At 71.1% G+C, this 56,857-nt stretch carries 53 protein-coding genes and 4 pseudogenes (2 of these 57 running past the window's edge); 40 read left to right on the forward strand and 17 right to left on the reverse strand.

Going from position 1 to position 56,857, the window contains the following annotated elements; all coding sequences use genetic code 11:
• Positions 1-459, reverse strand: partial view of an LLM class F420-dependent oxidoreductase gene (locus AB0I52_RS13155; RefSeq protein ID WP_363071883.1) — the 5' portion only. Its footprint begins 417 nt before the window's first position; the window shows 459 of its 876 coding nt (coding positions 1-459); the start codon lies at positions 457-459; its stop codon lies off the left edge, out of view.
• A 159-nt stretch (positions 460-618) separates the two neighbouring features.
• Here AB0I52_RS13155 and AB0I52_RS13160 point away from each other — a divergent pair, with 159 nt between their 5' ends.
• Entirely contained in the window at positions 619-1,269 is a 651-nt protein-coding gene (locus tag AB0I52_RS13160; RefSeq protein ID WP_363071885.1) for a TetR family transcriptional regulator, read from the forward strand.
• A gap of 182 nt (positions 1,270-1,451) precedes the next feature.
• Positions 1,452-2,228 (forward strand): SDR family oxidoreductase, encoded by a 777-nt coding sequence (locus AB0I52_RS13165; RefSeq protein WP_363071887.1) that lies wholly within the window; start codon positions 1,452-1,454, stop codon positions 2,226-2,228.
• An 84-nt stretch (positions 2,229-2,312) separates the two neighbouring features.
• Here the strand turns inward: AB0I52_RS13165 and AB0I52_RS13170 are convergent, their stop codons facing one another.
• The gene (locus AB0I52_RS13170) at positions 2,313-3,962 is read right to left on the reverse strand and encodes a class I adenylate-forming enzyme family protein (protein ID WP_363071889.1); all 1,650 of its coding nucleotides are present in this window, start codon (positions 3,960-3,962) and stop codon (positions 2,313-2,315) included.
• A 307-nt stretch (positions 3,963-4,269) separates the two neighbouring features.
• Here AB0I52_RS13170 and AB0I52_RS13175 point away from each other — a divergent pair, with 307 nt between their 5' ends.
• The 10 genes from AB0I52_RS13175 to AB0I52_RS13220 all read left to right on the forward strand — a co-directional run bounded on the left by AB0I52_RS13175 (position 4,270) and on the right by AB0I52_RS13220 (position 18,293).
• Positions 4,270-5,886: an ABC transporter substrate-binding protein gene (locus AB0I52_RS13175; RefSeq protein ID WP_363071891.1), complete on the forward strand. Its 1,617-nt coding sequence runs from the start codon at positions 4,270-4,272 to the stop codon at positions 5,884-5,886.
• A gap of 115 nt (positions 5,887-6,001) precedes the next feature.
• Positions 6,002-6,970: an ABC transporter permease gene (locus tag AB0I52_RS13180; protein ID WP_363071893.1), complete on the forward strand. Its 969-nt coding sequence runs from the start codon at positions 6,002-6,004 to the stop codon at positions 6,968-6,970.
• Positions 6,963-7,997 carry an ABC transporter permease gene (locus AB0I52_RS13185; RefSeq protein WP_363071895.1) on the forward strand — a complete coding sequence of 345 codons (1,035 nt, stop codon included), beginning with the start codon at positions 6,963-6,965 and terminating at the stop codon, positions 7,995-7,997. Before AB0I52_RS13180 ends, AB0I52_RS13185 begins: the two co-directional genes overlap by 8 nt.
• The gene (locus AB0I52_RS13190; protein WP_363071897.1) at positions 7,994-9,049 is read left to right on the forward strand and encodes an ABC transporter ATP-binding protein; all 1,056 of its coding nucleotides are present in this window, start codon (positions 7,994-7,996) and stop codon (positions 9,047-9,049) included. Before AB0I52_RS13185 ends, AB0I52_RS13190 begins: the two co-directional genes overlap by 4 nt.
• Positions 9,046-10,077: an ABC transporter ATP-binding protein gene (locus AB0I52_RS13195; RefSeq protein ID WP_363071898.1), complete on the forward strand. Its 1,032-nt coding sequence runs from the start codon at positions 9,046-9,048 to the stop codon at positions 10,075-10,077. Before AB0I52_RS13190 ends, AB0I52_RS13195 begins: the two co-directional genes overlap by 4 nt.
• Positions 10,074-11,300, forward strand: coding sequence for an NADH:flavin oxidoreductase (locus tag AB0I52_RS13200; protein WP_363071900.1), 1,227 nt, complete (start codon positions 10,074-10,076; stop codon positions 11,298-11,300). The genes AB0I52_RS13195 and AB0I52_RS13200 overlap by 4 nt, the downstream gene beginning before the upstream one ends.
• A complete protein-coding gene (locus AB0I52_RS13205; protein WP_363071902.1) occupies positions 11,297-12,697 on the forward strand; it encodes an amidase in 1,401 nt (466 codons plus the stop codon). Before AB0I52_RS13200 ends, AB0I52_RS13205 begins: the two co-directional genes overlap by 4 nt.
• Before the next feature lie 1,253 nt (positions 12,698-13,950).
• A complete protein-coding gene (locus tag AB0I52_RS13210) occupies positions 13,951-15,645 on the forward strand; it encodes an FAD-dependent oxidoreductase (protein ID WP_363071904.1) in 1,695 nt (564 codons plus the stop codon).
• A gap of 74 nt (positions 15,646-15,719) precedes the next feature.
• Entirely contained in the window at positions 15,720-16,553 is an 834-nt protein-coding gene (locus tag AB0I52_RS13215; protein WP_363071906.1) for a class I SAM-dependent methyltransferase, read from the forward strand.
• 60 nt (positions 16,554-16,613) lie between these two features.
• Positions 16,614-18,293 (forward strand): hypothetical protein, encoded by a 1,680-nt coding sequence (locus AB0I52_RS13220; protein WP_363071908.1) that lies wholly within the window; start codon positions 16,614-16,616, stop codon positions 18,291-18,293.
• Positions 18,294-18,425: 132 nt separating this feature from the next.
• Here the strand turns inward: AB0I52_RS13220 and glpK are convergent, their stop codons facing one another.
• Both glpK and AB0I52_RS13230 read right to left on the reverse strand, forming a co-directional pair.
• Positions 18,426-19,949 carry a glycerol kinase GlpK gene (gene glpK / locus AB0I52_RS13225; RefSeq protein WP_363071910.1) on the reverse strand — a complete coding sequence of 508 codons (1,524 nt, stop codon included), beginning with the start codon at positions 19,947-19,949 and terminating at the stop codon, positions 18,426-18,428.
• 214 nt (positions 19,950-20,163) lie between these two features.
• On the reverse strand, positions 20,164-21,003 hold the full coding sequence (locus AB0I52_RS13230) for an MIP/aquaporin family protein (protein WP_363072047.1): 840 nt from the start codon (positions 21,001-21,003) through the stop codon (positions 20,164-20,166).
• Between the two features lie 468 nt (positions 21,004-21,471).
• Between AB0I52_RS13230 and AB0I52_RS13235 the strand changes: the two genes are divergently transcribed.
• Positions 21,472-22,338, forward strand: a complete 867-nt coding sequence (locus AB0I52_RS13235) for a YwqG family protein (protein ID WP_363071912.1) — start codon at positions 21,472-21,474, stop codon at positions 22,336-22,338.
• 1,241 nt (positions 22,339-23,579) lie between these two features.
• A pseudogene (locus tag AB0I52_RS13240) lies at positions 23,580-23,701 on the forward strand (IS5/IS1182 family transposase); the annotation flags it as partial.
• 92 nt (positions 23,702-23,793) lie between these two features.
• Here the strand turns inward: AB0I52_RS13240 and AB0I52_RS13245 are convergent.
• On the reverse strand, positions 23,794-24,666 hold the full coding sequence (locus AB0I52_RS13245; protein ID WP_363071914.1) for an aldo/keto reductase family oxidoreductase: 873 nt from the start codon (positions 24,664-24,666) through the stop codon (positions 23,794-23,796).
• Between the two features lie 136 nt (positions 24,667-24,802).
• On the opposite strand from AB0I52_RS13245, the gene AB0I52_RS13250 reads away from it, so the two are divergent.
• Both AB0I52_RS13250 and AB0I52_RS13255 read left to right on the forward strand, forming a co-directional pair.
• Positions 24,803-25,228, forward strand: a complete 426-nt coding sequence (locus tag AB0I52_RS13250) for a helix-turn-helix domain-containing protein (protein ID WP_363071916.1) — start codon at positions 24,803-24,805, stop codon at positions 25,226-25,228.
• A gap of 326 nt (positions 25,229-25,554) precedes the next feature.
• Complete coding sequence (locus tag AB0I52_RS13255) at positions 25,555-26,472, forward strand: endo-beta-N-acetylglucosaminidase H (RefSeq protein ID WP_363071918.1); 918 nt, start codon at positions 25,555-25,557, stop codon at positions 26,470-26,472.
• A 362-nt stretch (positions 26,473-26,834) separates the two neighbouring features.
• Here AB0I52_RS13255 and AB0I52_RS13260 read toward each other — a convergent pair whose 3' ends face one another.
• Positions 26,835-28,388, reverse strand: a complete 1,554-nt coding sequence (locus tag AB0I52_RS13260) for an alpha/beta hydrolase (protein ID WP_363071920.1) — start codon at positions 28,386-28,388, stop codon at positions 26,835-26,837.
• 352 nt (positions 28,389-28,740) lie between these two features.
• Entirely contained in the window at positions 28,741-29,166 is a 426-nt protein-coding gene (locus tag AB0I52_RS13265) for a MerR family transcriptional regulator (protein ID WP_363071922.1), read from the reverse strand.
• Positions 29,167-29,434: 268 nt separating this feature from the next.
• Between AB0I52_RS13265 and AB0I52_RS13270 the strand changes: the two genes are divergently transcribed.
• The 10 genes and pseudogenes from AB0I52_RS13270 to AB0I52_RS13315 all read left to right on the forward strand — a co-directional run bounded on the left by AB0I52_RS13270 (position 29,435) and on the right by AB0I52_RS13315 (position 37,074).
• On the forward strand, positions 29,435-30,373 hold the full coding sequence (locus tag AB0I52_RS13270) for a chlorophyllase (RefSeq protein WP_363071924.1): 939 nt from the start codon (positions 29,435-29,437) through the stop codon (positions 30,371-30,373).
• Positions 30,374-30,605: pseudogene (locus tag AB0I52_RS13275) on the forward strand (transposase domain-containing protein); the annotation flags it as partial.
• Positions 30,606-30,693: 88 nt separating this feature from the next.
• Positions 30,694-30,948, forward strand: a pseudogene (locus AB0I52_RS13280) (site-specific integrase); the annotation flags it as partial.
• Positions 30,949-31,024: 76 nt separating this feature from the next.
• Positions 31,025-31,876, forward strand: coding sequence for a HipA family kinase (locus AB0I52_RS13285; RefSeq protein WP_363071926.1), 852 nt, complete (start codon positions 31,025-31,027; stop codon positions 31,874-31,876).
• Complete coding sequence (locus AB0I52_RS13290) at positions 31,873-32,256, forward strand: DUF3037 domain-containing protein (protein ID WP_363071928.1); 384 nt, start codon at positions 31,873-31,875, stop codon at positions 32,254-32,256. The genes AB0I52_RS13285 and AB0I52_RS13290 overlap by 4 nt, the downstream gene beginning before the upstream one ends.
• 184 nt (positions 32,257-32,440) lie before the next feature.
• Positions 32,441-33,202, forward strand: a complete 762-nt coding sequence (gene fabG, locus AB0I52_RS13295; RefSeq protein WP_363023536.1) for a 3-oxoacyl-ACP reductase FabG — start codon at positions 32,441-32,443, stop codon at positions 33,200-33,202.
• Positions 33,203-33,222: 20 nt separating this feature from the next.
• Positions 33,223-33,978, forward strand: a complete 756-nt coding sequence (locus AB0I52_RS13300; RefSeq protein ID WP_363071930.1) for an SDR family oxidoreductase — start codon at positions 33,223-33,225, stop codon at positions 33,976-33,978.
• A gap of 118 nt (positions 33,979-34,096) precedes the next feature.
• Complete coding sequence (locus AB0I52_RS13305) at positions 34,097-35,677, forward strand: ABC transporter substrate-binding protein (protein WP_363071932.1); 1,581 nt, start codon at positions 34,097-34,099, stop codon at positions 35,675-35,677.
• A gap of 97 nt (positions 35,678-35,774) precedes the next feature.
• A complete protein-coding gene (locus AB0I52_RS13310; RefSeq protein ID WP_363071934.1) occupies positions 35,775-36,458 on the forward strand; it encodes a uracil-DNA glycosylase in 684 nt (227 codons plus the stop codon).
• A 130-nt stretch (positions 36,459-36,588) separates the two neighbouring features.
• Complete coding sequence (locus tag AB0I52_RS13315) at positions 36,589-37,074, forward strand: hypothetical protein (protein WP_363071936.1); 486 nt, start codon at positions 36,589-36,591, stop codon at positions 37,072-37,074.
• A 62-nt stretch (positions 37,075-37,136) separates the two neighbouring features.
• Here AB0I52_RS13315 and AB0I52_RS13320 read toward each other — a convergent pair whose 3' ends face one another.
• Positions 37,137-37,583 carry a hypothetical protein gene (locus tag AB0I52_RS13320; RefSeq protein ID WP_363071938.1) on the reverse strand — a complete coding sequence of 149 codons (447 nt, stop codon included), beginning with the start codon at positions 37,581-37,583 and terminating at the stop codon, positions 37,137-37,139.
• Between the two features lie 129 nt (positions 37,584-37,712).
• Positions 37,713-38,372, reverse strand: a complete 660-nt coding sequence (locus AB0I52_RS13325; protein ID WP_363071940.1) for a TetR family transcriptional regulator — start codon at positions 38,370-38,372, stop codon at positions 37,713-37,715.
• A gap of 37 nt (positions 38,373-38,409) precedes the next feature.
• Between AB0I52_RS13325 and AB0I52_RS13330 the strand changes: the two genes are divergently transcribed.
• From AB0I52_RS13330 to AB0I52_RS13340, 3 genes are all read left to right on the forward strand, one after another.
• Complete coding sequence (locus tag AB0I52_RS13330) at positions 38,410-38,727, forward strand: hypothetical protein (RefSeq protein WP_363071942.1); 318 nt, start codon at positions 38,410-38,412, stop codon at positions 38,725-38,727.
• Between the two features lie 19 nt (positions 38,728-38,746).
• On the forward strand, positions 38,747-39,646 hold the full coding sequence (locus AB0I52_RS13335; protein ID WP_363071944.1) for a Gfo/Idh/MocA family oxidoreductase: 900 nt from the start codon (positions 38,747-38,749) through the stop codon (positions 39,644-39,646).
• A 147-nt stretch (positions 39,647-39,793) separates the two neighbouring features.
• Positions 39,794-40,153 carry a hypothetical protein gene (locus AB0I52_RS13340; RefSeq protein WP_362960943.1) on the forward strand — a complete coding sequence of 120 codons (360 nt, stop codon included), beginning with the start codon at positions 39,794-39,796 and terminating at the stop codon, positions 40,151-40,153.
• A gap of 35 nt (positions 40,154-40,188) precedes the next feature.
• Here the strand turns inward: AB0I52_RS13340 and lnt are convergent, their stop codons facing one another.
• From lnt to AB0I52_RS13355, 3 genes are all read right to left on the reverse strand, one after another.
• Positions 40,189-41,820, reverse strand: a complete 1,632-nt coding sequence (gene lnt, locus AB0I52_RS13345; protein ID WP_363071946.1) for an apolipoprotein N-acyltransferase — start codon at positions 41,818-41,820, stop codon at positions 40,189-40,191.
• Positions 41,821-41,940: 120 nt separating this feature from the next.
• Positions 41,941-42,453, reverse strand: coding sequence for a nuclear transport factor 2 family protein (locus AB0I52_RS13350; RefSeq protein ID WP_363071948.1), 513 nt, complete (start codon positions 42,451-42,453; stop codon positions 41,941-41,943).
• Positions 42,454-42,564: 111 nt separating this feature from the next.
• Positions 42,565-43,419: a universal stress protein gene (locus AB0I52_RS13355; RefSeq protein ID WP_363071950.1), complete on the reverse strand. Its 855-nt coding sequence runs from the start codon at positions 43,417-43,419 to the stop codon at positions 42,565-42,567.
• A 238-nt stretch (positions 43,420-43,657) separates the two neighbouring features.
• Between AB0I52_RS13355 and AB0I52_RS13360 the strand changes: the two genes are divergently transcribed.
• A complete protein-coding gene (locus AB0I52_RS13360) occupies positions 43,658-44,035 on the forward strand; it encodes a hypothetical protein (protein WP_362960932.1) in 378 nt (125 codons plus the stop codon).
• Positions 44,036-44,263: 228 nt separating this feature from the next.
• Here the strand turns inward: AB0I52_RS13360 and AB0I52_RS13365 are convergent.
• Positions 44,264-44,383: pseudogene (locus AB0I52_RS13365) on the reverse strand (DUF2267 domain-containing protein); the annotation flags it as partial.
• A gap of 369 nt (positions 44,384-44,752) precedes the next feature.
• Here AB0I52_RS13365 and AB0I52_RS13370 point away from each other — a divergent pair.
• The 7 genes from AB0I52_RS13370 to AB0I52_RS13400 all read left to right on the forward strand — a co-directional run bounded on the left by AB0I52_RS13370 (position 44,753) and on the right by AB0I52_RS13400 (position 51,529).
• Positions 44,753-45,649 (forward strand): universal stress protein, encoded by an 897-nt coding sequence (locus tag AB0I52_RS13370; protein ID WP_363071952.1) that lies wholly within the window; start codon positions 44,753-44,755, stop codon positions 45,647-45,649.
• 203 nt (positions 45,650-45,852) lie between these two features.
• Positions 45,853-47,142, forward strand: coding sequence for a GAF domain-containing SpoIIE family protein phosphatase (locus AB0I52_RS13375; protein ID WP_363071953.1), 1,290 nt, complete (start codon positions 45,853-45,855; stop codon positions 47,140-47,142).
• 488 nt (positions 47,143-47,630) lie between these two features.
• A complete protein-coding gene (locus AB0I52_RS13380) occupies positions 47,631-48,455 on the forward strand; it encodes a hypothetical protein (protein WP_363071955.1) in 825 nt (274 codons plus the stop codon).
• A 205-nt stretch (positions 48,456-48,660) separates the two neighbouring features.
• On the forward strand, positions 48,661-48,819 hold the full coding sequence (locus AB0I52_RS13385; RefSeq protein ID WP_362960929.1) for a hypothetical protein: 159 nt from the start codon (positions 48,661-48,663) through the stop codon (positions 48,817-48,819).
• A 148-nt stretch (positions 48,820-48,967) separates the two neighbouring features.
• Positions 48,968-49,609 carry a TetR/AcrR family transcriptional regulator gene (locus AB0I52_RS13390; RefSeq protein ID WP_363071957.1) on the forward strand — a complete coding sequence of 214 codons (642 nt, stop codon included), beginning with the start codon at positions 48,968-48,970 and terminating at the stop codon, positions 49,607-49,609.
• A 109-nt stretch (positions 49,610-49,718) separates the two neighbouring features.
• Positions 49,719-50,675: an alpha/beta hydrolase gene (locus AB0I52_RS13395; RefSeq protein ID WP_363071959.1), complete on the forward strand. Its 957-nt coding sequence runs from the start codon at positions 49,719-49,721 to the stop codon at positions 50,673-50,675.
• Positions 50,672-51,529: an alpha/beta hydrolase gene (locus AB0I52_RS13400; protein ID WP_363071961.1), complete on the forward strand. Its 858-nt coding sequence runs from the start codon at positions 50,672-50,674 to the stop codon at positions 51,527-51,529. The genes AB0I52_RS13395 and AB0I52_RS13400 overlap by 4 nt, the downstream gene beginning before the upstream one ends.
• Before the next feature lie 95 nt (positions 51,530-51,624).
• Here AB0I52_RS13400 and AB0I52_RS13405 read toward each other — a convergent pair whose 3' ends face one another.
• The 4 genes from AB0I52_RS13405 to AB0I52_RS13420 form a co-directional block, all read right to left on the reverse strand.
• Positions 51,625-52,170 carry an excalibur calcium-binding domain-containing protein gene (locus tag AB0I52_RS13405; protein WP_363071963.1) on the reverse strand — a complete coding sequence of 182 codons (546 nt, stop codon included), beginning with the start codon at positions 52,168-52,170 and terminating at the stop codon, positions 51,625-51,627.
• Positions 52,171-52,365: 195 nt separating this feature from the next.
• A complete protein-coding gene (locus tag AB0I52_RS13410; protein WP_363071965.1) occupies positions 52,366-52,914 on the reverse strand; it encodes a GNAT family N-acetyltransferase in 549 nt (182 codons plus the stop codon).
• 209 nt (positions 52,915-53,123) lie between these two features.
• Positions 53,124-53,996: an undecaprenyl-diphosphate phosphatase gene (locus AB0I52_RS13415; protein ID WP_363071967.1), complete on the reverse strand. Its 873-nt coding sequence runs from the start codon at positions 53,994-53,996 to the stop codon at positions 53,124-53,126.
• 183 nt (positions 53,997-54,179) lie between these two features.
• Positions 54,180-54,893, reverse strand: coding sequence for a TVP38/TMEM64 family protein (locus AB0I52_RS13420; protein ID WP_363071969.1), 714 nt, complete (start codon positions 54,891-54,893; stop codon positions 54,180-54,182).
• A 125-nt stretch (positions 54,894-55,018) separates the two neighbouring features.
• On the opposite strand from AB0I52_RS13420, the gene AB0I52_RS13425 reads away from it, so the two are divergent.
• From AB0I52_RS13425 to AB0I52_RS13435, 3 genes are all read left to right on the forward strand, one after another.
• Positions 55,019-55,402 carry a hypothetical protein gene (locus AB0I52_RS13425; RefSeq protein WP_363071971.1) on the forward strand — a complete coding sequence of 128 codons (384 nt, stop codon included), beginning with the start codon at positions 55,019-55,021 and terminating at the stop codon, positions 55,400-55,402.
• A 92-nt stretch (positions 55,403-55,494) separates the two neighbouring features.
• On the forward strand, positions 55,495-56,664 hold the full coding sequence (gene tuf / locus AB0I52_RS13430) for an elongation factor Tu (protein ID WP_363071973.1): 1,170 nt from the start codon (positions 55,495-55,497) through the stop codon (positions 56,662-56,664).
• Between the two features lie 112 nt (positions 56,665-56,776).
• Positions 56,777-56,857, forward strand: partial view of a fused MFS/spermidine synthase gene (locus AB0I52_RS13435; RefSeq protein WP_363071975.1) — the start only. It continues 765 nt past the right edge of the window; 81 of the gene's 846 nt are visible here — the first part of the coding sequence; the start codon lies at positions 56,777-56,779; its stop codon lies beyond the right edge, outside the window.

Below are 56,857 nucleotides of genomic sequence, written 5' to 3' on the forward strand. Positions count from 1 at the left end.
GCTGGACAGCGAGGCCCTCAGTGCCACGATCGCGTCGTCCGCGATCGCACCCCGGCCCCCGAACTCCGCACCCAGCAGCCGGAACTCCTCCTCCAGACTGCCGACGCCGAGCCCCAGCACGAGCCGCCCGCCCGAGACGCGGTCCAGCGTGCCGTAGCGCTTCGAGAGCGCCAGCGGATGGTGGTAGCCGAGCACCAGGACCTGGGTGGCGAACCGGATCCGGCGGGTCCGGGCGGCCAGATATCCGAAGGTGGCGAGCGGGTCCCAGTAGGTTCCGCCGCGCTGCCGGGCGATGTCCACGGGCACCGCGACGTGTTCCGAGCAGGTCAGATGGTCGAAGCCGAGCCGGTCCGCGGCCTCGGCGACCGCTCCCAGCTCCTCGATTCCGGCAGTGCGCTCCCAGGGGGAGTGGACGCCGGGGACGGCCGTGACGACGGGACTGTTGATGCCGAGCCGCATGGGGAACCTCTCTCGGTCGGGACAGGACGCAAGGCCGAGAGCCATCCAAGTTCCCCCGCCACGTGCGCGCAGGACCCGTCCCGGTGAACGGAACGGGGCGCGCCGGACCGGCGCCGCGCGGGAGATCATCGTCGGCTCCGGCGGAAGGAAGTCGGCACCGTGCCCCGAACGAACGGCGAGAGAACCCCCGCACACCCCACCTCGGCCAGGCAGCGCCGGCGCTACGCCCGGATCCTGCGGTCCGCCGCACGCCTCGGCGCCGAGCACGGCCTCGAACGGATGCAGATGCACGACGTGGCCCGGGAGTCCGGCGTCGCTATCGCCACCCTGTACCGCTACTTCCCTTCCAAGATCCACCTGTTCGCCGCTGTCATGCACGACCAGGTGCTCCGCCTCGACGCCGGCACCCCCGCGCCGCCGCCGGGCACCGGACCGGTGGAAGCGGTGACCGACCTGCTCACCGGGGCGAGCCGGCAGCTCTTCGAACAGCCGCTGCTGGCCCTGGCGATGATGCAGTCCGGCAATGTCCCCCACCTCGGCGAGGGCAGCCCGGCCCGGCGCACGGACGAGATCCTCATGGACCTCGTCCTGCGCACGGCCGGGGTGACCGACCCCTGCGAACGGGACCGGCGGGTGGTCCGCATCCTGGAGCAGGCCTGGTACGGCCTGCTGACCACCGTCCTGTACGAGCGCTCGTCGGTGGAGGCGGCGCAGGACGGCATCCGGCTGGCCTGCCGCCTCCTGCTCGGCCCGGTCCTGGCCGGACGCGGTACCCGCGGGAGCCGCACCGGCACCGGACGCGGCTTCTGACGCGGAAACCGGTCCGTGTGGAGGTCCGCGGCCCCTGCCCGGTCAGCGGGACAGCGCACACCCGCCGGGGGGACGGACCCTCTACGGTGCGCAGGGGGTCCGTCCCCGGGCAGTGGCTCCGCGCCGCCGCCCCGAGGGCCGGGCCGCCCCGCCGGAACCATCGACCGATCCGAGGAGTACCCATGCCCCGCAACGTCGTCGTCACCGGATCCGGGTCCGGGATCGGTGCCGCTCTCACCGCTCTGCTCCGTGCCAGGGGCGACCGGGTGATCGGGGTGGACCTGCGCGGGGGCGAGGTCGACGCCGACCTGTCCACGCCACAAGGCCGCTCCGCCGCCGCGGCGGCGGCCCGCGAGGCGGCCGGCGGGGTGGTGGACGCGGTCGTCACCTGCGCCGGCACCTCCGTACCGGGAACCGCGATGGTGACCGTCAACTACTTCGGCACCACCGAGTTCCTGACGGCACTGCGGCCGGCGCTCGCCGCGGCCGAAGCGCCCAGGGCCGTGGTCATCGGCTCCATCTCCGGCACCCGGCCCGGCGACCCGGACGTCGTCGCCGCCTGCCTGGCCGGTGACGAGGCCACCGCCCTGGCACACGCGGAGCGGGCCGTCGCCGACGGCCGCGCCCGGCAGCTGTACCCCTCGTCCAAGGCGGCGCTCGCCCAGTGGGCGCGGCGCACCGCGATCGCCGAGGGCTGGGCCGACGTGGGAATCCCGGTGAACGTGGTCGCGCCCGGCATCGTGCTCACCCCGATGAGCGCGGGGCTCTTCGACGACCCGGAGATGAGGAAGGTCATGGACGCCGCCGTCCCCATGCCGCTCAACGGCTATCTGCGGCCCGAGGACGTCGCGGCGGCCGTGCTGTTCCTGGTCTCCGAGGAGAACAGCCACATCACGGGGCAGGTGGTGTACGTCGACGGAGGCGCCGAGGCGACCCTGCGCGGACCCGCGGACTTCTGAGCGGCCGTCCGGTGGTGCCCGGCCGCGCCGGGTGGCCGGGCACCACCGTCGCCGAACCACGGGCAGGGTGTCGGAGCCGTGCCGTCAGATCCGTACCTCGGGCCGGATCACCTTGCCGGTCGCGTTGCGCGGGAGCTCGTCGGTGGTCAGCCGCCACCGCTTGGGCACCTTGAAATACGCCAGTTCGTGTCCCGCGTACTCCCGCAGCGCCTCCTCGGTGACCGCGGAGCCCGCCGCCAGCACCACGACGGCGGCGACCTCCTGGCCGAGGTCGGGATGCGGGACCCCCAGCACCAGGCACTCCCGGACGTCCGGGTGTTCGGCGAGGACCGTCTCGACCTCGGCCGGGTACACGTTCTCGCCGCCGCGGATGATCAGGTCCGAGCGGCGGCTGCTGAGATGGAGCCGGCCCTCGCGGAGCTGCCCCAGGTCCCCGGTGCGCAGCCAGCGGTCCGGGCCGATCGCACCGGCGGTGGCCTCGGGATCACGCCAGTAGCCCAGCATGTTGTACTGACTGCGGACCCAGACATCGCCCTCCTCGCCCTCGCCGAGTACCTCTCCGGCGGGGTCGCGGATCTCCAGCTGCACCCCGGTGACCGGCCGGCCGAGGGTACCCGGAGCTGCCGCCAGATCCTGTGGGCTCGCCGCGGCGACGCCCGTACAGGTCTCGGTCAGTCCGTAGCTGTCCACCAGCGAGTCCTTCGCGAACGGCAGGCTCCGCCGCAGCCGCTCCTTGAACTCGGTCGACGACGGGGCGGAGGCCAGCGAGAAAGAGGTGAGCGAGGACGTGTCGTACCGATGGGCCCCGCCGTGTTCGAGCATCCGGTGGGCCATGGTCGGCACCGCGCCCCAGTTGGTGACGCGCTCCCGCTCGACCATGCCGAGCACCGCGTCCACGTCGAACGCGCCCTGGTGCAGGGCGATCCGGCTGCCGGTGGCGAGCCGGGGCACGGCCAGGTTGTGCAGGCTCGCGATGTGGAACAGCGGCAGCGTCAGCAGATACACGCGGTCCTGTGAGGAGAGCGGGTCGCCGAACTCCTGGAGCAGGGCGTCGTTCATGCGGTGGTACTCGACGACGGCCAGCAGGTTGCGATGCGTGTGCACCGCGCCCTTGGGGCGGCCCGAGGTGCCCGAGGTGTAGAGGATGACGGCAGGGTCGTCCTCGGCGACGTCGGCGGACGGCAGCGGCGCGTCGGCGTGGGCCGTGACGCAGCGGCTGATGCCGTCCTCCATCGACAGCACCGGGACCCCACAGCCGGCCAGCTTCGCCGACTGTCTGGCGTCGGCCACCACGAGGGCGGGCTCCGCGTTGCGCAGGCCGTGGGCCATCTCGCGCGCCGACCACCAGGCGTTGAACCCGACCGCCACCGCGCCGATCGACACGACGGCCCAGAACGTCTCTATCCACTCGGGGGAGTTGGCGGCGGCGACGGCCACCCGGTCGCCCTTGGCGATGCCGTACTCCTCACGCAGCACCCGGGCCAGTGAGGCGACGTGCGCCGCGTGCTGGGCGAAGGTGATCCGGCGGTCCGCGGTGACGATGAAGTCGCGTCCGGCGTGTGCGACGGATGCGTGCAGCACCTCGTGCAGGGCCCGTTGCCGGTGGGTGAACACCGGCAGCCGGGTGCCCAGCACGTCGTCGTCGGCAAGCTCGAACCGGCCGTGCGGGCCGGTGAGGCCGTTCGCCGGGGCGGGATCGGGGGCGGGGGTGCGGTGATCCGTTTCGCTGGGCATCGGGGACTCCTGGGCGTCGTGAACTCCACTGGGATCGCGGTCGACGCCAGTGTCGGCCAGTACGGGGCCCCTGCCCCCCGGCCGGTTCCGGTCACTGGGACACCGTGCCACGGCGCCGCCGGGAGCGGGAGCCCTCGTCCCACCGGGCCCGGCCGCTCCCGGGCCCGGTTCCCGGTGAGTGGGATACGTCACGTCGGCCGGATTTCGCCGGCCGTAGCGTCCCCCATCTGATCCGGCCCCCACGCTCTTCGCCGCTTCCCGCACCGGACGAACTCCGCTTCCCGCACCCGGACAACTGGAGGAAGAAATGAAGCGAGCACCACGGGTGAGAGCCCGTCTCGCAGCGGCCCTGGCCGTCGCGGCCATGCTCACCTCGGCATGCGCCTCACCCGACGACGGGGGCAGCAGCGGCAAGCAGCGCACGGCCGAACGCGGCCGCTACGAGTTCGGCGCGACCGGCGACCAGCCCGAGGGCGGCAAGCCGGTCCGCGGCGGCACCCTGCGCTTCGCGGACTACGCGGAGGCCCGCAGCCTCAGCCCCGCCGTCACCTACGCGACCGGCGCGTCCGGCGGCTCCGCGCTCGCCGCCGTCTACGACGTACTGATGCGCTATGACACCGCGGCGAAGAAGTACGAGCCGTGGCTGGCCGAATCGCTGCACAGCAGCGACGACCTGAAGACCTGGACCCTGAAACTCCGCGACGGCGTCACATTCTCCGACGGCACACCCCTGGACGCCGAAGCCGTGGTCGCCAGCATCGCCTGGTACCAGCGGAACAAGGGCGCCGACACGGCGCTGCTCGCCCCGAACCTCGCGACGACACGGGCCACCGACGACTCCACCGTCGTCTTCACCCTCCGCAACTCCTGGGCCACCTTCCCCGCGATGCTCGCCCAGGCACCCGGCATGATCGTGGCCCCCGCCGCGTACGCCTCGAAGACGTTCCGGCCGATCGGCGCCGGTCCCTTCGCGCTGGGCAAGTACGCCCCGCAGGAGGAGATGATCCTCAAGGCGAACAAGAAGTACTGGAAGGGCGAGCCCTACCTCGACGCGCTGCGCTTCACCTGGCCGCAGTCGGACCGCTCCAAACTCGACGCGCTGAACGACGGCACCGCCGACGTGACGTACATGCGCAGCCCCGACGTCGTAGACGACGCCGTGCACGAGGGCCATCCGGGGGAGCTGACCCTCACCGGCCTCGGCAACGTGATCACCATCAACACCCGTGACGGGCGCCCCGGTGCGGATCTGCGGGTCCGCCGGGCGATGGCCCTGGCCCTCGACCCGAAGCTCGACACCGCACGCGCCTACGAGGGCAAGGGCCTGCCGGGGCAGGAGATCTTCCCGCCCGAATCACGTCTGCACTCCGCGGTGAAGCCCACAGGCATCGATCTCGGCAAGGCGAAGAAGCTCGTCACCGAGGCCAAGAAGGACGGCTTCGACGGCACCCTCACCTACATGGACGGCACCGACCCCGTCTCCCGGGCCAAGGCGGTCGTCACCAAGGCGATGCTGGAACGGGTCGGCTTCACGGTCGAACTCGACCTGGTCTCCTCCATCGCCGACCGGGTGTCCAAGACATACGTGGAGCACGACTTCGACATCAGCCGCGGCGCGGCGAGCATCTCCGAGAGCGACCCCTACCACCGCCTCCAGAGCGTCCTGAACTCCAAGAGCTACGGCAACCCCGGCGCGTACGCCAACCCGAAGATGGACGAACTGCTCGTCGAGCTGCAGGGCGCCCGAGGCCACGCCGAGACCCAGCGGATCCTCGACGACGTCCAGAAACTCTTCAACGAGGACGTGCCCGTGGTGAACCTCGGCGCGAGCGCCGGCTTCACCGCCTGGGGCAAGAACGTCCACGGCATCGTGCCCACCGACGAGTACATGGCCCTCTTCGGGCAGGCATGGATCAGCAAGTGACGTCCCGCGGCCCGGCACTCGCGCGCGCCGCGCGCCGGGCCCCCGCTCACCGGGCGGCCCCACCGGACCGTGGCGCGCGACGGCCCGAACGACAGGCCCCGGATCTGGAGGAACCATGAGTCCCGCCGCGCTTCGCCGCCTGGCCGTCCGGGCCCTGGAACTGGCGGGCGTGCTCCTGATCGCGAGCATCGGGGTGTTCTCCCTGGTCGTCCTGATGCCGGGCGATCCCGCCGTCGACATCCTCGGGGCGGGCCGGGCACCCTCCGAGTACGCCGGGCTCCGTCATGACCTCGGGCTCGACCAGCCCGTCGTCACCCGCTACTTCCACTGGCTGGGCAACGCCCTCACCGGCGACCTCGGCCACTCCGTCGTACCGCCGCAGAGCGACGTCACCGACCGGGTGCTGTCCGCGCTGCCCGTCAGCTTCGAGATCGCGGCACTCGGACTGCTCATCGCCCTGCTGATCGCCGTGCCGCTGGCCATGTGGTCGGCGTACCGCGAGGGCTCGGCCGCCGACCGGATCATCGGCGCCGGCACCTTCGGTGTGCTGTCCGTGCCCAGCTTCCTGGCCGGTCTGCTGCTGATCCTCGTCCTGGTCAACTCGGCCGGCTGGTTCCCGCGAGCCGAATGGGTACGGCTCGGCGACGGCGACCCGGCGGGCAATCTGCACCACGCCCTCCTGCCCGCCGTGACCGTCGCCCTGGCCGAACTCGCCATGTTCACCCGGGTACTGCGCGGCGATCTCATCGTGACCCTGCGGGAGGACTTCATCCTCGCCGCCCGCGCCAAGGGCATGAACCCGCTGCGCATCCTGTTCTCCGACGCCCTGCGCCCCTCCTCGTTCTCCCTGGTCACCCTGCTCGGCCTCAGCCTCGGCCGGCTGATCGGCAGCACCGTCGTCGTGGAGTACCTCTTCCAACTGCCCGGCATGGGGACCCTCATCGTCAACGCGGCCGGCCGGGGCGACTACCCGATGGTCCAGGGCGCCGTGCTCACCATCGCCGTGATCTACGTGGTGATCAACGCCGGCATCGACCTCTCCTACGGCTATCTGGACCCGAGGACGCGACGTGTCCATGTCTGACATCGTTCCGCGCACGCGGACCGCCTCCCCCCTGCCCCTGCTCACCGCCGTCGCCCTCACCGCCGCCGGCCTCGCCCTCCTGGTGTTCGGGGCGACCACGGCCCAGCTCGTCCCGCTCGCCAGGGCGGCCGTCGCGCTGCTCGGCCTCGGCATGACACTCGGCGGTGCCTCCCGGCTCGGCAAGCGGTGGGCGGGCCCCGGCTTCGACGTGGTGTTCTGGTCCGGCGCCGGCTGGCTGCTGCTGCTCGGTCTCGCGATCCTGTTCGCCCCGTGGCTGGGGCTCGCCGAGGACCGCGACGTCGCGACCACCGTCCTCGAACCCGTCTTCAGCCCCCCGGCGTTCACCGGCGCCCACCCCCTGGGCACCAACGGCTTCGGCCTCGACCTGCTGGCCAGATCCCTCTACGGCGCCCGGTCCTCGCTGCTCATCTCCCTGTCCGCCGTCGCCATCGGCACCGTCGTCGGAGGAGCCGTCGGCATGGTCGCCGGCTACTTCGGCAAGGCCGCCGACCGGGCCGTGGGCATCGCCACCAACTCACTGCTCGCCGTACCGCCGCTCATCCTGCTCATCGCGCTCGCGACCGTGCTCCAGCCGCGGCTGCGCAATGTCGCCTTCTCCCTGGCGCTGCTCACCGTCCCCGGCATGGTGCGGCTCGCCCGCGCCACGACCATGGCGTACGCCAACCGGGAGTTCGTCGTCGCGGCCCGCGCCATGGGAGCGACCCGCTCCCGCATCCTGCTGCGCGAACTGCTGCCCAACGTCCTGCTGCCCCTGCTGTCCCTGGCCGTCGTGATGATCTCGGTCCTCATCGTCGCCGAGGCCTCCCTGAGCTTCCTCGGACTCGGTATCCAGCCACCGGAACCCACCTGGGGAAACATGATCGCGGAGGGGGAGGGCCGGGTCTTCGAGCAGCACCCGCACATCGTGCTCGTGCCCGGCGCCTTCCTCTTCCTCACCGTGTTCGCCTTCAACATCGTCGGCGAGAAGGCTCGCGGCCGATGCGACTCCCGGAGCGTGAAACTGTGACCACCGCACCGCTGCCCGAGACCCCCGTACCCCCCACCGCGACCGGCGCATCGCCGCTGCTGACGGCCACCGGCGTACGCACCGCCTTCCACACCCCGCGCGGTCCGGTGCAGGCCGTCGACGGCGTCAGCCTGTCGCTGTCCGAGGGCGAGACCCTCGGCATCGTCGGTGAGTCCGGATCGGGCAAGTCCGTGCTCGGCCGCACCCTCATGGGCCTCATCACCGACGGTCCCGGCACCACCGTCTCCGGAACCGTCCTGCTCGGCGGGCGGGACGTCCACGCCCTGAGCCCGGCGGGGCGGCGGGCCCTGTGGGGCACCGAGGTCGCCATGGTCTTCCAGGACCCGATGACCTCCCTGAACCCGGTGAAGAAGGTCGGCACGCATCTGTCCGAGAGCGTCCGGCTGCACCAGGGCCTGAGCCGCGCCGACGCCAGGGAACGCGCCGCCGACCTGCTCCGGCAGGTCGGCATCCCCGAACCGGCCCGGCGCGCCCGCCAGTACCCGCACGAACTCTCCGGCGGCATGCGGCAGCGCGTCGTCATCGCCATGGCCCTGGCCTGCGGCCCCCGGCTGCTCATCGCCGACGAACCGACCACCGCGCTCGACGTCACCGTGCAGAAGCAGATCCTGGACCTGCTCCAGACCCTGGCGCGGGACCTGCGGATGGCGACCGTCCTCATCAGCCACGACCTCGCCACCGTCGCCGGCCGCACGGGCCGGGTCGCGGTCATGTACGCGGGCCGGCTCGTCGAATACGCGCCCACCGCGGCCGTCTTCGACCGCCCCCGGCACCCGTACAGCAGCGCCCTGATCGCCTCCATCCCCCGCCTCGACCTGCCCCCGCACACCCTGCTCCCCACGATCGAGGGCCGCCCGCCCAATCTGCTGCACCCTCCCCCCGGATGCCGGTTCGCCCCCCGCTGCGGCGCGGCGACCGACCGGTGCGTCACCGAATCGCCCCTGCTCGCCGACTACGCCGGTGACCGCGACGCCGGCGGCGTCGTCGCCTGCCACCACCCCCTGGGCGCCGCCGAGGAGGCCGCCGTATGACGAGCACCCGCACCACCGCCACCTCCACCGAACGGGGCGCGCGGCCGCCCGCACTGAGCGCGGAGAACCTCGTCGTGGAGTTCCCGGCCGGCCGAGGCCGGAAGGTGCACGCCGTCTCCGGTGTCTGTCTGGACGTCGCGGCGGGCGAGACCCTCGGCATTCTCGGCGAGTCCGGCTGCGGCAAGTCCACCGTCGGCCGCTCCCTGATCCAGCTGCCGCCCCCGGACTCAGGCACGGTACGGCTCGGCGGGGTGACCCTGACCGGCCTGGCCCCCGGGGAACTGCGCCGGGCCCGCGCACGGATGCAGATCATCATGCAGGACCCGGTCTCCGCCCTGAACCCCCGCCGCAGGGTCAAGGACCTGGTGTGGGAGGGCCCGTCGATCTGGGGGAGCGGCGACGACGCCCGCGACAAGGACACCCGGATCGACGCGGCGCTGCGCGACGTCGGCCTCGACCCCGCGACCGTACGGGACCGCAGACCGCACGAACTCTCCGGCGGCCAGTGCCAGCGGGTCTGCATCGCCCGCGCACTGCTCCTGGACCCCGAGGTGCTGATCTGCGACGAACCCGTCTCCAGCCTCGACGTTTCCGTGCAGGCGCAGATCCTCAACCTCCTGGAGACGACGACGCGGAGGCGCGGGCTGAGCATGGTCTTCATCGCCCACGACGTCTCCGTGGTGAAGAACGTCAGCGACCGCGTCATGGTGATGTACCTGGGCAAGGTCTGCGAGGTGCTGCCCTCCGACGGGATGCAGCACGAGGCCGTCCACCCCTACACACGGCTGCTGCTCGCCTCCCTCCCGGAGGCCCAGCGCGGCCCCGGCGCCGTTGCGGACGCCGCCGCGCCCGCCGGCCCCGCCGCGGAGCTCCCGTCACCCCTGAACCCGCCGTCGGGCTGCCGCTTCCGCACCCGCTGCCCGCTGGCCACCGGCCTGTGCTCCGAGGAGGAGCCCCCGCTCAGGGACATCCGGCCCGGACACCGGGTCGCCTGTCATCACGCCGAACCGAAAAGGAACCACTCGTGACCACCACCGAGGCACCCGATGTCCTGGCCCCCGCCCAGCTGGGCCCGGTCAGGCTCCGCAACCGCGTCATCAAGGCCGCGACCTACGAGGGACTCAGCCACAAGTCCCTGGTGACCCAGGACCTCGTCGACTTCCATGTCGCCTACGCACGGGGCGGCGTCGGTATGACGACCGTCGCCTACTGTGCCGTCGCCCGGGAGGGGCGGACCGACCGGCACCAGATCCACTGGACCGACGAGGCGATGCCGGGACTTCGCGTACTCACCGAGGCCGTGCACGCCGAGGGCGCCGCGATCGCCGCGCAGATCGGCCACGGCGGACCCGTCGCCAACCCCAAGGGCAACGGCGCCCCGGCCCTCTCCCCGTCCAGGCACTTCCACGCCACCACCCTCAGCTGGGCCCAGGAGGCGTCCGTCGCCGACATCCGGCGCATCACCGAGGCACACGCCGAGGCCGCCCGCCGTGCCATCGACGCGGGCTTCGACGCCGTCGAGGTCCACCTGGGCCACAACTACCTGGCCAGTTCCTTCCTCAGCCCCCGGATCAACCACCGCACCGACGCGTACGGCGGCAGCCTGCCCAACCGGGCCAGGTTCGCCCGCGAGATCATGCGGGCCGTCCACGACGCGGTGGGCGGCCGGATCGCCGTCATCGCCAAGATGAACATGGACGACGGGGTGCCCGGCGGCTTCTGGCTCGACGAGGCCGTCCCCGTGGCGCAGTGGCTCGAACAGGACGGCACCGTCGACGCCCTGGAGATGACCGCGGGCAGCTCCCTGCTCAACCCGATGTACCTCTTCAAGGGCGACGCACCGCTCCGGGAGTTCTCCGCGATCATGCCGCAGCCGATCAAGCTCGGAGTGAAGGCGGTCGGCAAGCGGTTCCTGCGCAGCTACCCCTACCGGGACGCCTATCTGCTGGAGGACGCCCGGCAGATCCGGGCCGCCGTGAAGCTGCCGATGGTCCTGCTCGGCGGCATCACCGACAAGCCGGCCATGGAACTCGCGATGCGGGAGGGCTTCGAGTACGTGGCCATGGCCCGCGCCCTGCTGCGCGAACCCGACCTGATCAACCGCCTGCGGGACGACCCCACCACCCCGTCCCTGTGCATCCACTGCAACAAGTGCATGCCGACCAACTTCACCGGCACCCGCTGCGTGCTCGTCGACCGCGACACCACCCGCCGCGACACCTGGGGCACGCCCGCCGGATACGTGAAGTGAGGGGGCCCGACGCGGTCGCCACGGCCGCGGCGGTCAGGGACGGCCGGACCGACGCCCGTACCGTCACCGAGGAGGCGATCGCCCGCATCCGGACGCTCGACCCGGCCCTCGGCGCGGTGGTCCACACCCGGTTCGACGCCGCCCGCGCCGAGATCGCGGCCGGGCTGCCCAACGGCCCGCTGCACGGCGTCCCCATGCTGGTCAAGGACCTCGGCACCGACGTCGCGGGACTGCCCGCCACGGGCGGCAGCCGGCTCTTCGCCGACGCGACGGCCCGGCACGACAGCGAACTGGTGGCCCGCTACCGGCGCGCCGGGGCCGTCGTCCTCGGCACCACCAACACCCCCGAACTGGGCCTCAACGCCTCCACCGAACCCGCACTCTTCGGCCCCACCCTCAACCCGTGGAGCACCGCCCACTCGCCGGGCGGCTCCAGCGGCGGCTCGGCGGCCGCCGTGGCGGCCGGGATGGTCCCGGTCGCGCACGCGAGCGACGGCGGCGGCTCGATCCGCATCCCGGCGGCCGCCTGCGGACTGTTCGGTCTCAAGCCCAGCCGCGGGCGCGTCTCGCCCGCGCCCCGCCCCACCACCCTCTCGGGCCTCCTCTCCGCACACCACGCCCTCACCACGACCGTCCGGGACAGCGCCCTGCTCCTCGACGTGGCCGCGGGCCCGCTGCCCGGCGACGCCTACGCCGCACCGGCCCCCGCCGCACCCTTCGCCGAACTGGCCCGCCGCGCCCCCGGCCGGCTGCGGATCGGGCTGCTCACCGCACTCCCGGACGGCCCCGGCGTGCACCCGGACTGCGAGCGGGCGGTACGCGCCGCGGCCCTGCTGTGCGAACGCCTCGGCCACGACGTCACCGAGACCACCGCCCCGTACCGCCCCGACGACGTCGGCCGCACCGCGGGCGTCCTGATGGGCGCCGACCTCGTCGCCCAGCTCGACGCCAGGCTCGCCGGGCTCGGCAGGCCACTGGCCGACGACGACATCGAACCCTTCACCCGCGTGCTGTACAACCACTACCGCGCCCTCCCGGCGGCCGACGTCAGCCGCGCGCTGCGCCGTGCCCAGGAGATCGGCTGGGAGACCGGCGCGGCGTTCCGGCGGTTCGACATACTGCTCGCCCCGACCCTCGCGCGGCCCACCCCGCTGCTCGGCACCCTGGACACGTCGGTTCCGGAGTCGATCTACCGGCACGCCTCCGTCTACGCCGCGTTCACCAGCGTGTACAACGTGACCGGGATGCCCGCCATGTCCGTCCCCTTCGGCCACGACAGCCAAGGGCTGCCGCTCGGTGTGCAGTTCGCCGCACCCCTCGGCGGCGAGGGCGTACTGCTCGCCCTGGCGGCGCAGCTGGAGGAGGCGGCACCCTGGGGGACTCCGCCCACGCCCTGACGGCAGTGCCGCCGGACGGACCCGCTGTCCTTCCCGGCCGCCGCCTCGCCCCTGCGGCGGTGGCCGCCGTCCGTACCGCCCGCTCCGTCACGGCCTCGGCGTCGCCGCTCCACGGGAGCGTGCGACCCGTCCGTGCCGGTCAGCCGTCTTCACCTACGGCGTCGCGGAGTCGCGCGACGGCCTGCCGGAGTTCGTCGAAGGCCCGCTGTTCCTCCCGGGGTGTGACCCGGGAGGCCGGCAGGATGCTGTCGCGCGTCCCGCGGACCCTGGCATAGGCGTCGAAGCAGGCGACCACCTGTTGGATCAGCGGCTCCCAAGGCAGGGAGGAAGGCGGCGAGGAAGGGCGCTGCGGGGACATCTCTGAACTCTCAATCCAGTCGGAAGCTGCTGGTCGGCCCGGAGTCGGGTGCCCATGGGGCGCCGAGGACCCGGCCTGACCAGCACGCGGGGCGTGGCTCTGCCGATGACGGGACGCACGCGGGTCCTGCGGGCAGTGGCCGCGGCAGCCAGAAGCGGGACACCGGCGTCCGGTGCGAGGAAGGTGACCCTGCCGGGGACCCGTCTCGGCAACGTCAGGGACACGAGCGACGGCTCGGGAAGGTTTCCAGCGGAGCACGGTGCTCTGCCGCTGGTCAGTTCACCGCGCAGCCGGACGAATTCACGGGCACGGTGGACGGACACGAGGAGCTATGGGCACGGCAAGCCTTTCCGGGCGCGCGACAGTTACGTCGCCGACCAGGCTTCCCGGCACACCACCCGCTCCTCAACAACGAGGCGAGATGCGTCCATGCTATCCGCCGCGGTATCGGGACCACCTCGCAGGGCGACGAACTCACCGTCCGTTTCACAGCGCGCACCGCCAGGTCATCGCACGGCGGTGGAGCCCCGGATTGCCACGCGTACGGCCAGGCGTACGGAAAGGGTGATTTGTCCTACCGGTGGTGGAGTGGCGGTTCAAGACGATCGCGACGCCCGCCAGGACGGCCGTGGGGTTCAATGCGATGACGGCGAACGCTCCGCGGGACCGGCGCTCGTCGAGGTGTACGTCGGCACCCGGATGTACACCCGCATGTGCACGGCAGTACGGAACGCGGCTGTCAGGACGCACCCGTTCCGCCCTACGCAACCGGGAGCGGCTGTTGTTGGTGCTTGTGGATCACTCGTTGCCTGCTGACGTCAAGTCCCTCGTGCGCGGTCCGGGCGTGCGTTACCGGCCCGGACTCTCCCGATTACCGGCAGGCCGGCGCGGTGCCGTGCTCGCCAGGCACCGCCCGGATGTCCTGCTCACCCGGACCGTGCCCGACGCGGCGGAAGCGGCGGCCTGGCGTCGCGCGACGGCCCGCGACGCGCCGCTCGTCGTCGTACTCCTCGCACCGGACGCGGGCGCCGGGCGCGAAGGCGCCGGACAACCCGCACAGGACGCCGCGGAGGCGCATCTGACGGTGCTCCGCCTCACCGACCGGGCCGTCACGGGACGCGAACTGTACGCGCGAGCCCTGGCTCTGGCGGAGCTTCGCTGGCTGACCGCGGTGACAGCGCCGACGCTTTCCAGCCGACTCGCGGCGGTCCGGGCCGGCCGCGGATCGGTGGCGTTGGTGGGCGCCGGCGTGGTGAACCTGATCACCGCGTTGCGGCTGCTCCGGTCGGGGCACCGGGTGACCGTCTACGACAGCGCGCCCGACCCCAGGAGCGGTGCCCACTGGACGGCGTACGGGGCCAGCCGGGGCGGCGGGGACGGGCGGATGTTCACCCTCACCGAGACCGACGGTTATCACGGGAACGCGACGACGGGCCCGATCCCCTTCCTGCGGCCGCTCAAGGACAACGGCTGGTGTCTCGCCGAACCGTCCGCGCTCGGGGAGGAGGAACGAGGCTGGGTACGCGACAGCGCGCGCATACCGCCGTGGCTCGCCGGCGCCTACACCGACGACGTACTCCTCCTCAACCGCATGTCGCAACCACTGTGGGACGAACTTCTGAGCACGGAGCCGGAGTTGGCGCGTGACGTCGGTCTGCGGGAGGGCATACTCCGCCTCTACACCGATCCGGCCGAACTCCGGGCCCAGATCGCGCGGCAACAGGCTCTGGGGGCGGCCCGCCGGGTGCTGTCCCCGGAGCAGGTGGCCCGGAGCCACCCGGCGCTGTCCTACGCCCACACGGCAGGCATCCTCGCCGGAGGCGTCGAGGTGACGGGCTTCACCGTCCAGATACACAGTTTCCTCGCCCGGCTGATCGGTCTGCTGGAGCGGGAGGGGGTCCAGTTCCACTGGGAGAAGCCCGTCGACGGGCTGCACACCGACGCGAACGGGCTGCCGGACGGGCTGCGCTGCGCGGAAGGACTGGTGCACGCGGACCACTACGTCCTCTCTCCGGGCGCGTACGGCGGCGAACTGCTGCGCGGCACCGCCGCGCACGGACTCATCCACGGCGTGGTGGGCGCCTGGCTCACCCTGCCGAACCTGCTGCCCCGGCTGGTGCACTCCCTCAAGATCAGCAGGCCCGGCCATCTGGCGAAGGACACCAACGTCACCGTGACGACAGCACCGGACGGGAAGCCGTCACTGGTGGTGGGGTCCGGCTACGGCTGGACCGGAGCCGACCCCGCGCACATCGACCCCGCGCAACTCGACACCCTCCACACCGCGGTCGAGGACACGGCGGCGCTGTTCTTCCCGGAGGCGTTCGAGGACGCGCGTGCGGACGGACTCCTTGAGCGGAGCAGACGGCACTGCGTACGCCCGTGGACGGCGTCGAGCCTGCCGGTCCTGGAGATCGCACCCAACGCGCACGGCGGCCTCGTGGTGGTGACCGGCGGTCACAACACCGGTGGTTTCGCCCAGGCCCCGGTCGTCGCCCAGGCCGTCGCCACCGCCGTGCACGGCGAGGCGCACCCGATGCACGTGCGCTACCACCCCGACCGGCTGCGCATGTTCTACCGGCGCCGATGAGAAACCCGGGAGAACGCACGAGAGAACGCACGAAGGAAATCACGAGAGAAATCACGAGCGAGAGGGCTCACGACATGACCACGGAACAGTCCTGGCAGCAGCGCGGCAGCTCCTTCGGACGCGGAGCGCAGGCGTACGACAGCACCCGGCCGGACTACCCGAAGGAAAGTTTCCGCTGGGTGCTGGGGGAGAAGCCCCGCACCGTGCTCGACCTCGGCGCCGGTACGGGCATCCTCACCCGCGCGCTGCTGGCCGACGGACACCACGTGTCCGCGGTGGAACCCGACGACGAGATGCGGGAACTCATCACCGCCTCCGCACCGGCCGCGGCCGTGCACGCGGGCAGCGCCGAGAAGATCCCACTCGCGGACGCGAGCGTCGACGCGGTCCTGGTCAGCCACGCCTACCACTGGTTCGATCCCGGCCCCGCGCACGCCGAGATGGCCCGGGTGATCCGCCCGGGAGGAACTCTCGCCACCCTGTGGAACCTCCGTGACGAGGAAGTCCCGTGGTCGGCGGAGCTCTCCCGGATCCTGGCGGACGAGGACACCGGAACGGACCCGCACACCGCGGCGGCGATCCTGCTGCACGGTGTGCTGGCCGCCCTCCGCGGCAACGACTCCGACCGGCTCTCCGGATGGCTGCGCGATCCCACCTTCGGATCCCGGTTCGGCCCCATCGAGATCGGATTCTTCGCGCACTCCTCACCGCAGACCGTGGAATCCCTCGTCGGACTCATCACTTCCCGGTCCTACTACCTGAACTGCACACCGGAACGCCAGGAAGAACTGAAAGAACAGATCAGGCAACTCGCCGCCACGCACCCACAACTCGCGGGACGCGCGGAATTCGACCTACCGTATGTGACGGTCGTCTTCAAGGCTGTTCTCGCGTCCCAGGGAGTCTGACGACACGGCCCAGGGCCTGTCGCCAGTCTGCCGTCACCGCCCGCCCGACAAGGAGCCGCCGTGCTCGTACCCGTCGCACCGTCCGTGTACAAGTCGCAGGACGGCGAGGACATTTGTTGGGCGGGCTTCTTCACCGGCCACCGCGTCCTCGACGCCACGCAAGTGGCCGCGGTCGCTGACCGGCTGCTCGGTGCGGACTGCGCCTCGGTCGTGCAACTCGCACAGAACGAGCTGGCGCCGTGCTACGCCCGGTCCGCCGGTGAGCTCCCCGCCCTGCTGCTCCACTCGGCCACCCCGACGCTGCGGGCCCTTGAGGGCGATCTGGCCGAGCTCCGCGCCGACCGGGTTCCGCACGACGTGGCGACGTACGTGGAGGCCCGCGCGGTCTTCCTCGGCACCACGGCCGACCTCTCGGTCGGACGGACCGCACCATGGGCGGAGGCGGTCAGCCACTGGGGCGTGCCCTGCGTCGACGCGGGCGACCAGGACCACTACTACCTCAGCCACGCACTCCTCACCCTGGCCGACGCGCACGAGCGGGGCGCCGACACCCCCCTCGGCCGCGTCATCGCCTGGCTGCGCGACCGCCCCGACGCGGTGATCCGGCTGTACGCGCTGGACCTGGAGATGCAGATCTTCCTGCTCTGGCTCCGCCGCAGGACCGGTCTCGACCGGCTGGTCACCGACGCCAACAGCCCATCCGTCGCCACCCGTTGGAACCGCAAGCGGCACATCCATCCCACCGCCGACGCCGCCCGCACCCTCACACCGAACGGGCTGTCCGCCGACGCGCTGCTCGCGGCCGAGCAGCGGCTGGGCGAGGCGTACGAGCTCCTCGGCCTGGAGATCCCCGTACTGCCCGGCTACACCGTGCTGCGCACGGGCGTGTCACGGGAAGCCTTCGTCGCCGGAGTGCTCGATGCCGCCGAGCTGCTCCGTACCCGTTACGGGCTCCGTACGGCCGGACTCAAACCCAGCGAGGCGGGGGACGGGGCCCGGATCGTCGGCGACATCGACCTCGGCGACACCGAGCGGCTCGCCGCGGAGGCCGAGGCGGCCTATCCACTCGGGGACGACTACCTCCTCGAAGCCTGGGCCGGGTTCCTCTCGGTGGAGCTGGACGGCACGCGGCTGCCGGTCGTCCCCTCGGGCCATTTCCGGTACGGACGCGTCGCGGACGGCCTCACGCTCCAGGTCCTGAACGGCTACTCCTGGATGGGCAACAGCTATCTCGACGCGGACGCCTGGGCCGCGCTCGGTCTGCCGGACGAGGCGTACCGGACCATCCGCGGAGCGCTGGAGGCGATCCGGGCCGCGTTTCTCGGCCCGGAGAGCGTGCGGGACGGCAGCCACCAGGGGCTGGCCACCGGAGGCGTCGACTTCGCCGTCGGATACGTCGGAGGCAGGTTCGGTGACCAGATGCTGGTCGGCGCGATCGACTTCAACCTCTCCTCGCACGGAGCGGAGTACCTGCGCACCTTCCAGGACACCGCACGCCGCGAAGGGATCGCCGACCGGTACGCGGCCACCCGGGTGTTCCGGCCCTCGGCCACGCAGACACTGGGCCGGATGGACGCGACGGCAGCGGCGATGACGCCGGCGGGCGGCCTGATGAGGGCCGTCGCCTGTGTCCCGGAACGCTGGGGAATGGTCGCCGCGACCGGCCCGGACCCGGCCGCCGCCGCCCGCCGTACCGATCAACTGCTCGCGGCCCTCGCCGATTCGGACGGGAGACCCTGAGGGCTGCCCCCTTGGATCCCGCAACGGGCCCTCGGCTGTCACGTTCGGCCACTGTGCCCCAGGGACCGGCCCGGGACCGGATGGAGGTGGTCCCACAGGGGCGCTGACGCCGTCGGCGCATCGCGGACGTGCTCAGTCGGCTTTGACCTTCACCCAGTCCAGGGTGCGTTCCACGGCGCGCTTCCAGCCGTCGTATCCTTCCTGGCGCTGTTCCTCGCTCCACTGCGGCTGCCATCGCTTCGACTCCTGCCAGTGGGAGCGCAGCTCGTCGGTGTCGCGCCAGAAGCCGGTGGCGAGTCCGGCCGCGTAGGCCGCGCCGAGCGCGGTGGTCTCGGCAACCACCGGGCGGCTGACGGGCACGCCCAGCACGTCCGCCTGAATCTGCATGCACAGGTCGTTGGCGGTCACACCGCCATCGACCTTGAGCACGTCCAGGTGCACGCCCGAGTCCTGCTCCATGGCGTCCACCACGTCGCGGCTCTGGTAGCAGATGGCCTCCAGGGTGGCGCGTGCGATGTGTCCGTTGGTGTTGAAGCGGGCCAGGCCCACCATCGCGCCGCGGGCGTCCGAGCGCCAGTACGGGGCGAACAGGCCGGAGAAGGCGGGCACGAAGTACATTCCGCCGTTGTCGTCCACCGAGCGGGCCAGCTGCTCGCTGTCCGGAGCGCTGCCGATGATCTTCAGCTGGTCGCGCAGCCACTGCACGGCAGCGCCGGTGACGGCGATCGAGCCCTCCAGCGCGTAGACCGCCGGGCTGTCGCCGAACTGGTAGGCCACGGTGGTCAGCAGGCCGTGCTGCGAACGTACCAGCTCCGTACCGGTGTTGAGGACGAGAAAGTTGCCGGTGCCATAGGTGTTCTTGGCCTCGCCGGGTGCGAAGCAGACCTGGCCGACCGTGGCTGCCTGCTGGTCGCCGAGCACGCCGGTGATGGGGATGGCGGCGTTCAGCGGGCGGGAGGAGCGCGCGCTGCCGTACGCCTCGGGGTGGGAGGAGGGGTGGATGCTCGGCAGCATCGCACGCGGGATGTCGAAGATCCCCAGCAGTTCGTCGTCCCAGTCCAGCGTCTCCAGGTTCATCAGCATGGTGCGGCTGGCGTTGGTGACGTCGGTGGCGTGCACCCCGCCCTTGGGCCCGCCGGTGAGGTTCCACAGCACCCACGCGTCCGTATTGCCGAACAGGGCGTGTCCCGCCTCGGCGGCCTCGCGGAGCCCGTCCACGTTCTCCAGCAGCCACTTGATCTTGCCGCCGGAGAAGTAGGTGGCAGGCGGCAGGCCCGCCTTGCGCCGGATGGTCTCCCCGTGGCCGTCGCGTTCCAGGGCGGCGGCGATGCTGTCCGTGCGGGTGTCCTGCCAGACGATGGCGTTGTAGTAGGGGCGCCCGGTGCGGGGATCCCAGACCACGGTGGTCTCCCGCTGGTTCGTGATGCCGATCGCCTTGAGATCCGAGGCGCTCAGGCCGCCGGCCCGGATGGCGTTCTGCATCACCGTGTTGGTGCGCTCCCAGATCTCCACGGGATCGTGCTCGACCCACCCGGACCGGGGCAGGATCTGGTTGTGTTCGAGTTGGTGCCGGGCCACTTCGTTGCCGGCGTGATCGAAGATCATGAATCGCGTGCTGGTGGTTCCCTGGTCCACCGCGCCGATGAATTCGGGCACAGCTGTCACCTTCTCCTGGTCGTGGACGTCTGCGGGTCCCCTGGAACCACGTGAGCGGCGATGGTTCCGGGGAGACCGCCCCCGCACCGCTCTCCAGATCGGGTGATATCGACGTCGCCCTCACTACCGTCCGCCCCCGCGGGCAGCTTCGCTCGCGGGGGCGGCCATTCGGCGTCGGTCGAAGCGGACAGAGGCCGGATGCGGTCGTTTCCGCCTACGCCTTCGGTTCGTCCGGAACGCGGCCCTCCTGTGCCGGGCCACTCCGCAACTTGACCAGCGGGGTGATAGCAAGGTCGTAGACCATGGTGCCGAGGACTCCGCCGATGAGCGGGCCGACAATGGGGATCCACCAGTAGCCGCTGTACCACTTGTACGACCCAGGCAGCGCGATCTTGCCCCAGCCCTCGAAGAACGTGAACAATCGCGGCCCGAAGTCGCGGGCGGGATTGATCGCGTACCCGGCGTTCGTACCGAAGGTCATGCCGATCACCACGACGACGAGGCCGATGATGAAGGGTGCGAGATTCGCCAGCGGGGCCATGTTCCGCTGGTCGGTGACCGCGCAGATCAGCAGGAGCAGAATGCCTGTCCCGATGATCTGGTCGAGCAGCGGACCCCACCACGAGTTCCCGAAGTATTCGGCTGGGAAAGTGGCGAAAATGGAATAGGTGGAAAGCGACTGGTCCCGGGTGAGCCCGGCCTTGTGGTTGAAGAAGTCGATCGCCCACCGGTATGACGCGTACACGAGCGCGGCGGCCACGAACGCCCCGGCGACCTGAGCGAACCAGTACGGAATGAGCTTCCGCCAGGCCAGCGAGCGCCGGACAGCGAAGGCGAGCGAAACTGCGGGATTCAGGTGCGCGCCGGTCACTCCACCGGCCACATACACACCGAACGTGACGCCGAGGCCCCAGCCCCAGCAGATGATGAGCCAGTCGGAGGCCCCGAAGGCGGCTTCCTGTCGGCCCGACCCGGGGAGTCCGACGACAGTGAGTGCCACCGATCCGACGCCCAGAAGAATAAGAACGAATGTTCCCAGGAATTCGGCGAGCATTTCGCCGCCAAGGCCCTCCCGGTAACCCCGTCGGCGTGTCGTGCGATCGGCCACAGACATCAGTTCTCCTCGGTCGCGTTGAACGGTTCGCCCGATCTTGGCCCGTCCGGCACGTGGGGGCGCGAGGTCTGGGACGCCGCCTTCCTCTACGTGCCGGACGGTCATACCCGAAACCTAGGCAGGAGGGAGCGATTACGGGCGCTGCTGAATACGAGTCCCGTGAATTACCTTCCGCCGGAGTATCGCGGGGGGTTCTCTCGGGTGACCGCCAAGGATCTGCGGGTCAGTGTCCGCTCGGTCCGGCGATGGCGGCAGGTGTGGGGACGGGGGCGGGCCTCGGACTCTGCGGTCACAGGGGCCGGCGTCGCTGCCGAGGCTGAGCGAGAAGCAGTGTTCGCGCAGTTGGAGGGGAGCCGGCCAAGGGGCCGGCCGCGGTCTCTGTCAGTGGCGCCGTGCATGATCGGGCGCATGACACATGGTTCCCGGGATGCCCTTCGCTCCCTTGCCTTGCAGCATCTGACGCCCGGGGATGCCGAGAAGTGGATTGGTCTGCTTCGCCCTGGCGTGCGTCTTGAGGTAGCGACTGGCTCTGACGACGTGGCGGGCCGACTCGGTGGCCTTCCAGCCTTGCCGGCCACCTCGGAGTGGCCGGTGTGGGAGGGGCATGGTCCCCTCTCCTTCGTCGCCTCGATCGATTGTGCGGGCCTGCCGACGGCCGCAATGGACATCGATCTACCCGAGGCTGGAACGCTGCTGTTCTTCCACTTCGACGGCCAGCTGGACGACGGCGAAGCTCTCGTTCTCGCTGAGGACCGGGAGAGCTGGGCGGGCGCCCGCGTGCTCTATGTGGCAGATGACGAGGAGGTGGCAGAGCGTGGGGCGGCTGCAGGGCTCAAGCCGTACCAGGCGGTGCCGCTGACCGCGAGGCTGGAGATGACGGCGACCGAGCCCTGGCATCCGTCCGTCCGGGCCGCCTTCGCCCCAGGCGCCCCGCTTGGGAACCGGTACGACCACCCCGTCTGCTCGCAGGAGTTCCTCGACGCGCTGAGGGAGCTCGACGACGAGGTCGGGCATCAGATCGGCGGCCACGCTCAGTCGGTGCAGAACCCGGTCGAGATCGAGATGGCGGAGGCGGTCCTGGACGGCCAGGTGTCCTGGGACGACCCCCGGCTGTCCGAGGAGGCGGGTGACTGGGTGCTGCTGGGCCAGTTCGACAGCGAGGACGCCGCGGACATGATGTGGGGCGATACCGGAGCCCTGTACTGGCTGATCCGCCCGGAGGACCTGGCCGAGCGGCGCTTCGAGCGGGCGATGTTCACCTGGCAGTGCAGCTGATGACCGCGGCACCTCCGGCTCGGGGAGTCCAGTACACACTGAGCCTGCCGAGCGAGGACGCTGCCCGCGCCGCCGCAGCTGAGCCGTCCGGGACGGGGCACCGCCTGACGGCGGTGCGCGTCCACGATAGTCTCCCTGGCCGATCGCATCACCGCACCCGGGGGCGCCTGGCAGGAGTCCGCAGCCGAATATCTGACACGGCGGGCCATCGGCAGCGAGCTGCCGAGACTGCTGTCCCGCTGGGAGGACGAGAGCGATGCCGTCCGATTCGCGCTTGCCGCCCTCACAGCGCTCTGTGGCACTCGTGACCGGCGCGCACTCTCAGGGCTGGCCACTACTCTGCCGGCGCGGCCAGGCAGCTCCCGCGCCGATGTCGTGTCGCTCGTGTCAGCCCTGCTCCGTGACGGCCGAGAAGGTTTGGTACCGGCACTGGACCCGCTGGCCTCCTGGTCGCCGGCGTTGCAGAGAGGGCAGCCAGCCCCGGACGTAGATCTTCAGGGTGTCAAGCATTACGACTGGCGCCGCAGACACGCAGGTCAGGGGCGCCAGACATCAGGCTCATGCTCCTCCGTGCCTCAACTGCCAGACATCGTTGACCATGTGACTGCCGGGCACGGCTGGCATTCCCTACGATGACTGCCGTTGCCCTGTTGTACGGGAGGGGCGGATGGACTTCATCCCCGAGATGCCGCCGTCCACGGCACGCGCGTGCCTAAGGGCTGTCCCGCAATTCCTGGCGGGCGCACGACGACAGCTACGGCACCTCGCTGCGTTGTCGGAACGCCCGAATACATCCAGTATTCGGGCGTCCCTCCGCCTTGCGATGCACCGCATCTGACGCCGCGCGCTGTTCCACCAGCAATTGCGGGACAGCCCTTAGCTACCAGCCGTCGTCTCTACCGAGGGCTGGACGGGATCACCACGGTGCTCGATCCGGCACGCTGCGACCGGCGTCGGCGCCTCGCCCAAGCGGAGGCTGACATCCACTCCGCTGTCTGGGGTGAGTCGTTGGTCCGGGTGTGCCGTTGACTGACGCGCAGCGGGCGCGGATTGAGCTGTCGCTCCCGGACCGAACGCCGAAGCGGGGTGGCCGCTGGCGGGACCACCGTGAGGTGATCGACGTGATCGCCTACAAGTTCCAGACCGGCACGCAGCGGGTGCACGATCGTGCGGGCTCACCAGCACGCGGCCGGGGCCCGTGAAAAGGGGCCCCGGCCGGCGAACCCGCCGACCACGCCATCGGACGGCCCCGCACCAGGCCGGACCGGGTCCCGCCGACAAGGCGTACTCCTCCCGGGCGGTCCGCGAGCACCTGCGCAAGCGCGGCATCCGGGCAGTGATCCCCGTCTCCGCTACGAGAAGACCGCCACCATCTGCCTGGCCGGACTCCACATCGCGGGCATCTTCCTCTGGTCCGCCCGATAGCCCGGTTCCCGTTGGTGGCCTGTGCGTTGTTCAGTGGCCGATGCTGTCCAGTTCGGCCACGTCCTCGTCCGAGAGGGAGAGGCCGGAGCCTGCGATGTTCTCGCGCAGGTGGGCGGTGGACGAAGTGCCGGGGATGAGCAGGATGTTCGGCGAGCGCTGCATCAGCCAGGCCAGCGCGACCGACATCGGCGTCGCCCCCAGTCGGTTCGCGACCTGCGAGAGGGCCTCGGACTGTAGCGGCGTGAAGCCTCCCAGGGGGAAGAACGGCACGTAGGCGATGCCGTCGGCGGCGAGGTGGTCCACGAGATCGTCGTCGCGGCGGTGGGCGAGGTTGTACATGTTCTGCACGCACACGATCGGAGCGACGCTGCGTGCCTCGGCGACCTGCTCCCCGGTGACATTACTGACGCCGAGGTGGCGGATCAGGCCCGCGTGCTGGAGGTCGACGAGCGTCTCGAACGCTTCGGTGATCGAGCCGGGCTGCGGGCCCTGAGCATCGCCCATACGCATGTTGACCAGGTCGAGGGTCTCGACGCCGAGGGATTCAAGGTTCTCGTGGACCTGCTTGCGCAGGTCTTCGGGGCGCCGGGCTGTGGGCCAGCCGCCCTGCGCGTCGCGGGTCGCACCCACCTTGGTGGCGATGAACAGCGACTCCGGGTAGGGGCGCAGTGCCTCACAGATCAGCTCGTTGGTGATGCGCGGTCCGTAGGCGCCGCTGGTGTCGATGTGGGTGATCCCGAGGCTGACCGCCTCGCGCAGCACGGCCAGGGCACCGTCGTGGTCGGCGGGCGGCCCCATGACCCACGGGCCGGCGAGCTGCATTGCGCCGTAACCGAACCGGGCGACGACTGAGTCACCCAGCGTCCAGGTTCCGCCGGGGAGGGGTGTGGAGGGCGTGTCCATCGTGGTGCCTTTCACTTCGTGCCAGGGGTGGTGTTTCCAGCCCCTTTGCATCAGCATTGGAGAGAAACTTCCTGTTGGGAAGTAGGCACTCTGAAGTGCGTAACCACCCAGAAGGTGAGAGGCAAGGTCAGCGACATTGAAGGCCGACAAGAAGGCGCAGGCGAAGGCGGAGTACAACGCGTTCCTGGCCGTGTGCCCCAGCCGTCAGCTCCTCGACCGGATCTCAGACAAATGGGTCGTCCTGATCCTGTGCGCACTGGGCGGTGACACACCCGAACCGCCCGGCGCATCGCGCGCCCCCAAGGCGATGCGCTATTCCGAACTGGCCCGGCTACTGGCCGGCGTCAGCCAGAAGATGCTGACCCAGAACCTACGGGCTCTCGAACGCGACGGCTTGCTCACCCGCACGGCGACACCCACGGTCCCTGTCACCGTCACGTACGAGCTGACCGACCTCGGCCTCTCACTCCATCATCTGACACGCGGACTCAGAGAGTGGGCCCAGACCCACATGGATCAAGTCCTCACCCATCGCGAGAGCCACGACGCACGAGCCTCCTAGCGTGAACGGTGTTCTCGTAGAGATCACCGCGGGCCGGCACTTCAGCGGCGGCTCCGACAAGGGCACGTTCGGCTACAGCGTGAGCCTGTTCGTCGACGTCCACTCCCGCACAGGCTGCCGATCTGCCTCAAAGCCCATGCCGACGTGGATCTGAATACGCCAACTCCTGATCCCAGTGGCCGAGTTGCCACGCGAGCTGAGTGGGATTCGTGAAGAGTTCGCGCACGGCTCCTGGAATCCGGTCACGGGAGCGGAAAACTCGAAGGATTGCTCGGCGCTTCCGAACAGGTCGGGAGTCGGCTCATGCGACGGGAGACTGATCAACGATGCCCGCTCAAGTTCGGAGCAGAGCGCGGACGGCCGCACTCGCGCTTTCGGCCGTCGTGGCTCTCGCCCTCGGCGCGCATGCCACGACCGGCGCGGTTGCCGCCCCCGCCCCGGCGAAGCAGGGGCCGACCTCAGTGGCGTACGTCGAGGTGAACAACAACAGCATGCTGAATGTCGGCAAGTACACCCTTGCCAACGGTGGTGGCAACGTCTTCGACGTTGCCGTGATCTTTGCGGCGAACATCAACTACGACTCGGGCGCGAAGGCCGCGTACCTGTCCTTCAACGAGAACGTTGAGCGCGTCCTTGACGACGCCGCCACGGAGATACGACCGTTGCAGCAGAAGGGCATCAAGGTCGTCCTCTCCGTCCTGGGGAACCACCAGGGTGCGGGTTTCGCCAACTTCCCGTCCCAGCAGGCGGCTTCGGTGTTCGCGAAGCAACTGTCGGACACAGTGGCCAAGTACGGTCTCGACGGCATCGACTTCGACGACGAGTACGCCGAATACGGCAACAATGGCACTGGCCAGCCCAACGACAGCTCGTTCGTCAACCTGGTGACGGCGCTGCGCCTGAATATGCCGGACAAGATCATCAGCCTCTACAACATCGGCCCGGCCGCGTCGCGCCTCTCCTACGGAGGCGTCGACATCTCGACCACGTTTGACTATGCCTGGAACCCGTACTACGGCTCCTGGCAGGTCCCCGGCATCGCACTGCCCAAGTCGAAGCTGTCGCCGGCGGCCGTCGAAATCGGCCGGACCTCGCAGAGCACGGCCGCCGACTTGGCCCGACGCACCGTCAGTGAGGGCTACGGGGCCTATCTGACGTACAACCTCGACGGTGCCGATCGCAGCGCCGATGTCTCCGCCTTCACGCGAGAGCTGTACGGCAGCGGTGCCGATTTCACGCCGTAGGGCGGGCTCGCGCCGCCGTGGCGCGGGGTGCTGCTTCAGGTTCGGCGACAAGGTGTAGGCAGACGCGGTTCATCCGAACCTGCTGGCGTGGTTGGACCGTGTTCACGACCGTGCCGCCGCGACGTGTCCTTCGCGGGCTCGCCCGTCCGGGACAACGGAGCGGCCGGGGATTCACGTCGCTGTGGCCGAGGCCGTCCGGAGCGACCTCGCGGCCCGCCTGCGCATCGTCCGGCCGCTCTGCCCCGGCCACCGTACCGGCACTCATCCGAAGGCGGTCTCGGACCGGCGGTGTGGTGGTGCACGCCCGGGGCCCTGCGAGCGAACCGGTGTGCTGACGGCCGCCCGGCGGATCCGTACGGGCCTCAGGACATGCTGCCCCGGCACACCGTCCCCGGGGCCGGTGTGCGGCCCGTGCGGAGGTGCTGGTCGACCGTCTCCGTGACGCAGCGGTTCTGCGGGTATGTGCCGTGGCCCTCCTCCTCGGCCGTCAGGAGCACGCCGACACCGTCACCCAGGGCGCGGGCCATGTGGCGGGCGCCGGGGTATGGGGTAGTCGGGTCGCCGGTGCCGCCGACCACCAGGACGGGGGCCGCGCCGTCGGCGTTCACCTGGGGTGTGGCGCGCTCGCCGTCGAACGGCCAGTCGTAACAGAGGTAGACGCCGGTGGACCAGGCCGCGCCGAAGACGGGTGAGGCGGCTTTGACGCGGGCCGCGTCCCTGTCGAGGCGTTCGAAGCCGGGGCGCAGGCTGGAGTCCGCGCAGGTGATCGCGGTCTGGGCGGCGTGGCTGCTGTCGCGCGGGGTCACCGAGCGGTCGGCGGAGCCGGTGTCGTCCGCGCCCTTGCTCAGCTGACGGCCGTCGTTGTGGTCGATCAGCGCGGTGAGGGCCTTGGCGAGCGGCGACCAGCCGTCTGTGCCGAGGTCGAGATGGTCGCTGACGGCGTACGCGAGGTCGTCGGCGTCGAGGTTCCTTCCGCCGCCGGCCGGGGCGGGCTTCTTTTCCAGGCGGTCGGCCAAGCGCGCCATGCGTCGCGCGGCCTCCTCGGGCCCGTCGCCGGTCGGGCAGTGGCGGATACGGGCCGCGCAGTGCGCAGCGAACCGGTCGAACGCCGCCTGGACCGCCTTGACCTGTGACACCTGCTCCTCGTTGAGGTCCTCGGTCGGATCGACGGACGCTTCGAGGACGAGCCGTCCGGCGTGTGACGGGTACAGGTGGGCGTAGACCGCGCCGAGCGCCGTTCCGTACGAGACGCCGAAGTAGTGCAACCGCTCGTCGCCGAGGAGGTAGCGCATCAGGTCGAGGTCGCGCGCGGTGTGCGAGGTGCCGATGTAGGGGAGGAGCGCCCCGGAGTGCTCGGCGCAGGCGTCGGCCCCGTCGTATCCGGTGTCGTCCGCGGTCTTCCCGCAGCGCACGGGGATGGTCGCGCCAACGCCGCGCGGGTCGAAGGTGACCAGGTCGTAGCGGTCGAGGAGCGGCTTGTACTGGTTGAGGAGTTCGGGCAGTCCGCTCACGCCGGACACGCCGGGGCCGCCGAAGTTGAGGACGAGCGAGCCGATGCGCCGGGCGTTCGGGCCGGTGGCCTTGCGGCGAATCAGGGCGACGTCGATCGTCCTGCCGTCTGGCTTCCGGTAGTCGAGGGGGGCCTTCATGGCGGCGCAGTCGTAGCCCGTGCGCGCGGTGGGCGGCGAGGTGCAGCGGGACCAGTGGAGGTGCCGGCCGGTGGTGAGCGCGGTGGGCAGACCAGTGGGCGGGTTGTTCGCGGTGAACTCCGTACGCGGCTCCGGACTCCGGCCGGGAGCGTCGTGCTGGAGCCAGGCGCCGACGGCCCCGATCGCGGCGAGGACGACCCCGGCGATGACGCGCGCACCGACCGAGAGGCCCGGTCGGCGGCTTCGTATCGGATGTGCGTCACCCATCGAAAACTCTGCGCTCCCGCCCCTGGACGCCCGCCCCGTGCCCGCATGCCCGTACCCGTGATCGTCCGATCGTCGAATGAGTGCAGGGTACAAGCCGCCACCGACAGCACGGCTGGCGAGAGTACTGGTGACCTCGGCTATGGCTTCCGCTGCGGGGTGAGGCGGACACCGCCGCTCTGGCACAGGAACCGGCGGGCACTCTGCATCGGTGCTCCGAGTGCCCGCCCGATCAAGCTGAACGACTGCGCCTCGCGCCGGCGTCTCCAGATCTCGTCCTGCTGTGCCGGCTAAAACCCGTAGTCGCGCACCCATGCCTCCACGATCACATGATCGTCCGTGGGTGGTGCGTTGGTCACTTGAGGGTGCCGTCGTTTGCCGAGAGGCCGCCCATGCCGGTCTGGGCGGTCGTATCCCGTCGGCAAGAGCTGCCGGTGTGCATGTTGGAGGAGGCACCGGCGATGACGGAGTCGAGCCGGTCCCGGGTGTGCGCGAGGTCCGCGATGCGCCGGTTGAGGTGGTCGCGTTCCTCTGCCAGGCGCCGGAGCAGCTCGGGTGTGGCCTTGCCGTCGACGACGCAGGGCGTGAGCTCGGCGATGGCCTTGCTGGACAGGCCGGCGGCGTATAGCTGACGGATCACACGGATCCGGTCGACGGCGGCTTCCGCGTAGTGGCGCTGGCCGCTGCCGCTGCGCTCGGAGGTGAGTAGGTTCTGCTCCTCGTAGTACCGCAGAGCCCGGGTGGTGACGCCCGTGCGGCGGGCGAGTTCCCCGATGCGCATGTCCGGTTCCCCTTCTTGTGACGTGCGCCACAGGCTCTTGCCCTTCACGTCAACGTCAAGTTTTAGCGTAGCTGGACAGCGGCCGGCCCGCGGGCGGCCTCGGCGGCGTCGACTCTCGCGGTTCGTTTGGCGGCGGCGGGGGCGCCTCCTTCGTCGACACTGCCCCTCTCGACGAGCAAGGCCGGGCGAAGCTCGCTCACCTCAACGCCGAGCGCATCCTCAACCTCAAGACCGCCCGAACCCCGCATCACACCTGAAAGGCGTACGCGTGCCCACGTACCAGGCGACCGGTCTCACCGGTCCCGAGCCCACCCCGACCGTATCGGTCAAGCCTGTCGTGCTGCGCAAACCGCAGCGCGATGAGGACCTGCACGTACGCGTCTCCGCGCCGGCCACCGGCAGCGGTCTGCCCCTCGTGCTGTTCGCCCACGGCTTCGGCTCGGACTTGGACGGCTACGCGCCGCTGGTCGACCACTGGGCTTCTCACGGCTTCGTAGTCGTCCAGGCCACCCACCTGGACTCCAAGCGGCTCGGCCTGGCCGCGAACGACCCCCGCAGGCCCCGGTTGTGGCGCTATCGGGTGCACGACATGCAGCGCATCCTGGAGGAACTCGTGACTCTGGAGGCGTCCGTGCCGGGCTTGGCCGGCCGAGTTGACCACAGCCGTGTAGTCGCGGCCGGGCACTCCTTCGGCGGCCAGACCGCAGGCATCCTGGTGGGCCTGCGTGTCAAGGACCCGCACACCGGAACCGCCGAAGACCTGTCGGACTCCCGGATCATGGCAAGCATCCAGCTGGCCACTGCCGGCAAGGGCGGCGACGAACTGACCCCATTCGCCCACGAGAACCTTCCCTGGCTGCGCGATCAGGACTTCTCCCACATCACCGCCCCCGGACTCGTCGTCGCCGGCGACAAGGACGACCTCCCGCTCTCCACTCGGGGACCGGTCTGGACGACGGACCCCTACACCCTCAGTCGCGGCAACAAGAGCCTCCTCACCGTTCACGGCGCCGAGCACTTCCTCGGCGGCATCTCCGGCTATCAGGCGGCGGAGACCACCGACGAGGATTCCGACCGCGTCACTCTCGTCCAGCAGGTCACCCTCGCCTACCTGCGCCACGTCACGGGGATCGACCACGCCGACTGGGAGACGACGCAGAGAGTTCTGGCCGACGGCCACCCGCTGGGACGACTCGAATCCAAGTGACCTTCGCGCGTCGGCGTCTACTTTCCTGCTCGCGATGTGCCTCTTTCCCGAGGTCGGCCATCGGCTGGTCTGGGACAAACTGACCATCGGAGTGGCAGGGAGGCCGGTGGTCTCTCCGACTCCGAAGGCCCTGCGTGGTCCGCGCCGGAGGCTGGGCTGTGCGCCGGTGCAGGCGCTGTTCGACGTGCTCGCCGGGCCGCTGGCCCGTCCGACGACCCCAGGAGTGCGGTTCCTCGGCGGCGGGGCGGACGGCCGCCGGGTAGCGGCGGGCGTCGGGCCGCGGAGGCCGGCGGTGTACGCGGCATGCTTCACGTCCGGCGTGGGCGGCGGCCCCGAAGGACGGTTTCCACGTGCTTCGGCACACCGGCGCCTCGATCATGTCGGAAGCCGGAGAGTCCGTCGTGACCCTGGCTCGGTGGCTCGGACACCCCTCGCCGGCGATCACCCTCGGTTACTATGCTCACTTCATGCTGGCAGCTGGCAGCAGGGGGCGTGGCACCATCGACAGTCTGCTCGGGGAGCGGGGAGACCGGCTCGCCGGCCGAAACTCCCCAGATTCTCCCCAGCGCCGTTGACCGGTGATCCCTGCCTCTACACCCCGGAGCGATCGTCCGTGGATTGTAAGGCTGAAGAGATGGGTGGCTTGGGAAAGTGTTGGTAGAAGTCGTAGCGACCCGCTATGTCACGCCCCTGCGGGAGGGTGGATCGCTACCCGGGATCGTCGAGGCCGACGACCTGGGCACGTACGTCATGAAATTCACCGGTGCCGGGCAGGGGCGCAAGACGCTGGTCGCGGAAGTGATCTGCGGGCAGCTCGGCCGACGGCTCGGGCTGCGCGTCCCGGACCTCGTGCAGATGCAGCTGGATCCGGTCATCGGTCTCGCCGAGCCCGACCAGGAGGTGCAGGAGCTCCTGAAGGCCAGCGGTGGCCTCAACCTCGGGATGGACTTCCTCCCCGGTTCCCTCGGGTTCGACGCACTCGCCTACCAGGTCGATCCGCGCGAGGCCGGACGCGTCGTCTGGTTCGACGCGCTGATCAACAACGTCGACCGGTCCTGGCGCAATCCGAACATGCTGATCTGGCACGGTGACCTCTGGCTCATCGACCACGGCGCCACCATGATCTGGCACCACAACTGGCCGGGTGCCCAGGCCTCCGCGGCCAAGCCCTACAACGCCTCGGACCACGCGCTGGCCCCCTTCGCCCCCGATGTCGCCGCGGCCGCCGCCGAACTCGCCCCGCTGGTCACCGAGGAACTGCTCACCGAGGTCGCGGCCGATGTGCCCGACGAGTGGCTGGTGGACGAGCCCGGGTTCGACTCGACCGATCAGCTCCGGCGCGCCTATGTGGAGGCGCTGCTGCCGCGAGCGGCCACCATCCACGAGCGGATCACCCTGGACGCGCCCACCGCCGCCAAGCCGTCCCGGGCCCCGGGCTGGCTCGCCGAGCGCCTCGCCCCGCGGCATGACCCCGAGAACAGCGATGAGAGCGGCCGGCCGTGAGCGAACGCGTTGTCTTCGAGTACGCCCTGCTGCGTGTGGTGCCGCGGGTCGAACGGGGTGAGTTCTTCAACGCCGGCGTGGTGGTCTACTGCCGCCCGAAGGGATTCGTCGAGGCCCGCACCGAACTCGACGAGGGGAAGCTCAAGGCGCTGGACCCCGCCGCCGACGTGACCGGGGTACGCGCCGCGCTGCGCGCCGTCGAGGGCATCTGCCGCGGCGGTGCGGACGCGGGCCAGGCCGCGGGCGACGACGTCGGCCGGCGCTTCCGCTGGCTGATCGCCCCGCGCTCGACCGTCATCCAGCCGAGCCCCGTGCACAGCGGTCTGACCACCGACCCCGCCGCCGAGGTGGAGCGGCTGTTCGACCTGCTGGTGCGCTGATTCCCAGCCGCACGGCGCTGTGACATGCGCCGCTGCGTCCGTGGGCCGTTGACACCGGGTGCCAGGCCTTCTAGCGTCTCGACTGCTGAAGGTACTAAGCGGTTGCTCAGTTATCGGGAACCATTTCGCAGGGAATGTGCCTGACGTCCGCTGAGCCGCGATCCAAGGGCGAGGAGAACCAAGCATGTCCACCACCGAGCAGCGCGTAGCCATCGTGACGGGAGCGGCACGGGGCATCGGTGCCGCCACCGCGGTACGCCTGGCGGCCGAGGGCCGCGCCGTCGCCGTACTCGACCTGGACGAGGCGGCCTGCAAGGACACCGTCGAGAAGATCACCGCCGCCGGGGGCAGGGCCCTCGCCGTCGGCTGTGACGTGTCGGACAGCGCCCAGGTGGAAGCCGCCGTCGCACGGGTGGCCGCCGAGCTCGGCGCCCCGACGATCCTCGTCAACAACGCGGGCGTGCTCCGTGACAACCTGCTCTTCAAGATGAGCGAGTCCGACTGGGACACCGTGATGAACGTGCACCTCAAGGGCGCGTTCCTGATGGCCAAGGCCGTCCAGAAGCACATGGTGGACCAGAAGTTCGGCCGTATCGTCTCGCTGTCCTCCTCCTCCGCCCTGGGCAACCGGGGCCAGGCCAACTACGCCGCGGTCAAGGCGGGTCTGCAGGGCTTCACCAAGACCCTCGCCAAGGAGCTCGGCAAGTTCGGCATCACCGCCAACGCCGTCGCCCCCGGCTTCATCGTCACCGAGATGACCGCGCAGACCGCGGCCCGGGTCGGCATGGGCTTCGAGGAGTTCCAGGCCGCGGCCGCCACCCAGATCCCGGTGCAGCGCGTCGGCTTCCCCGAGGACATCGCCAACGCCATCGCCTTCTTCGCCGGCGACGACGCGGGCTTCGTCTCCGGCCAGGTCATGTACGTCGCCGGCGGACCGCTCAACTGACCCGAAGGGCTGCGGACATCATGACTGTGCAGGACAGTGGGAAGGTCGCGCTGATCACCGGCGCGAGCCGGGGCATCGGCTACGGCATCGCCGAGGCGCTCGTCGCCCGCGGCGACCGGGTGTGCATCACCGGACGCGGCGAGGACGCGCTGAAGGAGGCCGTCGAGGCGCTCGGCTCCGACCGCGTCATCGGTGTGGCGGGCAAGGCGCACGACGAGGCGCACCAGGCGGTGGCCGTCGAGCGCACGATGGAGGCGTTCGGCCGGGTCGACTTCCTGGTCAACAACGCCGGCACGAACCCGGTCTTCGGCCCGATCGCCGAGCTCGACCTCAACGTCGCCCGCAAGGTGTTCGAGATGAACGTGGTCTCGGCGCTCGGCTTCGCGCAGCAGACCTGGAAGGCCTGGCAGAAGGAGCACGGCGGGGCGATCGTCAACATCGCCTCCGTCGCGGGCGTCTCCGCCTCGCCCTTCATCGGCGCGTACGGCATGAGCAAGGCCGCGATGATCAATCTGACCCTTCAGCTGGCGCACGAGTTCGCGCCGGTCGTGCGGGTCAACGCGATCGCCCCCGCGGTCGTGAAGACCAGGTTCGCCCAGGCGCTGTACGAGGGCCGCGAGGCGGAGGCGGCCGCGTCCTACCCGCTCGGACGGCTCGGTGTTCCCGAGGACATCGGGGGCGCCGCGGCCTTCCTCACGTCGAACCAGGCCGACTGGATCACCGGACAGACGCTGGTGGTCGACGGCGGGATTTTCCTGAACGCGGGCGTGGGCTGAGAACACCCTGAGCCGGTTTGGCCCTGATTGACTCAAGTGCCCCGTCGGGCCTACGGATTGACCCGACGGGGCGCTGCGGTATGGTCTGCCGACCCATGGCCGATCGAGGAGCGTGCACGTGTTCTACCGGGCCAGTCTGCAGGCTGCTGCAGCCCTTGCTTCCCTGTCTCTGCTGGCCGGCTGCGGTCTGTTGTCCGGCAGCGGTTCGGGCGTGGAACAGAAGCTAGCCGTCGGGACGACCAGCGAACCCTCCACCCTCGACCCGGCGGCGGCGTGGGACGGTTCCTGGGAGCTGATGCGCAATGTGTTCCAGACTCTGGTCAGCTTCCCCACCGGAAGCACGAGTCCCGAGCCCGATGCCGCGGACCACTGCAAGTTCACCGACACCACCAGCACCGCCTACCGTTGCACGCTCCGCGAGGGTCTGAAGTTCTCCAACGGCGACAAGCTCGACGCCGAGGCCGTGAAGTACTCCATCGACCGCATCAGGACGATCGCGTTCAAGGGCGGGCCCAACGGCATGCTCGGCTCGCTCGACCGGGTGGAGACCAAGGGCGACCACGAGGTCATCTTCCATCTGACCAAGCCGGACGCCACCTTCCCGTTCGTGCTGGCCACGCCCGCCATGTCGCTGGTCGCGCCGAGCGACTACTCGGCACACAAGCTCCGCGACGACGGCAAGGTCACCGGCTCCGGACCGTACCTGCTGGACGCGTACAAGCCGGGCGACCGCTCCGAGCTGGTGAAGAACCCCGACTACAAGGGTTTCGCCGACCGCAAGAACGACGCCGTGACCATCCGGTACTTCAAGGAGTCCGGCGCCATGGTGGCGGCGCTCAAGAAGAACGAGATCGACGCCACCTACCGTGGGCTGTCCGCCGAGGAGGTCGTCAGCCTGGAGGACAACGAGGACAAGAAGAGCGATCTCCAGATCGTCGAGACGGTCGGCGCCGACATCCGCTTCCTGGTCTTCAACCCCAAGGACCCGGCCGCCGGGAAACCGGCCGTGCGGCGGGCCATCGCCCAGCTGGTGGACCGGGACGCACTGGTGGCCAAGGTCTACCGGGGCACCGCGGAGCCGCTCTACTCCATGGTGCCCAAGGGCATCGCGGGGCACACGACCAGCTTCTTCGACACCTTCGGCGACCCGGACCGGAAGAAGGCACGGAAGATCCTCAGGGACGCCGGGATCACCGAGCCCGTCGCGATGACCTTCTGGTTCACCACCGACCGCTACGGCTCCTCGACGGCCCCCGAGTTCGGCGAGCTCAAGCGCCAGCTGGAGTCCTCCGGGCTCTTCAAGATCACTCTGAAGAGCCAGCCCTGGAAGAAGTTCCAGGAGGGCTTCACCAAGGGCGAGTACCCGGTCTTCGGCCGGGGCTGGTTCCCGGACTTCCCGGACCCGGACAACTTCATAGCCCCCTTCCTGGGCAAGGACAGCGTCACGGGGATGCCGTACGTGAAGGACGAGATCACCAAGGAGCTGCTGCCCCAGACCCGCAAGGAGAGCAACCGGGGCGCGGTCAGCCAGCAGTTCGAGCGGGCCCAGAAGATCCTCGTCGACGACGTCCGGCTGCTGCCGTTGTGGCAGGGCAAGCTGTACGTGGCCGCGGGTGAGGACATCGGCGGCGGTGAGCGCGCCCTCGACCCGCAGACGGTCATGCAGATGTGGGAGCTGTACCGCAAGGCCAGCTGGTAGCCCGCCGATGGCCTCCGCGCAGGCTCCCGGCTCCGTTGTCAGTGGTCGCCGGTAGGTTCTGGGATCAAGAACCGATTGTTTACCGGAGGTTGTTGACGTGACCGACACCGACCAGCTGCCCGAGTCCTGGCGCGGCGTACTCGGCGAAGAGCTGCAGAAGCCGTACTTCAAGGAGCTCACCGAGTTCGTCGAGGAGGAGCGGGCCGCGGGACCGGTCTATCCGCCCCGGGGACAGGTGTTCGCCGCGCTCGACGCGACCCCCTACGACAAGGTGAAGGTCCTGGTCCTGGGGCAGGACCCGTACCACGGCGAGGGCCAGGGGCACGGCCTGTGCTTCTCCGTGCTGCCCGGTGTGAAGATCCCGCCCTCCCTGCGCAACATCTACAAGGAGATGAAGGAGGAGCTCGGCCTGCCGGTCCCGGACAACGGGTATCTGATGCCGTGGGCCGAGCAGGGCGTGCTGCTCCTCAATGCGGTGCTGACCGTGCGCGCGGGCGAGGCCAACTCGCACAAGGGCAAGGGCTGGGAGAAGGTCACGGACGCGGTGATCCGCGCGGTCGCCTCCCGGCCCGACCCGGCGGTCTTCGTGCTCTGGGGCAACTACGCGCAGAAGAAGCTTCCGCTGATCGACGAGGAGCGGCATGTGGTGGTGAAGGGCGCGCACCCCTCGCCGCTCTCGGCCAAGAAGTTCTTCGGGTCCCGTCCGTTCACCCGGATCAACGAGGCGGTCGCGGCCCAGGGGCACCAGCCCATCGACTGGCGCATCCCCGACCTGGGCTGATGGCGCGCCGGAGCCTGAGTGCGATTGCGCGTCGCTGCGGTTAGCGTCGGACCGGCCGGAACCATCCGGAACCGTCCGGAACCCCATGGATTCGGCCGGGCGCAGGCGGACGGGTGCGAGGGAGACCGCAGTGACGGAGCAGCAGGAGGCGTCGCAGGACGTCGTCATGACCAGGATCGGCCAGGCCATCATGCTGCTGCACGGCGGTGACCGCGAGGAGGCCCGCAATCGCTTCGGCCTCCTCTGGGCGGAGATCGGTACGGACGGTGACGCCCTGCACCGGTGCACCCTCGCGCACTACATGGCTGACACCCAGGACGATCCCGGTGACGAGCTGGCCTGGGACCTGCGGGCGCTGGCCGCCGCCCGGACGCTGACCGACGAGCGCGTCGCGGAGGACCGCGAAGCGCTCGCGGTGCGGGCCTTCTACCCGTCGCTCCACCTCAACCTCGCGGCGGACTACGTGAAGCTCCGGCGTCCGTCGGCGGCCAGGATCCACCTGGACCGGGCCCGGGACACCTCCGGCGTCCTCGCGGACGACGGCGCCGACGACGGCTACGGGGGCGGGGTCCGGGCGGCCATCGGGCGGCTGGAGCGGCGGCTGCGGGAGCTGTGAGGGGAGCGGGGCAGACGGCCCCTGCCGGCGGGGCGGGCCCGGCCGCCCTCCCGCCGGCCCGGTCAGTGCCCGTAGGTGTGGTCGCAGATCCGCGACTGCGGACTGCCGGCCGGCCAGTGCCCGTATCCCCGTCCGAGCGCGCAGACATCCGTCCCGGTGACCGGCGCCGGCAGCACGGGTACGGGCACGGCGGGCACGGCCCGGCGGGGCCGCGGGTGCGCCGGGCCGGGAACGTGCCGTGGCTGCGGTGCGCCGGGCACGGCGGGGTGCGCGGCCGGAGGGGCGGCGGGCGCCCGGCCGGTGGTGACGGGTGACGGTTTCGGGTCCGGTACGGCTTCCAGCATGTCGCGGACCGGGGGCCGGCCGATCTGCGGGGACAGGTCCTGGGCGGGCCGGTCGGCAGCCGGAGCGGGCGGGGCGCTCGGCCGCGGCTGTACGGACACACACCCGGACAGGGCCGTGACCGCCACGGCGACCAGGAGCTTCACGGTGGTTCTGGTTCGATGCACCTGATCAACTCTGCTGTGCGGACCGGCCATTGAGTGAGCCGGAACGCCCGGATTGGTCCGCATGAGTGACCCGGTCAGCACGGCGCCCCGCGTGTCGCGGCTTCGCGGAGGCGGCGCCGTACCCGTGCGTCAGCGCCCGAGCATTCCGCGCAGCAGCTCGCCGAAGCCGGTGCGCAGCTCCGCCTCGGACGGCACGGAGCGGTTGTAGGAGCCTGCCGCACACGAGAACATCAGCCCCTCGCACCAGGCCACCAGCGACAGCGTGTGCCGTTCGGGCTCGGGCGATCCGGCCGCCGTCAGCAGTGCCACCAGGGGCTCGCGGAACTGGCGGCCCGTCGCGTCGAAGAAGGCCCGCAGCTCGGGGCGGCGCGTGGCCTCCAGAGCGAGTTCGTACCGGCAGATGAGCAGTTCGGGGTGGCGGGTCAGATAGCGGTGCAGGGCCAGCGCGAGACCGGCGATCAGCGCGTCCTGGCCGGGAGGCCCGGACGGCGCGGCCGAGGCCCCCGCGCCGGCCGCGTCGGGGGCGGGTTTCGGGGCGGCCGATGCGGACGGCGCGGGGAGCTCGCCGGGTGCCAGTACCCGGGACTCGCGCTCCGCCAGCCGGCGCACCGTCGCCTCCAGCAGGGACTGCCGGGTGCGGGCGTAGTTGGAGGTCGAGCCCTGGGGGAGGCCGGCCCGTTCGTCCACCGCTCGGTGGGTCAGCCCCCGCATGCCGCGCTCGGCCAGCAGGGCGAGTGCCGCGTCGGTGATCCGTTCGCCCCGGGCGGAGCCGGTGGTGCGTGTCGCCATGGGCTCAACCTACCGTCAAAACTACAGCTGTAGTGTCGTGACTCTCACTACAGGTGTAGTTCGAGGCGCGGGCCTCGCCGCGTACACCGCGGGCCGGCTGCCCCGGACCACCTCAGTCGTCCGCAAGGCGGCGCAGGTCTCACGGCTGATGTGCCTGTCCGGGCCGATGTCCGTCGCGGTGCGCGACTTCATCATGTCCACGGTCTCCCGGCTCGGACCGGGCCTCGTCCTGCGCACCTTCGACGGCATCGCCGACTGGTGCCCGCCGCAGCACACGTATGCTGCCGGAACGAAGGACGCGCCGGTACAACCGCGGTGGACCACCACGGACGAGAACCGCGACGCACGGCGTTGAACAGCGAGAAGGAGACCCTGTGAAGGTCGGCTGCATCGGGCTCGGCGACATCGCGCAGAAGGCGTATCTGCCGGTGCTCACCACCCTGCCGGGGGTCGAACTGCATCTGCAGACCCGCACCCCCGCCACTCTGGCCGCCGTCGCGGAGGCCCACCGGATCCCGGCCGCGCAGTGCCACACCGACCTCGAATCGCTGCTCGCCCAGGGGCTGGACGCGGCGTTCGTGCACGCGCCGACGGCCGTGCATCCGGAGATCACCGCCCGGCTGATCGAGGCGGGCGTCCCCACCTATGTCGACAAGCCGCTCGCGTACGGACTCGCGGAGTCCGAGCGGCTGGTGGAGCTGGCCGAGGCACGCGGTGTCGGTCTCGCCGTCGGCTTCAACCGCCGGGTGGCGCCCGGCTACGCCCAGTGTGCCGAGCACCCGCGCGAGCTGATCCTCATGCAGAAGAACCGCGTCGGGCTGCCGGAGGAGCCGAGGACCATGGTTCTCGACGACTTCATCCACGTCGTCGACACCCTGCGCTTCCTGGTACCCGGGCCGGTCGAGCACACCGTCGTACAGGCCAGGATCCGCGACGGCCTGATGCACCACGTCGTGCTCCAGCTGTCCGGCGACGGCTTCACCGCCATCGGTGCGATGAACCGGCTCAGCGGCTCGACCGAGGAACGGCTGGAGGTCTCCGGCCAGGACTCCAAGCGCGAGGTCGTCAACCTCGCCGAGGTGATCGACCACAAGGGCCAGCCGAGCGTACGGCGGCGCGGCGACTGGGTGCCGGTGGCCCGCCAGCGCGGCATCGAGCAGAGTGTGCTGTCGTTCCTGGACTCCGTGCGGGCCGGCAAGCCGCTGAGTGCCCGGGACGCCCTGGAGACGCACGAGCTGTGCGAGCGCATCCTGCGGGACCTCGACTGCGCGTAGGGCCTTGCGCGGACCCGCTCGTGGGGCCGCCCGTCCGGGCCGGGCGGCCGGCAGCCCCACGGTCCCGCGCGCCGGTCCTCCGGATGCGTGCGGGCCGGCGCCGATGCAGGCTGAGGAGATGGACCGCCGGCCCGTGGAGGTGACCTCGTGAAACCCCGCCACGAGCCCCAGGGCTGGAGTGCGCTCCAGCCCCCGCCCGGCTACTACTCGGCCGACGGCCGGCCGCCCGACGCGATGCGGCGCGCCCTGATCCTCGACTGGGCGGTCAGCCAGCGGATCGCGAGCGGCTGGCGCGTCGAGACCCGCTCCGAGACCCAGGTCGTCATGGTCCGGGGCCGTCCCCTGAACCATGTGCTGCACGCCGTCCTGACGGTCTTCAGCTGTTTCCTGTGGGGCGTGGTGTGGCTGGTGCTGGGCGTGACCAACAAGGTCGAACGGATCGCGCTGACCGTCGACGCCATGGGCGACATCGTCTCCGTGAACGGTCCGGGCCGGAACACGTTCTGAACGCGCGCCCCCCATGAGCCGACGCGCGTTACCCGTCAGTCACACTGCGCGGACTCCGCCGCCGGGCGGGCGGCCTGTACGGATGCCGCTCCGCCGTCCGCGACCACCGGTACGGGCCTGCCGCGCACGGACCGCTCCCCATCGAAGGCGCAGAAAGCGCAGAAGGCGGCCAGGACGGCCAGTGCGCCGTACAACGGCCAGTCACCCAGCCTGACGTACAGCGTGGTGCCGCCGGCCATCGGTACGCCGAACACCGCGGCCCCACTCGTGTCCGTACCGAGCGGGGCACCGATCCGCTCACCCTGCGGGCCGTACACCGCACTGACACCCGTCAGCGTGGCGTGCACCATCGGGCGGCCGTTCTCGGCGGCCCGCAGAGCCCCGAGGGAGGCGTGCTGGGCGGGTGCCCAGCCGTGCTGGAAGGACGAGGTGGAGGACTGGGCGATCAGCAGCTGCGCACCGTCCCGGGTCAGCCGCCGGCTCATGTCGGGAAACGCGGACTCGAAACAGACCAGCGGGCCGATGTGCGGCCCGTTCGCGCCGGGCAGCGTCATCGTCACCTGCCGCGTGCCGCGCAGCCGGTCCTCGCCCGCCGCCCTGCCCATCGAGGTGGCCCAGCCGAGTGCCGAACGGGCCGGGACGTACTCGCCGAAGGGAACCAGCCGCATCTTGTCGTAACGGTCCCCGGTCAGCCCCCGCGGACCCACCAGCACGGCGCTCTTGAAGATTCCGGTCCGGCCCGACGCGTCGGTCTGTCTGGCGTCCACGTTCACCAGCACGTCGGCGCCCACCAGCCGCGACAGCGCCGCGATGCGGGCCGCGACAGCGGGCCGCCGGACCGGATCCACCGCGACGCTGCTCTCGCCCCACACGACCAGGTCGAGATCCCGGCCCGCCAGCGAGCGCGTCAGCTCCTCACTGCGGGCGAAACGGCGCTGCACACTGCCGGGCCCCTCGATGAGGCCGGGCTGCACGACGGCGATCCGCGCCACGCCCGAACGCTCCGGCTGCGGCGCCCACATCCACACCATGCCCACCGCCACGGCGCCCGCCACGAGCGAGACGACGGCCGCCGTACGGGCCGCCGAGGTCACCAGCAGCACGGTGAGCGCGGTGTTCACCGCCACCACCAGCAGACTCACCAGCCAGACCCCGCCCACCGAAGCCAGCCGGAGCGCGGGTGTCACCTGCCACTGGCTCGCGCCCAGCAGCCCCCAGGGGCCGCCCAGCGCCTCCCAGGAGCGGGCCAGTTCGATCATCAGCCAGCCGCACGGGACCACGATCACGGCCGCCGCCACCGAGGCGGCGGACAGCCGCCCGCCCAGCAGGCGGGAGACCAGCAGGCCCCACGGTGCCCACAGCAGACCGAGCAGGGCCGCCAGCACCACGATGAACACATGGAGACTCGGCATCAGCCAGTGGTGCACGGCCAGCATGTAACCGGTACCGCCGAGCCACCCGTCGAGCACCGCCCGGCGGCCCGTACCGGCGGACCGGATCAGGAGCAGCAGGGGGACCAGGGCGACATAGGCGAACCACCACAGTGAAGGCGCGGGGAACGCGAGCGCCGGCAGCGCACCGGCGAGGAGCGCGACGACACCACGCCACAGGGCGGAGCCGAGTATCCGTTCGCCCCACTCGCGCCGCCAGCCGGCCCCGGTCCACATGCCGCGCCTCCTTGTCCTGCCCGCATCGTCCTGCCCGCACCGGGTCCTCAAGGTCTGTCGGGCGGGACCCGTTCCCCTGTTCTCCCCCAGTCTGGGGCAGCGGAAGCGGACCGGCGCGGATCAGCCGGCGGCGAGGGCGCCCGTCATGCTCCGCCACTTCTCGTGGACGGTCACACTCCGGATCCGCCAGCCGCTGTCCGTGCGGACCAGGTCGAAGGCGTACCGCCCGCCGGACACGAAGTTCGGCGCGGTCGGACGAGCTTCCTCCCCGGCGTCCTTGGCCTCCCCGGCGCGTTCGGCGTCGTCCCCGAGCCGCATCGGGTTCATGTAGTCGGCCTGCACCTGGGCGCCGTCGCCCGGATAGCCGCCGAGATCCTGGAGGTCGAGACGGCGGTTGACGATCAGATGCTGCCGCACGGGAAAGAGCAGCATGGTCTGCGAGAGCCATTGCGCGACCTCGGAGGCGGGCCCTTCGACGCCGCCCGCGGTGCGGTAGTCGGCGCGGCCGTCCGAGGTGAACAGTGCTTGGTAGTCGGCCCATTCGCCGTCGTCCACCGCCACCGCGTAGCCGGTGATCACTGCATCGATGGAGATCCGGTCCATCACGGTCGAGAGATCCACACGCTGCGTCATCGGGTCAGTCTGTGCCCACGGGCGCCAGGGGCCAAGTGCCGTGCACGCGCGGCAGGCCTGCGGCGGACGCGCGGGGCGGTGCCGCGGGCGGCCGGGCGCCGGCCGGCGGCGTCAGCCGGGGACCACGGCCACCGGGCCCCGCGCATGTGTGAGCGTCGTCTGTGCCACCGGGGACAGGCCGAGGCCGAGGGACTCGCCGCCCCTGCGCCGCCCGATCACCGTCAGGGCCGCGGTCGCCGACGCCGCGACGAGCGTGTGCGACGCGGAGCCGTTGACGGGCTCCTTCACGACCTCGACGGCCGGATACTCCTCCCGCCGGCCCGCCGTCAGCTCGGCGAGGGTGCGCTCGGCCGAGTCGGCCGCCGCGTCCCGGTCGAACACCGGTCCGCCGGACAGCATCGAGGAGAACATCGTCCAGCCGTGCACGATCCGCAGCCGCGCACCGGGGCGCGAAGCGGCCGCCTCGAAGGCGAACTCCAGCACCGACTCGCTGCTCTCGTCGGCGGCCACGCCCGCGACGACGTCCTGGAAGCCCTCCGCCGTCTCCTCCGCCGGCTGCCCGCCGTGGACGACGACCACGGGGCACCGGGCCATGGACGCGGTCGCCAGGCTGTTGGAACCCAGCATCAGCGAGCGGAAGCCACCGAGCCCCCGCGAGCCGACCACCACCATCGACGCGGCACGGCTGAGCGCGGTCAGTGCCGCCGCCGGGAAGTCGAGCGGCGCGAGTGTCGTGGGGTGCAGCCCGGGAGCGATCTCGTTCACCCGCCGGACGGACTCCGTGAGCAGTTCCTCCGCCTCGCGCCGCTGCGCCTCCTGACCGGTCCGCCGGGTGCGCTGGAGCGCGTGCACGACCACCAGCGCGAGCCCCCGGCCGAGCGCCTCGCGGGCCGCCCAGTCCAGCGCCTCACGGCCGGGCGACGAACCGTCGACCCCGGCGATCACGGGAAGCTCGGTGCTGGTCATGGCTGTCTCCGCAATCCGCTGGTACGTGTGCCGGTCCGGCACGTGCGCGCCGGGGACGTACTTCGTACGCTACGGCGCGGGCCGGAAGAGGGCCTCCCCGGCACGGTTCGGCAGTGGCCGGCGCGGTCGTATCCGGAGGTCTGCGCGGCACCGTGCGACGGAACCGCACACGGAGATCCCGAATGAAATGGACGCTCTTGTCCTCGTCTGCTGAGGCGCCTGCACCTATGCTCGCGGGATGGAGCAGAGCGAAGTCGTGAAGCGTGTGGTCGGCATCCTCACCGAGGCGGGCGAGATGCGCAGGCTCTTGGAGGAGAGCCCGGACCGCGGTGACCCGAGCAACGACTCGACCGTGGTGACCGCCCTCCTGAACGAGACGATGCCGCGGATCGCGATCCCCGAGGACGCCACGATCGAGGACGTGGTGGGGCTGGTCGGCCGTGAGGTCGGGGGTGCGGTGGAGCAGTTGGTCGGAGCGTTCACCCTGGCGTTCGCGATGCTGGCACAGGTGCACGACTCGGGTCAGACGGATGTGTCGTCGGCGGACGTGCTGCAGGACCTCGCCCTGCGGGCCGAGCAGTTCGGCACCGAGGGCCCGGGGGAGACGGAAGCGTAGGCCGTGTCCGCGAACTCCCGTCGCGCGCCGGACGGGACTTCGCGGACACGACCCAGGGTCTCTCGACGGGCGGCAAACTCCTCGGCGTGCGCATCGACTTCGTCACTGCGTGGTCGGGCCGGCTTCCATACGTACCCGAGGGCATCGGCCCCAACGGTGGGGATCGCGTCCGGGGCCTTCGGCTCCGGCAGCGGCGAGGTTGTCGACCAGGCGGGGAGACCCTCGGGCTCAGGAGCGGCGGGGGCGGCCGAAGAGGAGGCCGTGGCCCGGTGGCAGTTGGAGCAGGATGCGGCGGGTGAGTTCCTCACATGCCGCAACGGCGGCCACGCTCAGTACCGCGCCCGCGTCCCGGGCCGCGTTCCTGCACTCGGCTGAGGAACGCTTCCCATCGTATGACCACCACTCCCCTTCTGGAATGTGGTGAGCAGGACAGGACGTCGGGGGAGACGGGTGTCCTGTCCTGGAGGAGAAGGGCCCAGGGGTCGCTCGGAGAGCCCCATCTGTACGTCGTCCGCCTTCGTGACCGGGCGGCAATTCCGAACGTTCGGGAGCTCCCGGGCGGGAGCGCTCGGCGCCACGCTCCCGTGCTCCAGCAACCCTTGTCACCGAGGGGTGGGTCCTGCCTCGGATGTTGTCCATCGAGGGTCTCCGGTCGCGTCGCTTCCGGCGACGACCAGGCCGAGAATGTAGACAGACGCTTTTCGTCGAGGAGGGACCATGCGGAACAATCGACGAAGTCTGACTCTGGACGGGCCGGTGGTCGTGGGCACCGACGGCACACCGGATGCCCACCGGGCCGTGCGCTGGGCGGCAACCGAGGCCGACTCCAGGGAGCAGCCCCTGACCGTCGTGCACGCCACCAGGACCGAATCGGAGCATCCCCGCCTGTCCCTCAAGGCGATCTGGCAGGCGAAGGACAACGCCGTCGACGTCCTGGCTGAGGCGGAGGCGCTGGCGGGAAAGACCGCTCCCGGTGTCACGGTCGCGACGGTCTCGTGCCCGCACGAGACCGCGGCCTGTCTGCTCGGACAGGCCGGCCAGGAGGGCACGGCCGTCGTCGGGACGCGCGGGCACGGAGGATTCCTGGGGCTGCTCGTGGGATCCGACGCCCTTCGGGTCGCGGCCCGCGCCAGTGTCCCGACCGTCGTGGTGCCTCCGCGTGAGCGCGACCGTCCGACCGGGGTCGTCATGGTCGCCGCGCGGGATGACCGGGACCGTGAGGCGGTACGCCTCGCCGCTGATCTGGCTCTGCGCCGCGGAGCCTCGCTGCGCGTCGTCAGCGTGTGGATCTTCCTGGAGAACGTCGGCAGTATGGCGACGATGCCCGACGACCCGTCCGAACTCGCGGCCGGCGAAAGCGCCGAGGTCTCCCGTCTCGTCGACCGGCTGCGCGAGGACCGACCCGGGCTGGACGTCGCCCACGACGTCGTGCGTGCCGCATCCGCAGCCGCCGTCCTGGTCGCGGCGACCGCAGAAGCCGACGCCGTGGTCATCGGCTCCCGCCGCCGCTCGCTCCCCGTCGGCGCGCCTCTGGGGCATGTCACGCACGCCGTGCTGCACCACGCACACTGCCCGGTACTTCTGACACCACTGTCCGACGTTGCACCGCCCTGACGGAGTTGCCAAGGAAGTCCGGAGTGCCGGGTCCGCAGACGGGTGGCCGGGCAGGACGATGAAAACGGTCGGCGGGTGCGGAGCGCCAGGCGCGAGGACACTGGTGTGAGGGAATCGGCACCCCGGCAGCACCCGGGAGATCCGCGCTGCGGTACGTGGCGGCTCCCCCGAGTGCTTCGGTCTGTGAGAAGGGGCGGCCCGGCATGGCGAAGCCGGACAGTGTCGATACGGCGCTGGAACAGGCACTCCAGCGTCTGGCCGTGCTGGCGGATGCCAGCAGTGCCATGGCCGGCACACTGGACCTTCGGGAAGCGCTGAGACGCCTGTGCGGCGTGGTCCTCCCCCGGCTCGGAGACTGGTGCGCGATCGACCTGCTGAGGGACCAGAACACGGTCCAGCGCGTCGTGGTGGCACACCACGACGAGCGTGAACTTCCGACCGGGCGGCTGGAGGGCACGCTCCCACCGGCACCCGAGGAATCCGACGATCCGCTGGCACGGGTGCTACGGGGAGTCGGCCCCCTTCTCCTGGACGAGGACGCTCTTCGGGAAGGCGGTGAGGACGCCTTCCACTCCGCACAGCGGGAACTCTTCGACAGGCTCAGTGCCCACAGCGTCATCATCGCCCCGTTGCGCACCCGAAGGCAGGTTGTCGGCGCCCTGACACTGGCCAGGGGCGCGTGGCGCACGCCGCTGGATGACGAGGACGTCGCCCTTCTCGAAGAGCTCGCCCACCGCACCGCCCTGGCGGTGGACAACAGCCACCTCTTCGCCTCCGTGCAGCACGTCGCGGAACGCCTGCAGCGTTCACTGCTGCCGCCACTGCCGGTCAGCGCCCCGTACGAGGTCACGGCACGATACGTACCCGCCCCCACGGCGGCGGAGGTCGGCGGAGACTGGTACGACTACTTCCCCCTGCCCGACCGGGCGAGCGCCCTGATCATCGGGGACGTGATCGGTCATGACGTACAAGCCGCCGTCTCGATGAGCCAGTTGCGCAACATGCTCCGCGCTCTGGCCTGCGACCGACGCGAACCTCCCAGCGAGATCATGCACCGCCTCGATCTCATCACCGAAGCCCTCTACCCCACCTACATGGCCAGTTGCATCTACGCACGTCTCGAATCCACCGCCACCAACCACTGGCGCCTGCACTTCTCCAACGCCGGACACCCGCCGCCCCTGCTCGTCGAACACGACGGCGACACCCGCTACCTCGACGACTCCCACGGCCTCCTGCTGGGCGTCGACACCACACAGGAACGCCCCGACTGCGAAGCGCTTCTGCCACCGGCGGCAACCCTCCTGCTCTACACCGACGGACTCATCGAACGCCCCGGCGAAAGCGTCGGGCAACGACTGAGACGTCTGCGGGAAGGCGCGGCGGCACTCGCACGTGAACCCCTCGATGCCTTCTGCGACGAAGTCCTGGCCGACTTCGGCTCCGGGAGCAGCGACGACATCGCGCTTCTCGCGGTACGCCTTCCCAACTGACCGTCCCCTCGCAGGCAGGCAGGCAGGCAAGGCGGGCGTAGCGAGACGCTGCTCCGCCGCGAGGACGGCATCGGACAGCATCGTGCACCGTCGTCCTCCCGGGGAGCACACGGAGTGTGTACGCCGCGTCGTCCGACATCCGCCGGACATCGGCGTTCGACGGCGCCTCCGTGAGGAGGGCCTGGTACTGACGCAGCCGTAGCGGTGCCGTCTCGGTACGTGCATGGCCGGTCGTGAGAGCGACACCGCGCGGCCGGTCATGAGCTGAACGCGGGGGAGTACGGGCCACTTCCACGGTCCGTCGCAACGCCCGTACGCTGAGTGGCAGGAGGACCGCACCACCCGGGAGGCGGTGCGTGGGCCGGAACCCGCCGCTGCTCCACCGGCTGCTCGCCGGCTCCGGAACCCGCCTTACTCCACCGGGCGTACGCCCACTGCCTTCCGGTGTACGACGACGCCGGGACGTGCGCCGGGGGATCCTTCGCACCATGGAGAACCGGACGACAGCGACAGTCCCGGCGGGACGGGCGGGCAACCACGCCCCCGGCCCGTCCACCCTCTTCCGCCGCCGGTGGAACGGGCGGCCGGTCGAAGGGCTCTGCTACGCGACGGGGGCCGTGCTCATCGCGTCGGGCCTGGTGCATCTCGTCGTCCTCGTCGGCGACGGCGGTTCCTGGGACGGCCCGGTGTCCTGGCGCAAGCCCGTCACCTTCGGCCTCTCCTTCGGGCTGACGCTCATCGCGATCGCATGGATCTCCTCGTACCTGCGGATCGGTGTCCGCACCCGGACCGTGCTGCTGGGAACGTTCGCCGCGGACTGCGTGCTGGAGGTCGCCGGAATCACCGTGCAGGCGTGGCGCCACGTGCCGTCCCACTTCAACATGGAGACCTCCTTCGACACGGGGGTGTCCATGACGCTGGCCGTCGGCGGGGGAGTGCTGGTCTTCATTCTCTCCACGTTCTCGGCCGCGGCCTTCCTCCGGCGGCCCGGCGGACCGCCCGGCATGGCGCTCGCGCTGCGCGCGGGGTGCGGGATTCTCGTCATCGGGCTGCTGTCGGGTGCGGCCATGATCGCGCGCGGCGTGTATCTGACCCGCACCGGGCATCAGTTGGCCGGATACGCCTCCACGGCATCGCTCAAGCCCCTGCACGGGGTCAGCCTCCACGCCGTCCTGGTGCTCCCGGTACTGGCACGCCTCCTGGCCATGACATCGTGGAGCCCACACACCCGCGTGTCCGTCGTGCGGGCTGCCGTCGGCTGCTACGCGGCAGCCGTCGCGGCAGCGCTGGTGTGGGCGGTCGTCGCTTACTGATGCGGCCGTGAAGGCGAACACGGGGCGCACCGGCGACGGTGCCGACGGCCGCAGCGGCGGCAACGGATAGTCTCTGCAAGCCTCGTCGGATACCGGTGCCCTGGTGGGTGTGGGACCGGGACGATGCCACACCCCGTCGTCGCCGCTGTCCACGGACCGGCCGGCCGCGGGGCTCTCACAGCAACTGCGATGTACAGGAGACCCGATGGCTGATACCCCGACCCGCCAGGTTCAGCGGCGCTCGGACGAGAGCGCGGCGGGCTCGGCGGCCGAGGCCCCGGGCCGTGTCGAGGCCGTACCGACACCGCGCTACCAGGGGCTGTTCGTCGAACCCGATCTTCCGCCTTTCGTCGAGACCGAGTGACGGCACCCCGGCCGAGGTCCGGACTGCCCCCGTGCCCGCTCCGGCGGGCACGGGGGCAGTCCGGTACCGGGGCACCCGCCCCGTGACCTCCAGCCGTCCTGCGTGGCCCCCGGCTGTGCGGGCGCGGCGCATCATGGAAGCTGTCGGCATGAACATCTCTGCCGACGAAGGCTCACCGGAACGAGCGGGCTACCGGCGATCGGCGGGGTCGCCGCGCGGCGAGGCCCGCCGCCGGGAACTGCTCGACCGGGTCACCGAGGACCTCGCGGCCAACGGGCTCGTGGACTTCTCGCTGCGGCGCGCCGCACGCGCGGCCGGCACCACGCACAAGGTGCTCCTGTACCACTTCGACGGAGCCGACGACCTTCTCGTGCAGGCGGTCCTCCAACTGCGCGGCCGCCGCATCGCCAAGGCGCTGGCAGCCGCCACCGAAGGAGAGGTCCGCCGGTCGCTGGGGGACTGGGTGCGCGCGATCTGGCCCATCCTGGTGGGCGAGGAGGCGCGGGTCCTCGATCAGGCCATCGGCCTGGCGATGTACGACTCCGAACGCTACGCCGCACTCGGCCGCGAGGCGTCCCAGCAGTATCTGCCCACCCTGCTCGCCGTCTGCCCCGAGCACTGGTCCGCTCGCCGCAAGCTGGAGGTCGCCGAGATGGTACTCGCGACGCTCCGCGGCTTCCTGGTGGACGCCCGGACCAGCGGAGACGCCGCCGGGGTCGCCGCCGGGTTCGAGGCGCTGGTGCGCGCGCTGGAGCGCGAGGAGGCATCCGAGGAGGCTGCCGAGGAGTGACCGTGCCTGCCCGGCGGGCCGCAGGGCAGGACCACGTAAGCGATGGACACGATGTGAACCACGTGGTTCACTTTTGGGAGGGATGAATCCCGCCCACCCGGAGGTCGTCATGCGTACGCCCGCAGAACGCCAGAAAGTCCGATTCGCCGCAGGCGGCACCGAATGCGCCGCCTGGCACTACCCGGGAACGAACGGCGGCTGCGTGATCATGGCCGGCGGCGGCGGGGTGACCAAGGAGCCGGGCACCGACCTGTTCGCCGCGCGGTTCCACGAAGCCGGGTTCACGGTCCTCGCCTTCGACTACCGGTGCCTCGGCGAGAGCGGCGGCCTGCCGCGCCAGGTCGTGCGCATCGAGGATCAGCTAGCCGACTGGCAGTCGGCGATCGCCTGCGCCGAGAACCTTCCGGGTGTCGATCCGGCCCGGATCGCGATCTGGGGTTTCTCCCTGTCCGGCGGTCACGTCCTGCGCGTGGCGGCCCGCAACCCGCAACTGGCGGCCGCCATCGCCCAGACGCCCAACGCCGACGGGCGGGCCGTCTCCCGCAACGCGACGCGCTATCAGAAGCCGCTCGCCACGCTGCGGCTCACCGGCACCGTCCTGCGGGACGCGGCGGGCGCTCTCCTCGGCCGGCGCCCCGTACTGGTGCCGCTCGCGGGCCGGCAGGGCACCGTCGCGATGCTCACCACGCCGGACAGCATCGACAGCGACAGCGTCCTCAACCCGGGCAACCGGTACCCGGAATGGCAGCAGGTGGTCGCCGCCCGCTCGGTGCCCGGCATGGCGCTCTACCGGCCCGGCCGCGACGCGTCACGGATACGCGTTCCGCTGCTGGTCCTCGTGTGCGACCAGGACCGGACCGCGCTGAGCGAACCCGCCGTCCGGGTGGCCGGGCGCGCCTCCCGCGCCGAACTGGTCCGCTTCCCCGGCGGGCACTACGCGCCTTTCACGGACGAGCACGAACCGGCGGTCCGGGCGGAGTTGTCCTTCCTGCGCCGGCACCTGACCGACCCGGTGCCCGCCGGGGAGCCGGCCGCCGCGGACGCGTCGCCGGCCCGACGGTCATGAAGGAGATCGAGCTGTCCGCCGGGACGATCGCCTACGAGGACACCGGCGGCGACGGCCCCGCGGTGGTCCTGCTGCACGGGCTGATGATGGACGCGTCCCTGTGGGAGGGAACGGTCGCCGCGCTGTCCGCCGGCCACCGGTGCCTGGCGCCGACACTGCCCCTCGGCGCGCATCTTCACCCGATGCGCGCGGACGCCGACCTGTCGTTCCTGGGGGCGGCCGGGCTGGTCGCTGAATTCCTCGACCGCCTGGATCTGCGGGACGTCACACTCGTCGGCAACGACACCGGAGGGGCCCTCGTCCAACTGCTCATCGGCGAAGGGGACGGCGACCGCGCCGCCAGGGTGGGGCGGGTCGTGCTCGTCTCCTGCGAGGCGTTCGACAACTACCCGGCACGCGTGACGGGTAGGACCCTCGCGCTCGCCGGCAGGCTCCCACCCCGGCTCTTCGGGCTGTTCATGCAACAGATGCGGCTGCGGGCGGTCCGCCGCCTCCCGATCGCGTTCGGCCGGCTGACCGAGCGGGGCGACGCGGCCACCCGGCGGTGGACGCGGCCCGTCATGACCCGCCCCGGCATCCGCCGCGACGCGGTCCGGACACTGCGAGCGGCGGACGCGGATGCCCGCAGGCTGGCCGGGGCGGCCGACGCCCTGCGGTCCTTCGACCGGCCCGCGCTCGTCGTGTGGGCGGCCGGGGACCGCGTGATGCCGCCCGAACACGGTCGACGCCTCGCGGCACTCCTCCCGCAGGGGCGGCTGACCGAGATCGCGGACAGCCGCACGCTCGTCCCGCTGGACCAGCCGGAGCGGCTGGCCCTGGCGATCCGCGAGTTCGTGCCCGCGCCCCGCCGGTGACGTACGCGCCGGGGCCGAGCGGGGGCTGTCGTCGGCGTAGGCGCCGGGGCCGGCGGGGGCTGTCGTCGACCGCCCGGCGCACTGCCACGGAACGCCTATTCGCAGGCGACCCCGTCGCCGTCGCGGTCGAGATGCCGCCCGTAGCCGGGTTCCCCGGCGTGGATGGGGGCGGCGCCGGCCGCGCGAACAGCGGTGCAGTTCGCGTAGTACGCCGAATCGGTCCCTCCGCCCGACCCCGGGCCGCCCGAGGTGCCGGACCCGCCGGAGGTGCCGGAGTCGGGCGCGACGGTGACCTTGACGGTCTTCGTCTTCGTGACGGTCGGCACCGGCTTCGGTTCGGCCGTGACGGTCTCGGTGACGGCGGGCGCGGGCTCGGACGATTCCGTCGCCGTCGCCGTGGCCGTGACGGTCGCCGCAGGCGCGGCTTTCGCGTCGGCGGCCTTCTCCGTCCTGGTGCCGTCACCGGAGGTGCCGATGCCGACACCGACGAAGAAGAGGACGACCGCTGCAGGGATGATGATCCGCTTCCTCGTCCAGCCCGGCCGGTTCCCGGCAGGCGCCGGCGACACGTAGGGGTTGGGCCCGGTGGGCTGGGGCGGCCGGCCCCAAGGCGGCTGCTGCGGCGGCGGATTGTGCGTCATGGGTCCCCCCCCCGGAGTTCGTGGAGAGCCGACCGTAGCCACACCGGCCATGAGCATGGACCCACATGCTCCGGAAGTGACGGAGTTGTGACCATAAGGTGAAGGTGCCGGGCTCCTCGCTGATGCGGCTGCTCACGCGCCGCAGTCCCGGACGGTGCACCCGGGCCCTGGTGCGGGCGCCGAAAGACGACGAGCTCAACCGGACGGCGTGACCGGGGGCCGCACACCGAACCACTGCTCGGCCCCGTACTCCTCGAACCGCTCCACCTCGGTGAACCCCAGCTTCGCCGCGAGGCTCACCGAGCGGTGGTTCGCGGTCCGGGCGCAGAGCACCACCGGCTCGCCGGGAAGCGCGTCGGCGAACCAGTCGAGTGCCGCCGCGCACGCCTCGGCGGCGTACCCGCGTCCCCACGCCTCCGGCAGGAACAGGTAGCCGAGCTCGGCCTCCCCGGCATCCGGACGGACGTGCCCCGGACGCCCCGCGTCGCGCCGATCGAGCGTGACCGTGCCGATCATCGCGCCGTCGAGATCGATCACGAACAGGCCAGGACGCCGCCCGGGTACCCGGGGCATTGCGCGCTCGAGCTCATCACGGGGCCGAGGGCCACCGAGGTGGATGTGCACCTCCGGCGACGCGAACAGCTCGATGAACGACGCTCGGTCCCTGGCCGAGGGCTCGCGGAGCGTGAGCCGTTCGGTCCGTATCGCGGCAGGCGGCCAGGCGACGGGCCCGAGCTCACTCATGCCGGGGAACCACGTCGGCGCCGGGCGCAGGGGGAGTGGGCATGTGGAAAGGATACGGCGCGGAGCCGGCTATGGCCCCGACGGCGTCAGGACCAGGCAGGTGCCCCGGCCTTGGGCCTGTCGCACACAGTCGTCGACGTACCGGGTCGGTCCGGCGGCGCGACTCCCCGCCCGGGGCAGGAGTGGCAAACCGCGCCTCGGGACCCCGCTCAGCCCGCCGACTCACCCGCGTGCGGGCTCAGTACCCCGGCCGCCACCAGCGCGAACAGGACGAGGCCGAGCAGGATGCGGTAGATGACGAACGGCATGAAGCTCTTGGTCGTGATGAACTTCATGAACCAGGCGATGACCACGTAGCCCACACCGAACGCGATGAACGTCGCGAAGATCGTCGGACCCCAGGCCACATGCCCCTCGCCCGCGTCCTTCAGCTCGAAGACGCCGGAGGCCAGCACCGCCGGGACCGCGAGCAGGAACGAGTAACGGGCCGCCGCCTCGCGGGTGTAGCCCATCAGCAGGCCGCCGCTGATCGTGGCGCCGGAGCGGGAGACGCCCGGGACCAGGGCCATCGCCTGGCAGAAGCCGAAGATCAGGCCGTCCTTGATGCCCAGTTCCTTCAGGGACTTGCGCTCCCTGATCGCCCGGTGCTTGCCGCCCGACTCGTCACGGGCGGCCATGCGGTCGGCGATGCCCAGCACGATGCCCATCACGATCAGCGTGGTGGCGATCAGCCGCAGGTCGCGGAACGGGCCCTCGATCTGGTCCTTGAACGTCAGGCCCAGTACACCGATCGGGATGGAGCCGACGATGACCAGCCAGCCCATCTGCGCGTCGTGGTCGCTCCGCATCGAACGGTCCGTCAGCGACTTGAACCACGCCCCGACGATCCGGACGATGTCCTTCCGGAAGTAGATGAGAACTGCGGCTTCCGTACCGATCTGGGTGATGGCGGTGAACGCCGCTCCCGGATCGTGCCAGCCGGCGAACGCCGCGGTGAGCCGCAGATGCGCGCTGGAGGAGATCGGCAGGAACTCGGTCAGTCCCTGAACGAGGCCGAGGACGAAGGATTCGAACCAGCTCATGGGGCTTGGGCCATCCTGAAGTGATCATGCATCGTCCGACGGGCATGGGCGCCGTCGGCAGCGTGCGGATTGCGGTTGTGTGAGGGCAGGGCCGCATGGGGCCCGGAGACCGTCTGTCGGTCGCGGGAAGCGTATCGCCCCCGGGTGAACAGGATTACGACAACCCCCGGCCGTGCCGTCGTGTCACTCGGTACCCAGCCGGTGTCGCCTGCGCCAGGCGACGACGGCCGCGCCGAGCCCTGTCAGCACGATGAACCCCATCGCGGCCAGGAACGCGGGCGACGTCGGTGACGAGGCCTCGCTGCCCGCCACGACGTACGCGGCCGTGTTCGGGATCGAGCCGAGCCCGGTCGCGACCAGGAACGGGGGATACCCCATGCGCGACACGGCGGCGCAGTAGTTGGCGGCGGCGAAGGGCACTCCGGGAAAGAGCCGCAGCGCCAGCATCGAGCGGAAACCGTGCCTGCTCAGCTGCCCGTCCGCCGCCCGCATCCAGCGCCCGCGCAGCAGCGTACGGAGCGCGTCCTGCCCCAGCACCCTGCCGAGCCCGAACGAGATGCCCGCACCGAGCACCGTGCCCGCCAGCGCCGCCGCCAGACCGGCCTGCGTGCCGAACAGTGCCCCGGCGGCGAGATTGAGCAGCGGCCGCGGCACGAAGGCCACCGTGGACACGCCGTACGCGAGGCCGAAGAGCACGACGGCGGCGGCCCCGCCGCTCAGGTGGGCCGGCCGGCCGGAGGCGAGCAGCCGCTGGGGTTCGAGGAGCAGCATCGTCGTCGCGGCGGCCAGCAGAACCGCCACGAGCAGCGAGAGCCGGGACCAGGGCGAGAACAACACCCTCGTGCAGCGCGCGGCGAGACCGGTGGCGGGCCGGGTGACGGAGACGGGGTCGAGCATGCGGGGAGAGTATCCGACACAAGGTGTGATCGTCGTAATGTGACCGTTATGAGCGGCGGAGCCGAAACCGTCCGCGATACGCCCGAAACCGCCCCCGGGCGCCTGACAGCGCATGTACCGACACCGTGCTGGAGCGTCTCACCACGCTGTGTCCGACGGCCGCCGAGCCCGTGCGCGCCCGGTCCGCCGCCGCGTACATCAAGCACGTCGCGCCGTTCCGCTGTCCGTACGCAGGGCCACCAGGCACCTCTGAGGGGCGGGCGACGAGCGCCGCCGCCCACTCCCGTACCGCCCGCCGTAAATCGCTCGACGGGCCCGCGCTCGTCGGACATGATCGGGGCATGTTCCGGTACGCCTTCCTCGCAGCGCAGTCCGCAGTCGCGGACACGCCGAGGGCTGCCGCGAACGTCGCGGTCACCACGGCAGCAGCCGTCACCACAGCACTCGCAGCAGCAGTCGCAGCGGCTCTCACCGCTGCCGCGGCGCCCATCGGCGGCGCCCGAAGCTGACCCTCCCCCGACAGTCCGGCGGACCCCGTAAGGGGAGGGTCGGACGGGCCCTGGGGTCTTCTCTCTCAGCTTCGAAATCCAAGGAACGAGCCATGCCCAAGACGGCATACGTGCGCACCAAGCCGCACCTCAACATCGGCACCATGGGCCACGTCGACCACGGCAAGACCACCCTGACCGCCGCCATCACCAAGGTCCTCAGCGACCGAGGCACCGGCACGTTCGTCCCGTTCGACCGCATCGACCGGGCGCCGGAGGAGGCGCAGCGCGGCATCACCATCAACATCGCGCACGTCGAGTACGAGACCGGCACCCGGCACTACGCGCACGTCGACATGCCCGGACACGCCGACTACATCAAGAACATGGTGACGGGCGCCGCCCAGCTCGACGGGGCGATCCTCGTCGTCTCCGCGCTCGAAGGGATCATGCCGCAGACCGCGGAGCACGTGCTGCTCGCGCGTCAGGTCGGCGTCGACCACATCGTCGTCGCCCTCAACAAAGCGGACGCGGGTGACCCCGAGCTCACCGACCTGGTCGAGCTGGAGGTGCGCGAGCTGCTGTCCGCGCACGGGTACGGCGGCGACGCTGTGCCCGTCGTGCGGGTGTCGGGCCTGCGGGCCCTGGAGGGCGACCCGCGCTGGACGGGGGCGGTGGAGGCGTTGCTCGACGCCGTCGACACCTACGTACCGATGCCGGTGCGCTACACCGACGCTCCGTTCCTGCTGCCGGTGGAGAACGTCCTGACCATCACCGGCCGGGGCACGGTCGTCACCGGCGCGGTGGAGCGCGGCACCGTCCGCGTCGGTGACCGGGTGGCGGTGCTCGGAGCGGAGACCGAGACGGTCGTCACCGGTCTGGAGACCTTCGGCAAGCCGATGGAGTCCGCCGAGGCCGGCGACAACGTCGCGCTGCTCCTGCGCGGGGTCGAGCGCGACCGGGTCCGCCGCGGCCATGTCGTGGCCGCGCCGGGCAGCGTGACACCGAGCCGGCGCTTCACCGCGCAGGTCTACGTCCTGTCGGGGCGGGAGGGCGGCCGGACCACCCCGGTCGCCACCGGCTACCGGCCGCAGTTCTACATCCGCACCGCGGACGTCGTCGGTGACGTCGACCTCGGCGCGGCGGCGGTGGCGCGCCCCGGTGAGACGGTCACCATGACCGTCGAACTGGGCCGGGACGTACCGCTGGAGACCGGCCTCGGCTTCGCCATCCGCGAGGGCGGCCGCACGATCGGCGCGGGCACGGTCACCGGGCTGCTCTGAGCCCGGAGCCGTCGCGGCACGGCCGGGTCCGCCTCCCGAACCCCACGGGAGGCGGACCCGGCGCTGTGCCCCGCGGTCACGAGCAGCCGGCCGGGCACCGCACAATGGGTGAGTGAACGAGTCGATACCGGTCGTCCGCGCCGTGGACCGGGGCACCGCCAGACTGCTCCCCGACGTGGACCGGGAGCGGGCC

Origin of the sequence: Streptomyces sp. NPDC050423 (assembly GCF_040655445.1) — a bacterium.
Lineage (GTDB): Bacteria > Actinomycetota > Actinomycetes > Streptomycetales > Streptomycetaceae > Streptomyces.

Bases quoted from the DNA above. Each gene is read 5' to 3' on its own strand.
- AB0I52_RS13165 (WP_363071887.1), top strand. From the start codon at position 1,452: ATGCCCCGCAACGTCGTCGTCACCGGATCCGGGTCCGGGATCGGTGCC.
- AB0I52_RS13170 (WP_363071889.1), bottom strand. From the start codon at position 3,962: ATGCCCAGCGAAACGGATCACCGCACCCCCGCCCCCGATCCCGCCCCG.
- AB0I52_RS13175 (WP_363071891.1), top strand. From the start codon at position 4,270: ATGAAGCGAGCACCACGGGTGAGAGCCCGTCTCGCAGCGGCCCTGGCC.
- AB0I52_RS13180 (WP_363071893.1), top strand. From the start codon at position 6,002: ATGAGTCCCGCCGCGCTTCGCCGCCTGGCCGTCCGGGCCCTGGAACTG.
- AB0I52_RS13185 (WP_363071895.1), top strand. From the start codon at position 6,963: ATGTCTGACATCGTTCCGCGCACGCGGACCGCCTCCCCCCTGCCCCTG.
- AB0I52_RS13195 (WP_363071898.1), top strand. From the start codon at position 9,046: ATGACGAGCACCCGCACCACCGCCACCTCCACCGAACGGGGCGCGCGG.
- AB0I52_RS13215 (WP_363071906.1), top strand. From the start codon at position 15,720: ATGACCACGGAACAGTCCTGGCAGCAGCGCGGCAGCTCCTTCGGACGC.
- AB0I52_RS13230 (WP_363072047.1), bottom strand. From the start codon at position 21,003: ATGCTCGCCGAATTCCTGGGAACATTCGTTCTTATTCTTCTGGGCGTC.
- AB0I52_RS13235 (WP_363071912.1), top strand. From the start codon at position 21,472: ATGACACATGGTTCCCGGGATGCCCTTCGCTCCCTTGCCTTGCAGCAT.
- AB0I52_RS13245 (WP_363071914.1), bottom strand. From the start codon at position 24,666: ATGGACACGCCCTCCACACCCCTCCCCGGCGGAACCTGGACGCTGGGT.
- AB0I52_RS13255 (WP_363071918.1), top strand. From the start codon at position 25,555: ATGCCCGCTCAAGTTCGGAGCAGAGCGCGGACGGCCGCACTCGCGCTT.
- AB0I52_RS13260 (WP_363071920.1), bottom strand. From the start codon at position 28,388: ATGGGTGACGCACATCCGATACGAAGCCGCCGACCGGGCCTCTCGGTC.
- AB0I52_RS13265 (WP_363071922.1), bottom strand. From the start codon at position 29,166: ATGCGCATCGGGGAACTCGCCCGCCGCACGGGCGTCACCACCCGGGCT.
- fabG (WP_363023536.1), top strand. From the start codon at position 32,441: ATGTCCACCACCGAGCAGCGCGTAGCCATCGTGACGGGAGCGGCACGG.
- AB0I52_RS13300 (WP_363071930.1), top strand. From the start codon at position 33,223: ATGACTGTGCAGGACAGTGGGAAGGTCGCGCTGATCACCGGCGCGAGC.
- AB0I52_RS13325 (WP_363071940.1), bottom strand. From the start codon at position 38,372: ATGGCGACACGCACCACCGGCTCCGCCCGGGGCGAACGGATCACCGAC.
- lnt (WP_363071946.1), bottom strand. From the start codon at position 41,820: ATGTGGACCGGGGCCGGCTGGCGGCGCGAGTGGGGCGAACGGATACTC.
- AB0I52_RS13350 (WP_363071948.1), bottom strand. From the start codon at position 42,453: ATGACGCAGCGTGTGGATCTCTCGACCGTGATGGACCGGATCTCCATC.
- AB0I52_RS13355 (WP_363071950.1), bottom strand. From the start codon at position 43,419: ATGACCAGCACCGAGCTTCCCGTGATCGCCGGGGTCGACGGTTCGTCG.
- AB0I52_RS13360 (WP_362960932.1), top strand. From the start codon at position 43,658: ATGGAGCAGAGCGAAGTCGTGAAGCGTGTGGTCGGCATCCTCACCGAG.
- AB0I52_RS13370 (WP_363071952.1), top strand. From the start codon at position 44,753: ATGCGGAACAATCGACGAAGTCTGACTCTGGACGGGCCGGTGGTCGTG.
- AB0I52_RS13375 (WP_363071953.1), top strand. From the start codon at position 45,853: ATGGCGAAGCCGGACAGTGTCGATACGGCGCTGGAACAGGCACTCCAG.
- AB0I52_RS13380 (WP_363071955.1), top strand. From the start codon at position 47,631: ATGGAGAACCGGACGACAGCGACAGTCCCGGCGGGACGGGCGGGCAAC.
- AB0I52_RS13385 (WP_362960929.1), top strand. From the start codon at position 48,661: ATGGCTGATACCCCGACCCGCCAGGTTCAGCGGCGCTCGGACGAGAGC.
- AB0I52_RS13390 (WP_363071957.1), top strand. From the start codon at position 48,968: ATGAACATCTCTGCCGACGAAGGCTCACCGGAACGAGCGGGCTACCGG.
- AB0I52_RS13395 (WP_363071959.1), top strand. From the start codon at position 49,719: ATGCGTACGCCCGCAGAACGCCAGAAAGTCCGATTCGCCGCAGGCGGC.
- AB0I52_RS13400 (WP_363071961.1), top strand. From the start codon at position 50,672: ATGAAGGAGATCGAGCTGTCCGCCGGGACGATCGCCTACGAGGACACC.
- AB0I52_RS13405 (WP_363071963.1), bottom strand. From the start codon at position 52,170: ATGACGCACAATCCGCCGCCGCAGCAGCCGCCTTGGGGCCGGCCGCCC.
- AB0I52_RS13410 (WP_363071965.1), bottom strand. From the start codon at position 52,914: ATGAGTGAGCTCGGGCCCGTCGCCTGGCCGCCTGCCGCGATACGGACC.
- AB0I52_RS13415 (WP_363071967.1), bottom strand. From the start codon at position 53,996: ATGAGCTGGTTCGAATCCTTCGTCCTCGGCCTCGTTCAGGGACTGACC.
- AB0I52_RS13420 (WP_363071969.1), bottom strand. From the start codon at position 54,893: ATGCTCGACCCCGTCTCCGTCACCCGGCCCGCCACCGGTCTCGCCGCG.
- tuf (WP_363071973.1), top strand. From the start codon at position 55,495: ATGCCCAAGACGGCATACGTGCGCACCAAGCCGCACCTCAACATCGGC.